The sequence below is a fragment of the Oceanobacillus timonensis genome (assembly GCF_900166635.1).
GTDB lineage: Bacteria > Bacillota > Bacilli > Bacillales > Amphibacillaceae > Oceanobacillus > Oceanobacillus timonensis.
This window is the reverse complement of sequence record NZ_LT800497.1, coordinates 933,674-991,344: the sequence shown is the minus strand read 5'-3', so window position 1 is coordinate 991,344 and position 57,671 is coordinate 933,674. Positions and strand designations below refer to the sequence as shown.

Annotated in this window: 54 protein-coding genes and 1 pseudogene (2 of these 55 running past the window's edge); 19 read left to right on the top strand and 36 right to left on the bottom strand. The window is 37.7% G+C overall.

From position 1 onward, the window contains the following. The 3 genes in view from B7E05_RS04920 to B7E05_RS04915 are tightly spaced (at most 26 nt apart) and all read left to right on the top strand, a layout consistent with a single transcriptional unit that may run on beyond the window. Nucleotides 1–759: the 3' portion of a zinc-binding dehydrogenase gene (locus tag B7E05_RS04920; RefSeq protein ID WP_080872966.1), read on the top strand. Its footprint begins 285 nt before the window's first position; only the last 759 of its 1,044 coding nucleotides appear in the window; the start codon falls outside the window, past its left edge; its stop codon occupies nt 757–759. Between the two features lie 26 nt (nt 760–785). Next, nucleotides 786–935 carry a hypothetical protein gene (locus B7E05_RS22050; protein WP_179134468.1) on the top strand — a complete coding sequence of 50 codons (150 nt, stop codon included), beginning with the start codon at nt 786–788 and terminating at the stop codon, nt 933–935. A 16-nt stretch (nt 936–951) separates the two neighbouring features. Continuing rightward, nucleotides 952–1,998, top strand: coding sequence for a galactitol-1-phosphate 5-dehydrogenase (locus B7E05_RS04915; protein ID WP_080872964.1), 1,047 nt, complete (start codon nt 952–954; stop codon nt 1,996–1,998). A 347-nt stretch (nt 1,999–2,345) separates the two neighbouring features. Here the strand turns inward: B7E05_RS04915 and B7E05_RS04910 are convergent, their stop codons facing one another. Together B7E05_RS04910 and B7E05_RS04905 are read right to left on the bottom strand one after the other, a co-directional pair. Then, nucleotides 2,346–2,921 (bottom strand): GNAT family N-acetyltransferase, encoded by a 576-nt coding sequence (locus tag B7E05_RS04910; protein ID WP_080872963.1) that lies wholly within the window; start codon nt 2,919–2,921, stop codon nt 2,346–2,348. A gap of 381 nt (nt 2,922–3,302) precedes the next feature. Next, nucleotides 3,303–4,817, bottom strand: a complete 1,515-nt coding sequence (locus tag B7E05_RS04905) for a DHA2 family efflux MFS transporter permease subunit (RefSeq protein WP_080872962.1) — start codon at nt 4,815–4,817, stop codon at nt 3,303–3,305. Between the two features lie 356 nt (nt 4,818–5,173). Here B7E05_RS04905 and B7E05_RS04900 point away from each other — a divergent pair, with 356 nt between their 5' ends. Both B7E05_RS04900 and B7E05_RS04895 read left to right on the top strand, forming a co-directional pair. Next, on the top strand, nt 5,174–6,058 hold the full coding sequence (locus tag B7E05_RS04900; protein ID WP_179134467.1) for a TetR/AcrR family transcriptional regulator: 885 nt from the start codon (nt 5,174–5,176) through the stop codon (nt 6,056–6,058). Between the two features lie 145 nt (nt 6,059–6,203). Then, a complete protein-coding gene (locus B7E05_RS04895; protein ID WP_080872959.1) occupies nt 6,204–6,920 on the top strand; it encodes a DUF6612 family protein in 717 nt (238 codons plus the stop codon). An 82-nt stretch (nt 6,921–7,002) separates the two neighbouring features. Here B7E05_RS04895 and B7E05_RS04890 read toward each other — a convergent pair whose 3' ends face one another. Together B7E05_RS04890 and B7E05_RS04885 are read right to left on the bottom strand one after the other, a co-directional pair. Further along, nucleotides 7,003–8,130 carry an NAD(P)/FAD-dependent oxidoreductase gene (locus B7E05_RS04890; RefSeq protein WP_080872958.1) on the bottom strand — a complete coding sequence of 376 codons (1,128 nt, stop codon included), beginning with the start codon at nt 8,128–8,130 and terminating at the stop codon, nt 7,003–7,005. A 183-nt stretch (nt 8,131–8,313) separates the two neighbouring features. After that, a complete protein-coding gene (locus tag B7E05_RS04885) occupies nt 8,314–10,197 on the bottom strand; it encodes a YecA family protein (RefSeq protein WP_080872956.1) in 1,884 nt (627 codons plus the stop codon). A 348-nt stretch (nt 10,198–10,545) separates the two neighbouring features. Between B7E05_RS04885 and B7E05_RS04880 the strand changes: the two genes are divergently transcribed. From B7E05_RS04880 to B7E05_RS04865, 4 genes are all read left to right on the top strand, one after another. After that, complete coding sequence (locus B7E05_RS04880) at nt 10,546–10,944, top strand: MarR family winged helix-turn-helix transcriptional regulator (RefSeq protein ID WP_080872955.1); 399 nt, start codon at nt 10,546–10,548, stop codon at nt 10,942–10,944. Between the two features lie 6 nt (nt 10,945–10,950). Beyond that, complete coding sequence (locus B7E05_RS04875; RefSeq protein ID WP_080872954.1) at nt 10,951–11,706, top strand: SDR family NAD(P)-dependent oxidoreductase; 756 nt, start codon at nt 10,951–10,953, stop codon at nt 11,704–11,706. Between the two features lie 63 nt (nt 11,707–11,769). Continuing rightward, a complete protein-coding gene (locus B7E05_RS04870; protein WP_143833175.1) occupies nt 11,770–12,141 on the top strand; it encodes a nuclear transport factor 2 family protein in 372 nt (123 codons plus the stop codon). 101 nt (nt 12,142–12,242) lie between these two features. Further along, nucleotides 12,243–12,989 carry an SDR family NAD(P)-dependent oxidoreductase gene (locus tag B7E05_RS04865; protein ID WP_080872952.1) on the top strand — a complete coding sequence of 249 codons (747 nt, stop codon included), beginning with the start codon at nt 12,243–12,245 and terminating at the stop codon, nt 12,987–12,989. 148 nt (nt 12,990–13,137) lie between these two features. On the opposite strand, the gene B7E05_RS04860 is transcribed toward B7E05_RS04865, so the two are convergent. From B7E05_RS04860 to B7E05_RS04770, 21 genes and pseudogenes are all read right to left on the bottom strand, one after another. Beyond that, the gene (locus tag B7E05_RS04860; protein WP_080872951.1) at nt 13,138–13,437 is read right to left on the bottom strand and encodes a helix-turn-helix domain-containing protein; all 300 of its coding nucleotides are present in this window, start codon (nt 13,435–13,437) and stop codon (nt 13,138–13,140) included. 114 nt (nt 13,438–13,551) lie between these two features. Continuing rightward, nucleotides 13,552–13,716, bottom strand: a complete 165-nt coding sequence (locus B7E05_RS22045; RefSeq protein WP_179134466.1) for a hypothetical protein — start codon at nt 13,714–13,716, stop codon at nt 13,552–13,554. A gap of 414 nt (nt 13,717–14,130) precedes the next feature. After that, nucleotides 14,131–14,217: pseudogene (locus B7E05_RS22650) on the bottom strand (SEC-C metal-binding domain-containing protein); the annotation flags it as partial. Nucleotides 14,218–15,609: 1,392 nt separating this feature from the next. Further along, nucleotides 15,610–16,398, bottom strand: coding sequence for an SDR family oxidoreductase (locus tag B7E05_RS04850; RefSeq protein WP_080872950.1), 789 nt, complete (start codon nt 16,396–16,398; stop codon nt 15,610–15,612). A gap of 282 nt (nt 16,399–16,680) precedes the next feature. Beyond that, entirely contained in the window at nt 16,681–16,824 is a 144-nt protein-coding gene (locus B7E05_RS21870; RefSeq protein ID WP_143833174.1) for a lmo0937 family membrane protein, read from the bottom strand. A 483-nt stretch (nt 16,825–17,307) separates the two neighbouring features. Then, nucleotides 17,308–18,309, bottom strand: a complete 1,002-nt coding sequence (locus B7E05_RS04845; protein ID WP_080872948.1) for a zinc-dependent alcohol dehydrogenase — start codon at nt 18,307–18,309, stop codon at nt 17,308–17,310. 53 nt (nt 18,310–18,362) lie between these two features. After that, nucleotides 18,363–19,121 (bottom strand): glucose 1-dehydrogenase, encoded by a 759-nt coding sequence (locus B7E05_RS04840; protein ID WP_179134615.1) that lies wholly within the window; start codon nt 19,119–19,121, stop codon nt 18,363–18,365. A 141-nt stretch (nt 19,122–19,262) separates the two neighbouring features. After that, complete coding sequence (locus tag B7E05_RS04835) at nt 19,263–20,543, bottom strand: (Fe-S)-binding protein (RefSeq protein ID WP_080872944.1); 1,281 nt, start codon at nt 20,541–20,543, stop codon at nt 19,263–19,265. After that, nucleotides 20,536–21,942: an FAD-binding oxidoreductase gene (locus B7E05_RS04830; protein ID WP_080872943.1), complete on the bottom strand. Its 1,407-nt coding sequence runs from the start codon at nt 21,940–21,942 to the stop codon at nt 20,536–20,538. Before B7E05_RS04830 ends, B7E05_RS04835 begins: the two co-directional genes overlap by 8 nt. Nucleotides 21,943–22,198: 256 nt before the next feature. After that, a complete protein-coding gene (locus tag B7E05_RS04825; RefSeq protein WP_080872941.1) occupies nt 22,199–22,858 on the bottom strand; it encodes a GntR family transcriptional regulator in 660 nt (219 codons plus the stop codon). Between the two features lie 57 nt (nt 22,859–22,915). Continuing rightward, nucleotides 22,916–23,704 carry an SDR family oxidoreductase gene (locus B7E05_RS04820; protein WP_080872940.1) on the bottom strand — a complete coding sequence of 263 codons (789 nt, stop codon included), beginning with the start codon at nt 23,702–23,704 and terminating at the stop codon, nt 22,916–22,918. A 2-nt stretch (nt 23,705–23,706) separates the two neighbouring features. Next, nucleotides 23,707–25,200, bottom strand: coding sequence for a tripartite tricarboxylate transporter permease (locus B7E05_RS04815; protein ID WP_143833173.1), 1,494 nt, complete (start codon nt 25,198–25,200; stop codon nt 23,707–23,709). A gap of 15 nt (nt 25,201–25,215) precedes the next feature. Next, complete coding sequence (locus B7E05_RS04810; RefSeq protein WP_080872936.1) at nt 25,216–25,662, bottom strand: tripartite tricarboxylate transporter TctB family protein; 447 nt, start codon at nt 25,660–25,662, stop codon at nt 25,216–25,218. Between the two features lie 61 nt (nt 25,663–25,723). After that, on the bottom strand, nt 25,724–26,716 hold the full coding sequence (locus B7E05_RS04805; protein WP_080872934.1) for a tripartite tricarboxylate transporter substrate binding protein: 993 nt from the start codon (nt 26,714–26,716) through the stop codon (nt 25,724–25,726). A 93-nt stretch (nt 26,717–26,809) separates the two neighbouring features. Beyond that, a complete protein-coding gene (locus tag B7E05_RS04800; protein ID WP_080872932.1) occupies nt 26,810–27,766 on the bottom strand; it encodes a C-terminal binding protein in 957 nt (318 codons plus the stop codon). 91 nt (nt 27,767–27,857) lie between these two features. Next, complete coding sequence (locus B7E05_RS04795; protein WP_080872930.1) at nt 27,858–29,279, bottom strand: NAD-dependent succinate-semialdehyde dehydrogenase; 1,422 nt, start codon at nt 29,277–29,279, stop codon at nt 27,858–27,860. 49 nt (nt 29,280–29,328) lie between these two features. Next, complete coding sequence (locus tag B7E05_RS04790; protein WP_080872928.1) at nt 29,329–30,477, bottom strand: iron-containing alcohol dehydrogenase; 1,149 nt, start codon at nt 30,475–30,477, stop codon at nt 29,329–29,331. A 19-nt stretch (nt 30,478–30,496) separates the two neighbouring features. Then, nucleotides 30,497–32,182, bottom strand: coding sequence for a thiamine pyrophosphate-dependent enzyme (locus B7E05_RS04785; RefSeq protein WP_080872926.1), 1,686 nt, complete (start codon nt 32,180–32,182; stop codon nt 30,497–30,499). Between the two features lie 27 nt (nt 32,183–32,209). After that, nucleotides 32,210–33,256 (bottom strand): Ldh family oxidoreductase, encoded by a 1,047-nt coding sequence (locus B7E05_RS04780; protein ID WP_080872924.1) that lies wholly within the window; start codon nt 33,254–33,256, stop codon nt 32,210–32,212. 345 nt (nt 33,257–33,601) lie between these two features. Further along, nucleotides 33,602–34,411 (bottom strand): cytochrome c oxidase assembly protein, encoded by an 810-nt coding sequence (locus B7E05_RS04775; protein ID WP_245832966.1) that lies wholly within the window; start codon nt 34,409–34,411, stop codon nt 33,602–33,604. Next, a complete protein-coding gene (locus B7E05_RS04770) occupies nt 34,408–34,893 on the bottom strand; it encodes a DUF2243 domain-containing protein (RefSeq protein WP_143833171.1) in 486 nt (161 codons plus the stop codon). The genes B7E05_RS04775 and B7E05_RS04770 overlap by 4 nt, the downstream gene beginning before the upstream one ends. 856 nt (nt 34,894–35,749) lie before the next feature. On the opposite strand from B7E05_RS04770, the gene B7E05_RS04765 reads away from it, so the two are divergent. The 10 genes from B7E05_RS04765 (at nt 35,750) to B7E05_RS04725 (ending at nt 45,541) form a co-directional block, all read left to right on the top strand. Further along, a complete protein-coding gene (locus tag B7E05_RS04765; protein WP_080872923.1) occupies nt 35,750–36,604 on the top strand; it encodes an SIS domain-containing protein in 855 nt (284 codons plus the stop codon). 167 nt (nt 36,605–36,771) lie between these two features. Continuing rightward, on the top strand, nt 36,772–37,446 hold the full coding sequence (locus B7E05_RS04760; protein WP_080872921.1) for an RraA family protein: 675 nt from the start codon (nt 36,772–36,774) through the stop codon (nt 37,444–37,446). A gap of 16 nt (nt 37,447–37,462) precedes the next feature. Beyond that, nucleotides 37,463–38,326, top strand: a complete 864-nt coding sequence (locus B7E05_RS04755; protein WP_080872919.1) for an NAD(P)-dependent oxidoreductase — start codon at nt 37,463–37,465, stop codon at nt 38,324–38,326. Nucleotides 38,327–38,348: 22 nt separating this feature from the next. Then, a complete protein-coding gene (locus B7E05_RS04750; protein ID WP_080872917.1) occupies nt 38,349–39,698 on the top strand; it encodes a TRAP transporter large permease subunit in 1,350 nt (449 codons plus the stop codon). A 3-nt stretch (nt 39,699–39,701) separates the two neighbouring features. Continuing rightward, nucleotides 39,702–39,932, top strand: coding sequence for a hypothetical protein (locus tag B7E05_RS04745; RefSeq protein ID WP_080872916.1), 231 nt, complete (start codon nt 39,702–39,704; stop codon nt 39,930–39,932). Nucleotides 39,933–40,138: 206 nt separating this feature from the next. Then, the gene (locus B7E05_RS04740) at nt 40,139–40,861 is read left to right on the top strand and encodes a GntR family transcriptional regulator (RefSeq protein WP_080872914.1); all 723 of its coding nucleotides are present in this window, start codon (nt 40,139–40,141) and stop codon (nt 40,859–40,861) included. Between the two features lie 153 nt (nt 40,862–41,014). Further along, nucleotides 41,015–41,977 (top strand): sodium/glutamate symporter, encoded by a 963-nt coding sequence (locus B7E05_RS04735; RefSeq protein ID WP_245832963.1) that lies wholly within the window; start codon nt 41,015–41,017, stop codon nt 41,975–41,977. Between the two features lie 39 nt (nt 41,978–42,016). Next, nucleotides 42,017–42,406: a hypothetical protein gene (locus tag B7E05_RS22360; RefSeq protein WP_245832962.1), complete on the top strand. Its 390-nt coding sequence runs from the start codon at nt 42,017–42,019 to the stop codon at nt 42,404–42,406. A gap of 30 nt (nt 42,407–42,436) precedes the next feature. Then, complete coding sequence (locus tag B7E05_RS04730) at nt 42,437–44,071, top strand: amidohydrolase (RefSeq protein WP_080872913.1); 1,635 nt, start codon at nt 42,437–42,439, stop codon at nt 44,069–44,071. Nucleotides 44,072–44,074: 3 nt separating this feature from the next. Beyond that, on the top strand, nt 44,075–45,541 hold the full coding sequence (locus B7E05_RS04725) for an APC family permease (protein ID WP_080872911.1): 1,467 nt from the start codon (nt 44,075–44,077) through the stop codon (nt 45,539–45,541). 100 nt (nt 45,542–45,641) lie between these two features. Here the strand turns inward: B7E05_RS04725 and B7E05_RS04720 are convergent, their stop codons facing one another. The 11 genes from B7E05_RS04720 to B7E05_RS04670 form a co-directional block, all read right to left on the bottom strand. After that, a complete protein-coding gene (locus B7E05_RS04720; RefSeq protein ID WP_080872910.1) occupies nt 45,642–46,205 on the bottom strand; it encodes an HAD family hydrolase in 564 nt (187 codons plus the stop codon). Nucleotides 46,206–46,324: 119 nt separating this feature from the next. Further along, nucleotides 46,325–47,269 (bottom strand): ribose ABC transporter substrate-binding protein RbsB, encoded by a 945-nt coding sequence (rbsB, locus tag B7E05_RS04715; RefSeq protein WP_080872908.1) that lies wholly within the window; start codon nt 47,267–47,269, stop codon nt 46,325–46,327. A gap of 70 nt (nt 47,270–47,339) precedes the next feature. Then, nucleotides 47,340–48,275, bottom strand: a complete 936-nt coding sequence (locus B7E05_RS04710) for an ABC transporter permease subunit (protein ID WP_080872907.1) — start codon at nt 48,273–48,275, stop codon at nt 47,340–47,342. Then, nucleotides 48,253–49,776 carry a sugar ABC transporter ATP-binding protein gene (locus tag B7E05_RS04705; protein ID WP_281252444.1) on the bottom strand — a complete coding sequence of 508 codons (1,524 nt, stop codon included), beginning with the start codon at nt 49,774–49,776 and terminating at the stop codon, nt 48,253–48,255. The genes B7E05_RS04710 and B7E05_RS04705 overlap by 23 nt, the downstream gene beginning before the upstream one ends. Nucleotides 49,777–49,797: 21 nt before the next feature. Beyond that, on the bottom strand, nt 49,798–50,193 hold the full coding sequence (gene rbsD / locus B7E05_RS04700) for a D-ribose pyranase (RefSeq protein ID WP_080872906.1): 396 nt from the start codon (nt 50,191–50,193) through the stop codon (nt 49,798–49,800). A 93-nt stretch (nt 50,194–50,286) separates the two neighbouring features. Next, the gene (locus B7E05_RS04695; RefSeq protein ID WP_080872904.1) at nt 50,287–51,273 is read right to left on the bottom strand and encodes a LacI family DNA-binding transcriptional regulator; all 987 of its coding nucleotides are present in this window, start codon (nt 51,271–51,273) and stop codon (nt 50,287–50,289) included. A 576-nt stretch (nt 51,274–51,849) separates the two neighbouring features. Continuing rightward, a complete protein-coding gene (locus B7E05_RS04690; protein ID WP_080872903.1) occupies nt 51,850–53,199 on the bottom strand; it encodes a GntP family permease in 1,350 nt (449 codons plus the stop codon). A gap of 61 nt (nt 53,200–53,260) precedes the next feature. Then, entirely contained in the window at nt 53,261–54,937 is a 1,677-nt protein-coding gene (locus tag B7E05_RS04685) for a dihydroxy-acid dehydratase (protein WP_179134465.1), read from the bottom strand. A 19-nt stretch (nt 54,938–54,956) separates the two neighbouring features. Then, nucleotides 54,957–55,616, bottom strand: a complete 660-nt coding sequence (locus B7E05_RS04680) for a FadR/GntR family transcriptional regulator (protein ID WP_179134464.1) — start codon at nt 55,614–55,616, stop codon at nt 54,957–54,959. Between the two features lie 381 nt (nt 55,617–55,997). Beyond that, on the bottom strand, nt 55,998–56,945 hold the full coding sequence (locus tag B7E05_RS04675) for a ribose-phosphate diphosphokinase (RefSeq protein WP_080872896.1): 948 nt from the start codon (nt 56,943–56,945) through the stop codon (nt 55,998–56,000). Between the two features lie 22 nt (nt 56,946–56,967). Further along, on the bottom strand, nt 56,968–57,671 hold the 3' portion of the coding sequence (locus B7E05_RS04670; protein WP_080872895.1) for a 2-hydroxyacid dehydrogenase. Its footprint extends 262 nt past the window's final position; the window shows 704 of its 966 coding nt (coding positions 263–966); its start codon lies beyond the right edge, outside the window; the stop codon is at nt 56,968–56,970.

Genomic DNA, 57,671 nt, shown 5'->3' with positions numbered 1-57,671 from the left:
TATTGCCAATCCGGAGACTATAATTTATGTAATCGCCGTAAAGGGTTGGGAAGTCAAATAAATGGCGGATTTGCTAAATATCTGATAGCACACGAGGAAAGCCTGCACCATTTACCACGTGAGTTGGATGACCGGTCTGCTGCCATGACAGAGCCCTTGGCATGTACGTATCATGCCATTCAAAAAACAGGAATCCGCGAGGGAGATTTGGTTGTTGTTCTTGGTCCGGGTCCCATCGGTTTACTTGCTGCCCAAGTAGCAAAGAGCCAAGATGCGACGGTTTTAATTGCCGGTCTGACAAATGATCAGGTTCGGCTGGATAAAGCACAGGAAGTTGGCATCGATTATGTCATTAATCTTCAAAAAGAAAATTTAAAAGACAAAGTAAATGCGCTGACAGATGGTTATGGTACAGATGTTCTTTTAGAGTGCTCCGGTTCTATTCACGCTGCCAATCAAGGTCTGGATTTATTAAGGAAAAAGGGACACTATGCGCAAATCGGTATTTTCTCGGAAGCTCAGGTTCCCTTCGATATGGAAAAAGTAATTCAGAAAGAAATTCAAGTCGTTGGAAGCAGAAGTCAAAAATCTGCAGACTGGGGGCCTTCCATCCAATTAATGAAAGAAGGAAAAGTAAACGCAAAAAGTCTGGTAACCCATGAATATTCTATCAATCAATGGGATACAGCTTATCAGGCAATTAAAAACGGAGAAGCCATTAAAGTTCTGCTGACCCCTATGGATGATGAAAGTGTGTGAAATACAAACCGAAATGAGGTATTAACATGGTTGATATGTTTTTAGATTTTATGCTCGGTCCAATGCGTGGAATTAGCCAATTTTATTTTGATTATCAACTTATCTTCAACTCTATCGTGGTCAGTATTGCTGCCTACTTTTTAATAAAAAGAAAGAAGAATACGAATCAATCGTAATAAGGAGGTCTCAAGTATGAAGGCTCTAAATTTATACGATGTAGAAGATTTACGTTATGAAGAAGATACACCTATTCCTCCTATCCTTCACAATGACGATGTGCTGATTCGGGTAAAGGCTGCCGGAATATGCGGTTCGGATGTATCCCGTTATAAAAAGCTGGGTCCGTATATGCCCGGAACAACCTTTGGTCACGAATTTTCAGGTGTGATATCTGCTGTCGGCAGTGCCGTAACGCACTTAAAAGAAGGCGAACGGGTAACGGCCTGCCCTGCTTTTTCCTGCGGTAACTGTATCTATTGCAGACAAGGTGAGCCAACCCGCTGCACAAATCTGACAGTAATTGGTGCCAAGCATCCCGGATCTTACGCTGAATATGTTACGCTTCCTGCGTCCCATGTGCTGCAGCTGCCGGATAACATCGATTTTGACACTGCCGCCATGCTAGAACCCTCCTCTGTTGTACTGCATGGTTTTTATCGTACATCTATTCAACCAGGTGCAACCATAGCTGTTATGGGAGTAGGAAGTATTGGTCTTCTTTCTATCCAATGGGCAAAAATTTTTGGAGCTGATGCTGTTTTTGCTATTGACATAGATGAAAACAAATTGAAAACCGCGAAACAATTAGGTGCTGATATCCTAATAAATCCGCTGAAAGAAGACACCGAATCAGTGATCAAGCAACACACCGATGATACTGGCGTGGACCTGGCAGTAGAATCAGCAGGCTCCCCCATCACAAGTGAACAGATTCTTGCGCTTCCTAAAAAAGGCGGTGAAATTTTATACTTGGGCATTCCTTATGGTGATGTTACACTCCAACGCCATTATTTTGAAAAAATTGTCCGGAATGAATTACGCATGTTTGGGGCTTGGAATGCACTTTCTGCACCTTATCCAGGAAAAGAATGGGAAACAGGAATCCATTTTATGAAAAACGGACAGCTTCATATTCAGCCGATGATTTCTCATCAGCTTCCGCTTGAAGAGGGACCTAAGGTTTTTCAGCAACTTATTCATAAAGAAATAGATGCTGTGAAAGTACTCTTTCATCCTTAATGATACAATTAGGATTTATCAAAAATATATTAAAATGCAACTACCTTTTCAAAACATGCTTCAAATAGTGAATGGAATAAAACCAAAGCAGAAAAACCAAATAAAAAAAGCAGCTTTTTCGTTTTTGATATGGTAAGCGAAGTTAGAATAGAAGATTTTATATGGAGAAGCAGGCATAATCGCATGGAGTTTAGATGCCCCTTCATCGATGCGTAAATTAGAAAAAGTAAATATGCTAAGGGAAGAAAAGATTGAGGCGATGCTTTATTGAGAGTTACATTTAAGAAGTATAAAAAAGAAGTTAGAGGCTGCCTCAACTTCTTTTTTATACCAAAATAGGATTTTTATCACTTATATTCCCTAACCAAAAAATTCCCTAATGGCCATCTCCAAATCCGATTATATAACTGCTGATAGAAAGTAATATCATAATCATCTATTCGATCTACATTGTTCATCATTCTTAATGGAACAAAAAAGGAATTGAGTTTTATATTTGGGTTTATATGCAAGCCATTCCGTTCATAGAACTGAATCCTTCGTAGCCTGTTGGTATAATCTTGCTCTCCCTTTGCTTTTTCCGGATCTTCTACCTCCAATAAAATACCGTTGGCGGACAAGTTTTTTAACTGGTGCATGAGTTCACTCCCCATCCCCTTCGCTCTATATTTCGAATGAACAGCTAAATAGGAAATAAAAATACCATCAAATGCATCTACTTGCTGATAAATGGCATAACCGTATTTTTCTTGGCCGTCTGTAAGATAGACTGCTTTCATCACACCCTTCTTTAAATTGCGTTTCAATACAAAACGAGGAAGTAATTCAATACGCTCAAAGTCCTGCAGCAAATAATTATGGAGAACTTTCATATTTATATTTGTCGGATTCATTGTTTCTAGATAATACTGCTTTTGTTGCATGGGAAACCTCCAGATTTTTGTGTTGCTTTAATATGCTTTCCTAAAAGAAAATATGGTACGTACTTTTACAAGTAATGTTCCAATCCATTTTATTTTTCAAAAGATCGTCTAGGCTAATACCATTATATTCATATACAAACTCTTTTGCAAAACACGGTCAATAACAGAAGCAACTCCATCATGATTCAAATGTACTTTCGTTTTATTTTTTTGCGAAGAAGTACCCCTAAAACTCCTACTGAATGAAGTTTTACAATATACTTTTCTAAACCTGGTCCCTTGATATTGACGTAATTTCATTCTTTAGAAATGCTTTTGTCTCCAGGCTTCTTTCATTATATTAAAAACTACCACCTGACAGTTCAGATGGTAGTCTTTACTTCATTCTTTTTCCGTTGATTTCGTAATGATTTTTCCGTCCGTACCTACTCGCTTAATAAACAGTGCCAGAATAAATGCTAAAACAATAATTAACAGGGAAATAAAGAAAGAGAAGTTAATGCCATGCAGCATTGCCTCATTCATTATTTCCGCTTGCATCTGTTCTGCCGCTGGACCAGTCGGTATTTGTGATGGATCCATATTTTTCACGGCATCTTCAGCCAACGCTTCTGCCTCGTTATTCGTCCGGCTGTTCATGATGGTAATCAATAGAGCAGAACCAATCGCACCCGAGACCTGCTGCAATGTGTTGTTCATCGCCGTACCATGTGGATTTTGATGCATTGGCAACTGGTTTAATCCATTTGTCATGACAGGCATCATAACCATTGACATGCCGAATGAACGAGCTGCAAAGATAACCATAAGCGATGTAATGGTAATTTCCATATCTAATTGTGTAAAGAGATAGGTTGTAACACCAGTTATAATCAACCCGACAAGGGTTAATGTACGCGCACCGAATTTATCAAATAATCGTCCGGTAATCGGCGACATGATTCCCATTACAAGTGCCCCAGGAAGCATTAATAAGCCAGCTTCAAATGGCGTAAAACCACGAACAGTCTGCACATATAATGGAATTAAAATCATTCCTGAAAATAACGCCATTGCTAATACAACAGAAATGGCCGAAGATAAGGCAAACATTGGATAACGGAAAATACGGAACTCCAGCATCGGGTCTTCCATGCGTAATTGACGGAAAATAAGCGCGATGACACTAAGCACCCCGATGAGTATTGTAATATAGACGGCCGGGTGACCCCATCCCATCTCTGCATCACCTGCTGAACTGAAACCATATAGTAAACCGCCAAAACCAAAGCTGGATAAGATAATGGAGAAAACATCCAATTTGATAGCCCGCTGCGGCGTAATGTTTTTCAATTTAAATATCCCGATAAGTAAGGAAATAATAGAAATCGGGAGGACAATATAAAATAAAGTTCGCCAATCAAAATGTTCTACTACCCAGCCTGATAAAGTCGGTCCAATGGCAGGAGCCACAATCATAACGAGACCAAATGTCCCCATTGCCGTACCACGCTTTTCAATTGGAAAAGCAGTCAGCATCACATTCATAAGAAGCGGCATCATCACCGCAGAACCTGCTGCCTGAATAAGTCTTGCAATTAAAAGAACCGAAAATACCGGTGATATAGCAGCCAATAATGTCCCTAACGTAAATAAGGTCATTGCTGTTAAAAATAGTTTTCTATTTGTAAAACGCTGAATTAAAAACGCACTTGCCGGAATAAGAATCCCGTTTACAAGCATATACCCGTTTGTCAGCCATTGAACAGACGTCGGTCCTACTTCAAATTCATTCATAATAGAAGGAAGCGCTACGTTTAGTAATGTTTCATTTAAGATAGCTACAAACGCTCCAATAAATAATATAGCAATCATGCCATAAGGCGGTTGTTTATGCATTTCTTTGATGCCTGTCATAGTACACCCTCACTTTCTTTGCTCAGAAAAAATCACATTTCCCCGGCTCCCAGAGAAATGTTTCTTTTTCTTCTGCTTCATATGCTGCATTTTTGCGGTACTAAAATCGAAATGCGTTCCAGACATGTAAAAAATATCTTCTTAAAGAGAATATTCCAAAGAAGACAACAACCATTTTTAAGTTCGCCCGAAGTGCTTTTCTATTTTTAGACTTCATTATTTTATACTGATAGTCCAATAAATGCAACAAAAACTTTTTATTATTTTTTAAACGTTGATATACCAATGAATATGGACTATTATAAATATTGTACAAACATTCTATTTTTCTTAAAATAATGCAAAGGAACGGTCTTATGAATACAAAAAAGAAACAAATTATCCAAGCTGCTCAAACCCTGTTTATTAAAAAAGGTTTTGCAGCAACACCGATTCAGGATATTTTAGAAACGGCAAATGTATCCAAGGGAACATTCTATAATTATTTTTCATCCAAAACGGATTGCTTTATGGCTATTTTAATGTTGATTCAAGAAGAAGTGATTGACGACCGGGAGCAGTTGGCTCGTGGAAAATCCAATGCTGATAAAGATGTTTTCGTAAAACAAATTGCTGTCCGTTTTCATATGGATAAAAAACATAATATTGTAGCACTATTTGCATCTCTTACCAATGCAGATCAGGGTCACCAGGAATTAAAGACCTTCCTGAATCAGCAATACCTGGAAGAAATCATATGGATGGCAAATCGAATCTGTGATGTGTTTGGTAAAGAAAAACAAAAACATGCATATGATGACGCAGTGATTAGTTTTGGCACCATCCATTTAACTTCCAAGTTATTAATGGATATAGACAAAACAGATATTTCAATAGAAGAGATGATCTATTTCGCACTCCGGCAAATAGAACAAATAGACAATCATCCTCCATTTTTACAGGAAGACTATTTCTTGCCTTACCATCCAGTAAAGGACACAGCAGATAAAAGCATTCAAACGCTATTAAAAGAGACATTGACAGACTTAGATCACCGTATATCCATGCTGAAAAATGATAAGCTGGTTTACTATCATCATTTTTTACTGGAACAATTAAAAGTAGAGACTCCGAATCTATTTCTGATGGAAAGTGTTATTTATTCTTATCAGCACGCTTTACAGCATACGGAATTAGAGGATAAAGGAAATTATATTAAAACGTTGTTCATGCAATTAATAGAAGAACAAAAGAATAGGTAGTGTCTTTTCCGTTTGAAGCGGTTATTTTTACCATTATAAGGAATAAAAATGCATCCTTTTCTATGTTACACGCAATTTACAAAACCTTCATAAATGATATAGACTATTACATAGAGTGCATACCAATCAGTAAGGTGGTGAAAATGTGAAAAAGTTATTCGTTTGGCTCGTTATTTCTTTGTCTCTCTTTTTAGTCGCCTGTTCCCAGGATGCAAGTGAGGAAGAAGTAACAGATAACGTATTGAATTCACATCACGACGTGAACCAATACAGCGCAGAGTTTAATATTAATACATCCGATGTGACAAGCACGGTAAACTACAATACGGAAGTTTCTTTGACCGAAGAGCCGGCTTCAAAACACCAGGTTTCTACGACGGAAACAGATGGAGAAGAAACGTCCATTGATACATATCGTGTTGACGACGAAATATATACGCAAGAAGCAGATAGCCCATGGGTAGAACGAGAGGCAGAAGCTGACGAAGCATTATTCAACCCTTCTTATAGAGATGTTGTTGCTGTGCTGGAAAATGTTATTGATTACGCTGCATTTGATCCGGAAGGTAATACCTACACCTTTCATTATGAAGGATTTGAACGTGACATCTACGAGGCATTTGAAGGCCCATTCAACATACTTATAGGAGGTTCTGATATCGCTGATGAGGACATGTCTTTGGACTTTTCCTTTGAAGTAAACAAGTCTGATTTCAATATTGAACATGTAGAGTATAATCTCTCTGTTGAAAATGAAACAGGAAATGTCGATATCAATATCCTTGTTGATTATGACGATATAAATGATGTTGATGAATTGGAAATACCTGAGGAAGTCATCGAAGAAGCTGCTTCTTCGTAACATCCTGTAATGATCCATTTTCAGTAAAGAAGAACCTCTTGGAAAAGTATATAAACTTTCAAAGAGGTTCTTTCATGTTTCATCAGTTCCCTGCAAATTTCGAAATTGCCCGATCAGGGCGGTAGGGAGTCATGTCGAGTTCCATTTTTTCATTTAATATCTGCTTTGCTGCTAATTTGCCTGCATATGGCCCCATTGTTAACCCCGAAGGCCCGAGACCATTTGCGATATAAAGACCCTCTCTGTCATCAATCGCTCCAATCAACGGCAACTTATCTGGACTCATTGGGCGAAATCCAATCCGGACTTCTTTCAGCGTACCTTCCTCTAACCCGGAAGCCACATCCAGGGCAGCCTCCAAAACCTGATGAACACCGCCAGCTGTTAAACGATAGTCAAACCCAGAACCTTCCTCTCTCGTCGCTCCTGCAACAATCCTGGAGTCATCAAATGCCAGCATATAGTGACTGGTCTGCGGCAAAACTACCGGCCAATCTGCCGTATCCTGTTCTGGAAGAGAAATGTGAGCAATTTGCCCCCGCTGCGGTTCAATCGCCAAATCCAATCCTAATGGCTTCATTTGTTCCGATGCCCATGCTCCAGTTGCTAATAACACATGATCTGCTGTTATATCTTGTCCATCTACATGAACACCGGTTACTTTTTGGTCTGTTGCAGTAAGAGCAGCTTCTCCCTCTATCAATCGTGCACCATTTTTTACAGCAGCACGTTTTAAAGATTCCCGCATCAATCTGCCATCCATTCGGGCAGCCCCAGAAACATAAACGCCTTCTAAATCATCAGATAATGCAGGGAATTTATTCTTCGCTTCTGTATGGTTTAATCGCTTAATTTCTCCAAGTTCAGGAGCTTTTAATTGCTTTTCACGAACTCGACGCTCCATTTCGTCTAATTCAGCCGGATCATTACTCACACTGATCGCACCAACCTGCTTATAACCCGTATCTGTTTCGCCATCCGACTTTAATTGTGCAATCAATTCCGGGTAATACAGGGCACCTCTTTTCGCAATAACGTACCAATGCGGATTTTCCACACGAGAAATCCAAGGACAAATAATACCAGCACCTGCAGAAGTCGCTTTTCCATCTTCTGGACGGTCTACCATGATAACCTCAACACCTTGTTTCACCAGATAGTATGCTGCGCTGGCACCCACAATTCCAGTTCCGACAACAATGACTTTCATTTTCCTCCTCCTCCTCTCCAGTATAGATAAACCATTTCATTCACATTATTTTCTGCGTAATGAAGTATATCAGGTTATATTTCAAAATATATGTATCTGAATGGATTATTTATTCTAAAGACAACCCCATCCCTTACCTGATACCAGTTAAAAGATGCGTTTGTCTTTCCTTATCACCATAAGCTATTTTCCTAAATCCTTTTTCATCCGCTGCATCGCATCTACAACCTGCATGGTAGATTCAATGTTTTTTCGTTTTTCTTCACATCTCCAAACAGCCTGTAAAATATCATTTGCATAACGCATTTTTCCTTCTTTCGACAGCCATTTCACAAATGCTTTAACAGTAGTCACTAATTCTTTATACTGCGTATTGCTGACATACATTTGACCGCCAAAAAGCTCGTAGATATCTTTCGTAAGCAAGTTTTCCCAAAAATCAGGACCACATTCTTCCCAGCTGTGAATGTTTTTTCTTTCCATTATTTCTCGAATATCATACAGGCTATTTCGATACTTTCGCTCGGTAGATTTTGACTTTCCTTCTGTCTTCTCCTGATAAAAACGAGTCATATCGTTCGTATAAAAAGCATCGATTGTCTCTCGTGAGAAACCCAACCTGTCATACATCGGAATATCTTTTTCTAAGACAACGGTTTCCCGATTTTTCGCTTTCAGAACTGTTTGAACAGAAGTAGAACGCTCCTCTCCACCTGTTACAAATGGAGATAATGGAAGACCAAGTTCTTTACGCTCTGTATTAAAATCAGGACTTATTTTGACGTCTGAATACTTCTGCATTACAAAACGGTTTTCATGAAACTCTGCATTTTTTAGATAGGTTTCAACTAATTGGCTTTCTCCTTTGTCCATTAATTGGCGAATAGATTGATGATTATATTCCGGTATAGGCATGTCCATGCTTGTCTGTATACGCATCGAAGCATAGGCAGTAAAATAGTCAGGCACATTCTCGCCTGTTTCAACTACTGTCTGTGTTACTTCAACCGTTTTCGGAAGTCTGTGCGTTTCTTCATAATCATTGACAAGAATAAATGCATCGCTTACTGTTACTATTTTTTGTAAAAATTGACGTAGACATTCTAAGGAAGTTGTTTCGAAAGTAAGTTGATTATCTTCTATCTCTAAAGTTGCTTGTAATGATTTAATCGTGATATCTTCTGCTAATTCACTATCCTTATAATTTTGAATTTTACCCACCCAGCCCAGCAGTTTATGTTGAGCAGTCCACTCTTTGATATCCAGGTCCACGTCATTATAAAGAAACACCTCTGCACGTTTTGGATGAGCTAAATCAAATGTATACGTAAAGAAAGTAACCTCTTTTTCATCCTTTTTCCGTTCTTCCTTCTCTTCATAAGGCGCCACCAAAATTTCAGGGTAATAGTCAATCATCACTTTATCATGATCAAGTTGTTTCTCCCTCGCAATCGTCTCTACGTATGCAATTTGCTTCTCGTATTCTTTTGGATTATGCATGCTCCTCATGCCATTAAAATAATAGACATCATTAATCGGTTCTAATAAACCAATCGTCCCCATCCAAGGCAGTACCTCCGGGAAATGTTCTTTTGTATTTGGCATATGATACGTCTGCTTCGTAAAATAGTCTTCAAAAACAACATATTCATCTGTTTGATCAACAGCTTGTACAAATTGAGGACTTAGCGTTGCCCAGCGCTCCGCCATTGTTTTTTCTTCCGATTTTAATCGATCTTTCATCTCAGATACAAACCATTCAATTCCACGTAACCCATTTTCATAACGGTGAAAGAAGTATAACCAAAAATGGAATAATCCTCGGCCTGATTCATCAAACATATGCTTTGTTCTTTTTTTAAATTGTGATTCTAACGGAAAATATGCGCTTTGTGATATTTTACTATAAATAAAGTCATCCAGCTTACCGACCAATACTTCTTTCAGCTGAAAAAATCGATCTTCTTTTACCACTTTCAACTCAGTTAAATTATCCTTAGCCATACAACATTTTTTATATTTTTTCCCGCTGCCGCATGGACATGGATCATTTCGTTTCACTGCCATGCCGATGCTCCTTTCTTTATCCGGATTCTTTTACATGTATTCTTTATTTTATCATGGTTTTTCATATTTGTTGAAATTTTAAACTGGTGAGGGAAAATGGGTTTTTTGTAGTTGAATAAGGGGACCTCCCTCTGTTTTTTGGTTAAAAGGGTATTTCCTGACTTTATGTATTTTAACCTCTCTTCCTGCCCCCTACATAAAAATGCAAATCTTTGACAATATAATAAACCAAGCATACACTTGAAATATAAATAGTTAATACTTTTAACTATTAGTACTTTTAAGTATCGGAGGGATCAACTTATTAATCAAGAAGACAAACAGGAACTTTCTAAACTGCTTTCTATTATGGTTCACAAATTCATTGTTGCTTATGGAAAAATACTTGATAGTGATATATCCGGATCGCAAGTATATATTTTGGAAATTTTAACAGGTGATGGTGCTAAAAAAAGCTCAGAGTTATCAGAAAGGCTTGGTATCAGTTTACCTGCTGTTACAAACCTTACGAATAAGCTGGTCCAGAAAGGTTATATTGAACGAAAACCTTCTGAAAAAGATCGCCGGATAACCCTGATGCAAATCACGCCCCTGGGATCCGAGGTGCTCGATCAAATTAATGAAAAGTATTTTGCGTTGACTGATTCATTATGGAAAGATTTTTCGAATGATGAATTAAGTGATCTTCATGGATATTATAAAAAGATGGTAGACAACCTAAAAGAATATAAATTGGATAAGGAGTGATTGACGATGTCTGAATCAGAACAAATCGCAGTTATTACAGGTGCCGGCAGCGGTATGGGACGTGCTACAAGCCTAAAGCTGGCTGAAATGGGCATGAAATTGGTCTTAGTAGACTTTAATGAACAAACAGGTGAAGAAACACGACGCCTTGTTGAGGAACAAGGCGGGGAAGGAATCTTTGTTAAAGCGGATGTTTCCAAAAGCGAAGACGTACAAAATTATGTCAATACCGCTGTTGAAAATTATGGCCGCATTGATGTCTTCTTCAACAATGCTGGCGTCATCCAAAAACCTTATTTATTAGCAGATATACCTGATGAAGAATACGATCGTGTCGTTTCTGTTAACTTTAAAGGCGTATTTTTGGGTATGAAGTATGTAATCCAAGTAATGGAAAAACAAGGTTCCGGTGTCATTATCAATACTTCATCAAGCTCCGGACTGCGCGTGGAACATAGCTTAGCTGTTTATTCTGCCAGCAAACATGCCGTTGTAGGTATTACCAAATCAGCTGCAAAAGAATATGCCGATAAAGGAATCCGTGTTAACGTTATCTGCCCAGGCGGCGTAGAAACGAACTTAGTAGCGGGCTTCCAGAAAACATGGGAAGAAACCGGAAACACACCAAAAATTGATTATCCAGTTATCGGGCGCATGTCCGAACCTGATGAAGTCGCTAATGTTGTTGCTTTCCTGGCTTCCCCTGGCGCAAGTTATATGACCGGTTCCGTTCTAGCTGTTGATGGCGGTTTAACGCTATAAGGAATACTTCTCTCAATAACGGGTATAGTCAAAGGACACGTGAAATAAAGGAGCGTATGATGGATGGATAGCTTAACAATGAAAAATGCATTACAGGAGTATGTTGATGCGTTCAATGCGAACGATATCGACCGCCTGATGGCATTATTTTCAGATGAAGTAAGTGTAGAAGATCCTTTTAGTTCGCCAGCTAAAATTGGACGTAAAGAAGTAGAAGCATTCTACAATGAAAGCATGTCCGGCGCCAATTTGGAACTATTAGCGGCGCCTCGTGGTTCTTACAGTAACGCTGCAGCAATTACCTTCGCTGTCCATACTGAGAAAGAAGGTCACCCTGTACGAATCGATGTTACAGATGTGATGACTTTTGATTCGGAAGGTAAAATTGCTACGATGCACGCTTATTGGGGACCGGATGATATTCAGCAGCTTTAGTTGAGTCAGTTTTTCGTACTTGCAGTGTTTAATTATTTTCGTACATCTTGTTCATAAACAAGATGATTAAATAAAATACAAATTTGAAAAGGATGATTATCATGGGACGTTTAACAGGTAAAGTAGCTATCATCACTGGCGCAGCACTTGGAATGGGAGCTGCAGAAGTAAAGATTTTTGCAAAAGAAGGGGCAAAGGTCGTTGCAACAGATATTGTAGAAGATACGCTACAAGAGGTAGTGAATGACATTAAAGAAAACGGCGGAGAGGCTATTGGTTTGAAACACAATGTAACTTCTGAGGAAGAATGGAAACAAGTGATTCAGAAAACAGTTGACCAATATGGTAAAATCGATGTCCTTGTCAACAATGCTGGTGTTTCCAGTCCAAAAACCATTGCACAAATGGAAATGAACGAATGGAATAAAATTCTGGATATTGACCTGAACGGCTGTGTGATTGGAATGAAATATGCAATTCCAGAAATGCAAAAAAACGGAAGCGGTTCTGTCATCAACATTTCTTCCATTGGCGGACTGGTAGGTATGGCCGGAACAAGCCCATACACTGCTGCAAAAGGGGCTTTACGTTCCTTATCCAAATCAGCAGCTGTCGATTATGGTAAAGATAAAATCCGTGTCAATTCCGTCCATCCAGGAATCATTGAAACACCAATGACTGCAGATACCTTTGCAGATGCAACACCATACTACAAAACGTTCACACAGCTTCCTTACTTCGGAAATCCGGATGATGTAGCATACGGCGTGCTGTTCCTGGCATCCGATGAATCCCGATTTATGACCGGAGCTGAACTTGTGATTGATGGCGGCTGGACTGCTCTTTAATCGGACAAGGCAGTCTTGCTATAAATAAATATAAAATCCCCTTTTTTTCTTATTTATCATGAAAAAGGGGATTTTGTATAGTTATTCATTTATCTTACAATGCCACAAAGAACAAAAAGAACGTAACCATACCACTTAAGCCTTCTTTTTAGTTTGTAGAAAATGATATGGATGCGGCCTGTTCATCATCAGTATGTTTTTCTACAAGCGATAATTCTAATCCAAGAACATGGCCTATTTTTAATAAAGTTGTCAGCTTCGGTACGTCTTTCCCATTTTCCATCCGGCTAATTGTTTTTTGAGGAACATGGGATAGCCTTGACAGTTCTCGTTGAGACAGCCCTTTTCTAGCTCTTGCAGCTGTCAATTTACCTACAACTTCTAATACGATAAATAATTCCGGATCATCTTTTGCTACATCTTTTCGAACATTTTCAAAGTTGCTCATTAAAATCACCTCTTTAGATAATACTTATATTTTATAAAAAATACATTTACTCAAAGAGAGTTATACATGTTATTTGAGTTTTAAAAACCTTCTCAAACACTAAACATTCCTGATTCATACTTGCAGTTCCCCAGAATGTATCACTTTCCCGTTTTCTTTCAACATAATTTGAAGTTGGTAGAATTTACGCCATGTTATCCGGACCTTTTTTTGAATGCTTTTAAAGCCTTCGTAAACCGGCTGCCGTCCACTGCCATCTCTGTAATAATGAATCTTCATCATGATAACTCCTCATTTGATACTTTTGTGTTATCAGAACCTCCTTCTAGATAATATTAAGGTATCAATAATGTTAAAATCTTTCCCTTTCGCATTTAATCAGCCTATTCATAGTTTCTATTAATAAAAAATATTCTACGGTATATATTTACTTCTATCAAAATTACAAAATTTATTTTTCAGATATTATTTACTTTACAATTCATTGTTTTATATAGCTTATTTCTTTATTTTATTGGGGAAAATCATTCTAAATGTCAAAAACATATTTATTTCAATTTATTTTTGGCATTGATATTTTTAATTTTTCCACAGTGCAGAACCATAAAATAACCCACCTTATCTGTTTAAACAGATAAGGTGGATTATTTTATCATTTATCGTAAAACTGCCAAACAGCTTTCATTCCTATTCTTACATACAGCAACGCTTATATTTCTTGCCACTTCCACACGGGCACGGATCATTGCGTCCAACCTTTTCATTTTTGACAACAGGCTGATTTGCCATTTGTATGAAAAAATCCGATATCATGTCGGATGGTGCACTTTCGGGTAATACATTCCCCATCTTTTTCAGTTGATTGAACGTGACAAACCCTGTCTCCTTCAATTCAACAGAAATCAATTCATAATCACTAAAATGCTTTTTTTCTATCCATTCATATCCAAGTTGAAATACATCAAAGAATTCCAGAATCGGCATAATATACTTGAAAAAATGATCCAGGGAACCTCCAAGTCCTCCTAAGAATGTTTGCTGAATTAAGGTTAAACCAAGCCTGCTATCTCTAAGATAGACTTCCTTCCCAATAGGAAATTGGGAAAGGGTTCCAGCCAATTTAGAACGTCCCCCTTGCGTTACTTCAATTCGTCCCCCCGCACTTGACGGCTGAATATCACGCCAGGATAGCTGATTCCATAAACCGTCCATCATTAAAACGTATTTTTCCATCGTGGACAATTTCTGAAAAGATGCTAACTGTTTCATTGGGATGAGTTTATCCCCGCTTATCCGGCTTATCCGATACAGCTTTAATTGTTTTCCTAACAGATAAAAGTAATGGTATAACCCTATATCCTCCTGGTTTAAGGTCGGTTTATGAAATAATTGCAGGTCGAGCAGCTGGTCCAATTCCTTCCAGAAATTCCGTGTAATATGCTGTCTCGCTTTTGTCAGTTTTAAACTGCCTTCATTTTGAATTTTTTCAAGAAAAGCTGAAAAAGCCAATACAGCGGTTGGAGTTTCCAAATTTTTCTCCTCTAACATCTGTACAAAGTGTGCATCCACATGAAATGCTTCCTCACCATCATCTGGAAAATAATCTGCTTCTTCTTGTTCTTCCAGATACGCATATAAATTATTATCAAAGAACCACTCTTCCAAGTCATCTGATGAAAAATACGTGTCGAAACGATGTCGGAAGTAGTCCTTTTGTTTACAGACCATTTTAATCTCATCGAAATTTTCTTTATCTATATATTCATGCTCATACGCAAACTTGGCAAACTTTTTAAATGTCGTCAAATAAGGAGAAACATCACTTTTATTACTGCTAAGCACTTTTCGAATATAATATTCTCCCAGAAAATCTACCATATCCTCTGCGAGCAGATGCTGTATTTCTATATCCTTATGATATAAAAAGCTTTCAGCGAAGAATCCGAGACGGGCAACATGACGATTGACCGTATTTGATTTAAGTCCCTGTTTTTCTGACAAGTCTGCTGCAAACGCAGCGAGCGTCTTTTTCAGATTTTCGAAATATACTTCTTCTGAAATCTCATTTTCAGTGAAGCTATCAGAGCTCATTCTATCCCCTCCGAAATATAGATGATATCTATTATTCTACCATCTATTTGCGCACTCGAACGAACTATATCCTTCATTTCATTAATAAGCCTTCACCAATCCGCCATCAATCAGCAGCGTTTGTCCAGTAATATACGTATTCCGGTAAGATCCCAAAAACACTGCAGCCTCCGCGAATTCCTCCGGCGTACCATAACGGCCAATAGGAATGGACTGCTGAACATTCTTTTGCCATTCTTCTAAAGCTACCTCATTCTGTGCTGCATTTTTTTGATCAAGTCCTCTTAATCTGTCCGTATCAATTTTCCCTGGTCCGACAATATTGATTAATATATCATCCGCTGCATAATCCGCTGCCAGCGACTTGCAAAGTGCCTGCACACCACTTCTAAATATATTGGAAAGCAACAACTCACTGATTGGTTGTTTAATGGAAGTAGAAGCAATATAGATCATTCTCCCCTGCCCATTTTTCTTCATTAAAGGAAGCGCTGCTTGAAAGGCACGAACCGAGCTCATTAACGTTAGCTCAAATGCATCATACCAATCTGCTTCTTCACTGTTTTCAAAATCAATCACCGGCGGACCACCTGCATTGCTTACTAATACATCAAGCACCCCGAACTGTTCCTTCACAAATGAAAATAAACGATTTATGTCTTCCTTTTTGGACACATCTGTGACAAACGGAACCACTTCACTCCCTGTCTGATTGGAAATATCCGCTGCAGTACGTTTCAACGTATCCTCCGTTCTTCCAGTAATAATGACAGAAGCACCTTCTTCCGCATACTTATGAGCAATTTCTCTACCAATGCCTTTGCTGGAAGCTAACACGAGTACTTTTTTGTTTGTGAGTTTTAAATCCATTATTGGTCACTCCTTTTTTAGTGTTATGGATAATATAGCATAAGGGGATTAGAGATAGGAGAATTGTTTTTCTAAAACATACTTATTAACAAAAGAAATAACACTAAACCTTTCCGATATAGGCGTTAGCATACTTATCAGGAGAGGGCCTTTTACAATGTTTTATACATCTTTATATGTAGGAGCGGCTTATATTCACCAAACATTTACATGAAATAAACGATGAACCACTCCTGTCACTGAACCATTTCATATGAATCATGATATCTGTATCCAGCCTGTCTATGATTTACGACCAGTTATCAATCGATAAATTAAAATCACTAAAGCTACAACTAATAAGATATGCACAAGGTTTCCTGCGATATCTCCAATAAAACCCAGTAACCAAAGTACTAAAATAATCACGAAAATAGTCCAAAGCATAGTCTGGCCTCCTTCTTTCTTCTTTTCGTAACCATTCCCTTTTCTCATTTTTGGTAAACCAAAGCTCTACTTAGTAGCTGTATTGTTATAAATGATGTATAGCATTTATAACTCTATATTTATTTAATTCTCTATTAAGATTTTTCCAATTGAAAGTCATGGTTTAAAGGTTCATTATTGGATAAACAGTACACTACAAGCTTGATTGATGAAACATCTAATTCCATCACAGAGGAATATCTCCTTGAATGGTAAACCTCATCCTTATCTCATGCAAAAACTCCCATGCATTTTAACTAATATAATGCATGGGAGTTCCCTATTCTATTTAATACCATACATCTTTCTCGAGCACTCTTTCCCCTTTTATTTTTCACTTTGATTGATGTCCATCCCGTCCTCGTGTTTAACATTTATTGAATGAATAAATGTTCTAGTCATCCTTATACTCATTTTACAATCCCTATTTACGATGATTCATTGCTAAACCTGAATCATCACTTTTAAAGAATCCGACTGATGTAACATAGAATCTATCCCTGCTTGAACTTCATCTAATTCAAATTGATGTGTTATAACATGATTAAATATATGATTTTCATCAATTAATTTAACAGCAATTTTAAAATCCATATCAGAATAAACTCTTGTACCAATCAGCGAAACTTCTCTAAAGTTAACTTGTTGCAAATCTACTAATGCTGGATTTTTAAAAACGCTAACTACAATGATTTTTCCAGCATTTTTCACTAGATTTATTGCATCTGATATTGTTTTCTCCACACCTGCCACTTCAAAAACAATATCAGCTTTTCTTTTATTTAAATGCATGAAAGATTCTTCCAAATTTTCACGTGGATTTATCGCGGTAAAACCTATTTTTTCTATAAATTCTCTTCGTTCTTTACTTATTTCTGTGACATAAATGTTTTTTGCACCATTTATTTTTGCACATAATGCAGTAATAACTCCAATAGGTCCACCACCTAAAACTAAAACATCATCGCCAAGTTTCAGGTCTGCCTTTCTCACTGCATGTACGCCAACAGCAACCGGTTCTACTAGTGCTCCTTGCTCAAATGTCATTTTTCCCGGCAGAGGAACGACTTGTTCTTCAGCTACTTTTACATAATCAGCTAAACCGCCATTGGCATCTATACCGGTCAGCTTTAATGTTTCGCAAATATGTTTATTTCCAGTCATACAAGATTCACACGCATTACAATAGATAAGTGGATTTACGGTAACTTTTTCTCCTTTTATAAACGAAGAATGTGCATGACAATCCGCTACAATACCGCTAAATTCATGGCCTAATATTAGTGGAGCTTGAGCACGGGGATGCATGCCTTTATATATCCCTATATCTGAACCACAGATTCCTACATTCTTCACTTTAATAAGAAGCTCACCTGTTTCTATCTTTGGGATTGGAATTTCAGTGATTTTTAACGTTTCCGGATTTGTGTAAATGGCTGCCTTCATTCCATCACCTGCTTATACTTTTTGACTTTAAAAATAAATTATTATAAAGCTGCTTATCTGCCCATCCAACCTCCATCTACTAGCAAAATATGCCCGTGTACGTACTTGGATGAATCAGAAGCCAGAAATATAGCGCTCCCTTTAAAGTCTTCTGGGTGTCCCCACCTCTCAGCAGGAATTCTATCCAAGATCTGCTTACTACGATCCGAGTCATTCAATAGTGCTGTATTCAAATCTGTTTCAATATACCCCGGTGCGATTGCATTCACATTGACATTATATTTTGCCCATTCATTTGATAATGCTTTAGTTAATTGAGCGATTGCTCCTTTTGCTGATGCATATGCAGGTATAAAAACGCCCCCTTGAAAAGAAGTTAAAGAAGCAATATTAATAATTTTTCCTTCTCGATTTTCTACCATATGCTTACCAATTTCCTGACATAAAATCCATACAGATTTTAAATTTATATCAATAACTTCATCCCAATCTTTTTCTGAAAAATCTACTGCAGGAGACCTTCTCTGAATTCCTGCAGAGTTAACGAGTATATGAATTTCCCCATATTCATGAATAATATTTGCGACTACTCTTCTGATTTGCTTTAAATTGCTCATATCACTTTCAACAATAAATGCTTTTTTTCCTGTACTTTCAATTGCTTCCTTTGTGCCAGTGTCATTTACATTTCTTTGAAGCAAGACAATATCTGCACCTGCTTCAGCCAGTCCAATAGCAATAAATTTCCCGATTCCTCTAGTTCCACCCGTAACGATTGCTGTTTTACCGTTTAAATCAAATAAATCCACTATCAATTACACCCTCTTTTTATGAACATAGCTTACAAGTGCCGATTTATAACGGGCAAATAGAAAATCATCGTTTAATTAGGACCCCATCTATATAAAACCAGCAGCTTCCCTTATATCTAATACGTAATATATCTGATTAACTTAAAGAAGTTCAATACCGCACGCTTCTGCAACTACTTCCACAATATGTTTTACAGCAATCTGATCAGCCAGTCCTTCTCTTTCTACACCTAACTGCATTTGAATATGGCAACCAGGATTGGAAGTAATAATTGTATCTGGGCTTACAACTTTTACATTTTTCATTTTCATATTTAAAATTTGCATTGATTCATTAAAATGTACAATATTATAAACTCCTGCTGACCCACAGCAAAGTGCTTTATCTTTTAATTCAATATAGTTTAGGCCGGGGATACTACGAATAATTTTTAGCGGATCATCAAACACTTTTTGTACATTTTCTAAATGACAGGACGGCTGAAATACTGCATTCACAGGAACTTCATGCTGAAATTTCAAATCAACCATCGCCATCAACTCAGCAATATCTCTGACTTTATCCGTAAATTTTATTGCCCGTTCGTGCCATTCTGTTCCTTCCTGAAACAATTTGGGGTATTCTTTTAAAGTTGCACCGCAACCGCCTATGGTATTCACAATATAATCAAAGTTGTATGCTTCATAGGCTTCGATATTTTTCTTCGCCAGTTCTACCGTCTGGTCATGTTCTCCAGCATGATGCTGCAATGCTCCACAGCATGTCTGTGACGGAATATTGGTTACTTCCATATCATGACTAGTTAAAATTTGAACAGCTAAGTCATTGATACGACTGAAAAAAATGTCCATAATACACCCTTGAAAAAATCCAACTTGAATATGTTTTTTTCGAAAAGGGTTCGACACGGGCTGTAATCGTTTACTCAGACGTACTTCTGGCATTGCTTTATTAAGATCTCGATATTTTTTCATCGGCTTTAGAAGATTCCGATTATTTATTGCGCGTTTGACTCCTATCACTTGATAAGCATATAGCCCTTTGTTTACCAATCTCAAAACTTGTTTATTTTTTAAAACTACCTTAAAAGCAACTGTCCTTATCCCTTTTTCAAAGACACTCATCTTCTTGTTCTCTTTTAATACTTCAACTGCTGACATCAATATATCTCCATAACGGACATTGGTCGGACATACCGTTTCACAGGCTCTGCACCCCAAACAGAGTTCAATTCCTTCTTGCATGTCTTCGATAGCAATTTTTCCTTCAGCAGCCATCTTTACTAAATTGATGCGCCCTCTCGGTGAATGTTTTTCTTTTTCAAAAGCCAGATAAGTTGGACATGCTGGTAAACAATACCCGCACTGAACGCAGTCAAAAGTAGCCTGATAATCCAGCTTTTCTATCAATGATTCAGTCATTTTTTAACACTAACCTTTTCTCTCCCGCTTCCGGGAATATTTTTCCTGGGTTCAGGATATTCTGGGGATCAAGTGCTTGTTTGATAGCCTTTTGAAATAACATACCGTCCTCTCCCACTTCCTGGGGAAAGAATGGTTTCTTCATTGTACCGATTCCATGTTCACCCGATAATGTTCCCCCCAGTTCAATGGCGTAATGGAATATTTCTTCTACTGCATCCTCTACTCGGGAGACCTCTTCTGCATCCCTCATGTTGGTATTGATAGTTGGATGAAGGTTTCCGTCACCTGCATGGCCAAATACCACGATATTCAGTTGATATTTTGCTTTGATTTCATCAATTTTTCGAAACATAGCAGGTATCTTACTGAGCGGTACGGTAGCATCCTCTGATATTTTAGTATAGCCACTCTGGACAATTGCCGGGGAAACCAATTTTCTTACTCGCCAAAGTTTAGACTCTTCTTCTTTCGTTTTCGCAATTTGAATATGGTCTACCCCGATTTCCTGGAGGGCTTCTTGAATTACATTTAACTCTTTCTGCAGTACACCTGGATCGCCATCCACTTCAACAAGCAGAATAGCCGCAGCAGTTCTGGGTAATTGAAGATTGGCATAATCTTCGACTTTATTGATTGCATTGTTATCCAAAATTTCCATTTTTGATGGTCTTACCCCAGATGTTAATATGCGGGAAATGGATTTTCCTGCGGTATATAAATCGTCAAACAAAATCATTGCCGTTTTGGTAGCCAATGGTTTTGGAATCAACCGCAGTGTTGCCTCGGTTATTATACCGAGTGCCCCCTCTGAACCAATTAACAACTTGGTTAAGTCGTATCCGGTTACATTTTTAACCGTGTTGCCTCCTGTCCGTATAATTTTCCCTTCTGCTGTAACTACTTCTAGTCCCAACACATAATCTTTGGTCACTCCATACTTCACACCACGGGGGCCGCCCGCATTTTCGGCTAAATTTCCTCCAATTGTACAGATCGAGGAAGACGATGGGTCCGGAGCATACATTAAATTATGTTCTTCTGCCAGTTGATGAATATCTCCTGTTTTCACCCCTGGGCTAGCCTTAATCAATAAATCATCCGGAAAAATTTCCAAGTAATGGTCCCATTGCGAAAAGTCTATGACTATACCGGCATGTACCGGTAACGGCCCGCCAGAAAGGCTTGTACTCGCTCCACGAGGATAAAGTGGAATATCGTACGCAGCAGCCAATTGAACTACTTTTTGTACTTCTTCTGTTGACATAGCCTGTACAACATAATCCGGTATATATTGTCCAAAAGAGCCATCATAGCCATAAGAAACACGATCATCCATATCAGTCAATAGGCGATCGCCCACTATGTCATATAACTTTGTTGCTATGTTATCTTTCATCTTTGAACCACCTATATTCTATTGATAGTTAGCTTTAGCACCTGTTTATTGAATCGAAGTGCATGACTTTTATCATTAACTGTTTTTAAATTCCAATTACGAGAGGAATACCTATCCTTTCATTCAAAAGCTTCTTTTCATTTTGATATTTTAAACGTGTTATTTTTCAGAAATGAGATAGGAAAAACTTCTATCTAATATTCAACTTATTTTCTACTCCATATTCTTCATTTCCACTTCAGCATACTCCTATCGATTACGAGAAGTTTTCATGAAGCATATTTGTTTTAATATCTATAATATGTTCACGCATATATTTTTTGCATTCGTTTTCGTTTCTTTCTGACAAACTGTTGATTATCTTTTTATGTGATTCAATTGCTCGGACCGGACGATGAGAATCAACCGTCATTATCACTCCATACCATTGAATTTGTGCTTCAATAGTCTTCCAGAAATCTGTCAAAATATCGTTATCTGCATATTCTATTAATGTACTGTGGAGATTTCTATCTGATTGAAAAAAAACCTCTACATCCCCTTTTTCCAATGCTTTTTCCGCTTGAATCGTCTCATCTCTCAATGCCTTAATAACTTCATCCGGTATCTTATTCATAGCTAACTCAACAGATAAATCCTCTAAAGCAATTCGAATATCATAAACATTCTCAATACCTTTTTTTTCCGGAACTTTTACAAATGTCCCGGACCGCGGTTTAATTTCTACCAGGCCGTCATCACTCAGACGATTAATTGCCTCTCTTAAAGGCGTTCGGCTGACATTTAGACTCTCTATTAATTCATCATATTCGATTCTTGTACCCGGCTCTAATTCATTATTAACAATTCGATGCAGTAAATAATTATAAATCTTATCACTCAAACTGGTTGTATCTATTTTTATACCTTTTGACATATTTTCTCACCTGACTGTCTTTTTTATTATTCCATACATATCTTAGAACTTGTACAGTCAATAAGCATTCACCATCCCTCCATCAATCAGCATGGTCTGCCCGGTAATATACGTATTTCTATAGGAACCCAGAAACACAGTTGCATCTGCAAATTCATCTGGCGTGCCATACCGGCCAATGGGAATGGACTTTTGAATATTATCCTGCCAAGTTTCTAATTCTACATGGTGTTTCTCCGCATTTTTCTGATCAATGCTTATCAATCTATCGGTCTTTATTTTACCTGGCCCAACAACATTAATTAAAATATGATCTTTTGCATAATCTTTGGCTAAAGATTTGCAAAGTGCTTGCACTCCGCTTCGAAAGATATTGGAAAGTAACAGTTCACTGATAGGTTCTTTAATAGAGCTGGATGCAATGTAGACAATTCTCCCCTGACCATTTTCTTTCATTAAAGGAATAGCTCTTTGGATGGATCGTACAGAGCTCATCAATGTCAATTCAAATGCATCATACCAGTCCGCTTCATCACTCATTTCAAAATCAATTATTGGCGGTCCCCCTGCATTACTTACCAATACATCAAGTATACCAAAATGTTCCCTTACAAAACCAAACAATCTATTGATATCTTTCTTTTTCGTAACATCCGTAACATACGGTGTTACTTCACCAGCCATCTTCTGATTTATTTCATTAGCAGTTTTCTTTAACACATCTTCATTTCTCCCTGTAATGATAACCGATGCGCCTTCCTCGGCGTACTTATTGGCAACTTCCTTCCCAATACCTCTGCTGGAAGCCAAAACGAGTACTTTTTTATTTTTTAATTTTAGATCCATGGTTACCTTCTCCCTTCTTTTTTATTTTTTATATACTTTTGTAAAATTGGCAAAAAGAAAGATAACGCTGCTAAAATAATTAACGTTAATGCTATCGGACTCTGCAGAAAAATAGTATAGCTTCCATCTGACACAACCAAAGCGCGTCGAAACTCTCTTTCGGCCATTGGTCCAAGTATTAATGCAATAATAATCGGTGAGACCGGAATTTCAAGTTTTATTAAAAAGTACCCTAAAATAGCAGTTGCTAACATAACGTAGACATCGAAATAGTTATTGTTAACAGCAAAAGCTCCTACAACACAAATGGTAAGGACAATTGGTGCTAATAGTATCTTGGGCACATCTAATATTTTCACAAAATATTTAATGCAAATCAAACCAACTATAAACAGAATAAGGTAACTTACTAGCATCCCTGAAAATATGGAGTATACCAGCTCCCCATTGGTTTCAAAAATCTGTGGGCCGGGTCGAACTCCTTGTATTATAAGAGCTCCCAACATAACTGCTGCCACAGCATCCCCTGGAATCCCAAGTGTCAATAATGGTACAAATGCACCTGCTGTCAAACCGTTATTAGCAGATTCTGGAGCAGCAACACCTTCTTCTTTTCCTTCTCCAAAATCATACGTTGATTTTCTTCTCGTCCATCTTTTCGCTTCATTGTATGAAACGAAAGAAGCAATATCTGCCCCGGCTCCAGGTATAATGCCAATAAAAACACCAATAAGAGAAGACCGAATAAGATTCACCCATCCCCTGAATGTATCAAAAATGTGCCTGAACAAATGACTATATTTAACTTGAGGTATCGCCATTTTCTTTTCCTCATGAATCATCCGAAATGCTTCAGCTGCTGCAAAAAGCCCAATTAAAGCAGGTATTAATTCAATCCCTCCAGATAGATTAGTAGAACCGAAAGTAAATCTGGACTGTGCCGTCACCGGATCTAAACCGACTGATGCAATGAATAGCCCTATAAGTGCTGCAATAATCCCTTTAAGTATCGATTTGCCAGAAACACTTGCGATGATAGATAGACCGAATACAGCAAGACCAAAAGTTTCGGGAGATCTGAATTCAAGTGCAAATTTTGCTATTTGTGGAGAGATAAATATTAATACCAATACTCCAATTATCCCTCCCACAAAAGATGCTACCAGAGCAATAATCAAGGCCCTGTCTCCCTCTCCTCTCTGGGTCATTGGATAACCATCTATAACTGTGGCTGCAGAAGATGGTGTTCCGGGCGTTCTCAACAATATAGCGGTCAGGGATCCTCCATAAATCCCTCCAAAATAAACACCAATCAGCAATAATAATCCGGATAACGGTTCCATACCAAAAGTCACCGGCAGCATAACGGCTACGCCCATTGTCGCTGTTAATCCAGGAATGGCACCAATAAACATCCCTACCAGGATACCAAGCACGATCACAATAAAAACAGTCGGCTCCAGTACATTCAAAAGTCCTTCTCCTAATAGTTCCATTATTTCCCCTCCTTTCTAAAATAGCCTTCCTCTGGGTAAAGGAACACTTAACAACTCTTGGAAGAAAAAATATATGCCTGCTGTTACCAGCACACCAACCATGACATTCATAACAATTTTTTTAGAACCTAAATAAAAGGCTAGACCGATTATTAGTAAAGGTGAAGTAATAATAAACCCCAAAACAGGAACTAAGAATATGTATAGCGCATAAGCAATAATCATAATCAGTTCCTTCATATATAGAACTAATTTTTGGTCTGTTTTCTTTTTGTTTTTCAGGATTGTTTTAATCATCAGCACAACACCTGTTATAATGAGTAAACCTCCAATTACCTTTGGAAAAAAAGAAGCATCCACATCATCTATAGCTGGATTCGTTAAATTATTATGACTATATATCCAAACAAAACTGCCGATAATAATCACAAAAATTCCAGTAATGCGATCTCCTAATCTCATTCTGATTCCCCTTTTCTTTAAAAGAAGAGCAAGGCTGTTGCAACACTTGCTCTTCCAATTTTTACAGCCCTAAATCTGTAATAATTGCTTCCCATTCATTTGCCTCGTTAGCCATCCATTCTTGAAATTCCTCTGCACCATTCACTTGCATCCCAAGACCGTTGTTTTGCATAAACTCTACAAATTCTTCTTCCTCTGCTCCTTTTACAAATGCTTCCTCTAATTCAGCAACGATATCTTCAGGTAAATCTTTAGGGCCTACAACTCCCCGCCATGTACCGCTCACTATTGGACCTAAACCTGCTTCTTCCATCGTAGGAACATCCGGCATAACCTCTGCTCTTTCTTCACTTGCTACAGCCAATGTAGTTAAATCCCCTGCTTCTACTTGCGTCAGTACTTCTGCAGGGCTAACTGTAACAGCGTCTACTTCTCCAGATAATAATGCTGTCACTGCCGGAGCTGCACCATCATATGGAACATGATTAAATTCAACATCTAATTCTTTTTCAATCGAAGCTGCTACTAAATGCCAGATAGATCCAGCGCCAGCATTCCCAATACTCACTTCACCAGGATGTTCTCTTGCATATTCAATAAACTCTTCAGCATCAGACCATTCTGAGTCACTCTTTACAGTGATTGCTCCTGGATCCATATTGATTTGGGCAATAGCCTGAAAATCTTCATGTGTTACTTCAGAAAGCCCCATAGGCGGTAATGTAGTTAATTCAACCGTTGCAAATAATAAGTTATAACCATCTGCAGCTTCATTGGCAACTTGTGTCATCCCTGTTGCGCCTCCGCCTCCTGACACGTTCATTACCGGTATACTTTCATCAAAATGCTTTTCTGTATTACTCGCCAGGGAACGAGCTACGGAATCCGTTCCACCTCCAGCATCAAATGGAACGACCAGCTCAACAGGATTTTCAGGAAAGGAATCGTTACTTGCTGCATCACCACTTTCTGTCGATGTATCATCTCCACATGCCGCTAACAATAGGACGAAACCAATAAATAATAATGAGTTTAATGTTATTTTCTTTAACATAGTAGCCCCTCCAGCTCATTTTTAATTTCATAACAAATTCTTCTCTCAAAATGTTTAACAGATTATTTATTAAGCGCATGAACATTTGCCGTTTTACTTTTTGATGACATTAACAGGGTATTTGATATCCTTCCCAAGCAAGAAAGCCCTCGCTTCTTTTGCCACTTTTTCTTTCAACTCAACAATTGTCTCTTCTGAATACCACGCAGAATGTGGTGTGATAATAGCATTATTACATTGGTATAGAGGATGGTTTTTTTCACCAGGTTCTTTTTCTAAAACATCAATCCCAGCTCCGCCAATCTGGTTATGTTTTAAAGCATCGACCAAATCCATCTCGTCAACAATAGCTCCTCTTGCTGTATTGATTAAGATAGCATGCTGTTGCATTTCGCTGAACACATTTCTATTAAATAAATGGTAAGTGTCATCATTTAATGGAAGATGGATAGAAACAATATCGGAGTGTTTGATTAAATAATCAAAAGAAACCGTTTCGAACCCAAGATCATGTTTACTAGATCTGGAGTAACCTATTACATTGATTCCTAATGCTTGTGCTTTTTTTGCCAACGTTAACCCAATTCCTCCCAGCCCGACAACACCTAATGTTTGCGCTTTCAATCTTTTTATCGGACGTGCAATTTGAAAGTCCCAGATGTTATTTTTCGTCTGATTATTAAGCATGGTTAATTTACGGACTAAATTAAGCAGCATTGCTAATGCGTGATCTGATACTTCTTCATATCCATAATCCGGGACATTGCAAACTTGAATTCCTAACCCGGTAGCAGTTTCTACGTCAATATTATCTACCCCGACTCCATAATTAGCTATCACCTTACATGCTGGCAATGCAGTTAATACCTTTTCTGTTAATGGCGCATATTGAACAATTATCCCATCTGCATCTCTACAATTTTGAATCACCTCTTCTTCCGTTTTACATTGAAACGTTTGAACATGGAAATCTTCCTCCATAAGAATTCTTTTTTCAATATCAACGGATGGATGATCACAATCCGTAATAGCTATCGTTTTTCCAGCCATTGTTATCTATCCCCCTATCTCTGCCACAACCATTCCATAAAAATTTTCGTTTTTCGTGCTCTATGTTAATCATGAAGCAACATTGCACAAACTAGCTTTGAATCTTTGTTGAAAACAGTTTCTCAATAACATATTCATCTATTCCATGATGACCGCCTTCTTTTCCAAAGCCGCTTTCTTTTATTCCGCCAAAAGGAACTCCTGCTGTAATAGGTAAGGAATCATTTAACCCGACAATTCCATATTCCAAATCTCTGGCAACTCGTTGCCCTCGAGAGAGATCGTTTGTATAAAAATAAGCAGCCAAACCAAATGGTGTATTGTTCGCTTTTTCAACTACTTCCTCTTCTGTTTTAAATGTAAATACAGGAGCAACGGGACCAAAAGTTTCCTCATAAGAAATAATCATAGACTCATTCACTTTAGTAAGAACAGTCGGTTCATAGAAGGACCCATTTTTCAGTGCTTCATTATCCGGTCGTTTTCCACCTGCTACAACTTCTGCTCCTTTTCGCACGGCATCTTCCACTTGTTCTTCCACTTTTTTAACACCACCTTCGTTCACTAACGGACCGACATTTACTTCCGGATCTAACCCGTCTCCAACTTTTAACTCCGCCACTTTCTGCTTTAATTCTTCGACAAATGCTTGATAAATCGTTTCATGTACGTAGACCCGATTCATGCTCACACATGTTTGACCTGCACACCGAAATTTTCCGGTAACTAATTGTTCAACAGCCAACTCTATATCAGCATCCTCAAATACAATAAATGGAGCATGTCCGCCAAGTTCTAAAGATAATTTTTTTACAGTTTTAGCAGAACCCTCAATCAATTGTTTTCCAACTTCTGTAGAACCAGTAAACCCTAATTTTTTTACTTTCGGACTATTTAACAATACATCCGAAACTTCCTGCGAATTTCCTAATACCAGATTTACGACTCCTGCTGGTAATTCCACCTCATCAAAAATTTCAAAAATCATTTTAGCTGATAATGGTGAACTGGAAGAAGGTTTCAATACTACCGTACACCCTACAGCTATAGCTGGTGCAATTTTTCTTGTAATCATAGATACTGGGAAATTCCAAGGAGTAATAGCACCAACAACACCTATGGGTTGTTTTAAGATATTAACGACTTTATCAGCCTTCGATGGAATTACTTCTCCATAAACACGATGTGCTTCTTCTGCGTACCATTGCACGTAATCAATTGCTGCTTGTACTTCACCAACCATATCCTGATAGGACTTGCCCATTTCCAATGTAGCAATTCGTGCTAGATCATCTTTTTTCTCTCTCATCCGTTCTGCAACTTTATACATATAAGAAGCTCTTTCCGAAGCAGCTAAACGAGACCACGATTGAAATGCATTCTCAGCCGCATCGATTGCTTGATCCACCTCTTCCTTCCCAACACGCGGTACCGTTCCTACTATTTCTCCATTAGAAGGATTTCTCACTTCTAAACTATCCTTTCCATCAACCCACTTACCATTAATGTACATGTGTCTCTCTCCTTTTTCTTTTGTATTTAAGCTAATTTTTTTATAGTTACTAGTGAAAGCAATCTTTATAAATCTGAATCAATTCATCCCGAGTTGCTTTGCGAGGATTAATATCTATTAACGGATTATCAATACATTCATCCACCATTTGGGTAACAGCTTTCTGATCCACTCCTACTTCGCCTAGTGTAAAAGGAAGCTGCACATCGATAATCAGCTTTTCAATTGCAGTGACCACTTTTTCTGCCGCTTCGTTCACCGAACAATTATCTGTATTCTCACCTAATAATTGCGCAACTATTGCATACTTCTTTAATTGTGCAGGAAGATTAAATTTTGTTACTCTCGGCAGTAAAATAGAATTGGCAACTCCATGCGCTACACCAAATTGGGCCCCTAGTGGATTGCATAAGGCATGGCATAATCCTAATTTGGCATTATTGAAAGCAATTCCTGCTATTAAACTGGCTTCCAACATCTTTTGACGAGCTTCTATATTATTTCCTTCAAAAACAGCTGTTCGCAGATTTTCTCCAATCAAACGAATCGCCTGGACTGCGAGTGTATCTGTTAAACCGTATGATTTTTTGGAAGTATATGCTTCTATCGCATGTGTCAGTGCATCAACACCTGTAGCAGCTGTAATATGCGGCGGTAGTGTTAAAGTCAATGCAGGGTCTAAAAGAGCCCATCTTGCTGCTACATGCTGTCCGCCTATGGAATATTTTAGAATTTGTTTCGTGTCGTTGATAACGGTTGTCGTCGTTACTTCACTGCCTGTGCCAGCTGTTGTAGGTACAGCAACAATTGGTGTAATGGGTGCTTTCACTTTATCAATGCCTTTAAAATCAATAATCTCCCCACCATTCGTTGCAAGAATTCCTACAGCTTTTGCTGTATCCATAGAACTGCCTCCACCTACAGCAATCAACACATCCGGTTTTACTTTCAAAAACAAACTAAAAGCTTTCTCAACTACTCTATCAGTCGGATTCGGTTCCACTTCATCAAATATCGTATACGTACATTTTTCTTCTAATAAATTGGTTAAAGAGGGTAGAATACCTGCTTGCACAATACCTTTATCTGTTAAAATCAATGCACTCTGAAAATTTTCCCGTTCTATAATTCCTTCTATTTCTTTTATCGAATCCTTTCCAAGAATAATCTCCGTTGGTGTTAAAAAACGGTGCAGCATTTATTTCACTCCTTCATACTTAAACATTTTGCTGTAAAGCCTCGATAGTCTTACTGACAGAGATCACATTCGGATCTGCGGACACCTCTACAAAAACGCTTTCATCTGATTTTATAGCATTTTGTAAAGCACGATGAAATTCTCGATTATTTCGTGCCTGATATGTTTCTATCCCAAAAGACTTAGCTAAATCCGTAAAATTCGGGTTGGTTAAATTTGTACCAATTTCTCTTTTTGGAAATGATTTTTCCTGATGCATCCGAATTGTTCCATACATATTGTTATTAACAACAATGATAATAACGGGAATGTTGTACTGGACACTTGTTGCCAACTCCTGAACGGTCATCATAAATCCGCCGTCACCAGCAATAGAAACTACCTTTCGATCTGGATAAGCCAGTTTTGCGGCAAGTGCGGCCGGCAAACTGTATCCCATTGCTCCGGAAGTTGGACCTAAATAGGTGTTGGGTTTTGTAAACTGATAATATTTATGAATCCATCCTGTATAATTACCGGCACAATTTACGATCATTGCTGATTCTGGCAGAAGCTCCTGAAGATCATAAATCATTCCTTCCTGGTCAACAAAATCTTCACGATATTGCTTTCTTGGCAAAGAAATCTCTTCATAAATCTTTCTGATACGCTGACAGTATGCTGCTCTATCTCTTAATTTCTTTGACGTTTCGTGACGATTGAGAAGAATCAATTCTTTCAGAGCCTGTTTCGCATCACTAACAATTCCAATTTCTGTTTCATATACCTTGCCTACTGCCTGATCATTGATGTCAATATGAATGAGTTTCGTATGTTCTTTGAGCAAAGTGTATTCTTGAGTGAACACTTGTGAAAATTTCATCCCGATAGCTAAAATAACATCTGCTTCCTGAATGGTTTCTATTATTTTCGGATGAGCACTTAAACCAACATGTCCGCCATAATTAGGATGGTCATTTGGAAATGCATCATGCCTTCTGAAACTGGTCATAACTGGAATAGAAGTCAATTCAGATAATTCAAGCAACTCTTTGTGTGCACGAGTACCTGTTACTCCTCCCCCTGCAATAATCAGAGGTTTTTCTGCATTTGCTAGCAGTTGATTCGCTTCCTTTAAAATTTCTTTATTTGGCGATGGTGGTGCCGGGAGCATAGATTTTTGAAATTTCATTTCTGAAGTGGCATACAACATATCAATGGGCAATCCAACCAATACAGGACCAGGGCGCCCTGATTTAGCTACTCGGAAAGCTCTATGTACCAATTCCGGAACACGCTTCACATCATTAATTTCTACTGACCATTTCGTAATATGACTATAAAATTCATTTAGTTTGATTTCTTGAAACCCTTCTCTTTCCCGCACATTTCCACGCAACTGCCCGACAAAAATGACCATTGGGGTCGAATCCTGATGGGCAGTATGGATTCCAACTGCAAGATTAGTTGATCCCACGCCCCTAGTTGCCATACAAACTCCAACTTTCCCCGTTGATTTTGCATACCCTTCCGCCATAAAAGCAGCTCCATTTTCGTGGCGTGTAGAAATCAGCTGTATATCTGAATAATCATAAATCGCATCCATTAGCGGCAAATAACTTTCCCCAGGAACACAAAATACTTTTTCTACTTCCTCTACCTTTAATACTTCTGCAATACCTTGCCCACCGTTTAAAACTTGGCTTCCTTTAACTGTAGTAATCATGAATAACCTCCTCTCAAATTTAAACGCTTACATTTTTATGTCTTTTATATTTAAATCAAATGGAGTACCTAATTCACTCAGTTCTTCATAAATCGCCTGAGTTAAAGGTATTCCCTTCTCATAACGATCTTCTCTCTTCATCTGTTCAATATCACCCGGCATAAAAACTTGCTCAAAACCTTCAGCAGATGCACTGTTTGTCGTTTGTTTAATACGATCATCCATTTTTTGTTTGAAAGTATCCATATCCATAAAACTCGCAATATCTAATACAATGAATAAATGGCCTAACTGCTGCGGTTCCGGGTCATCGTACATCCGGGGAACGTCTTTTCCAAACAACGCTCCTGTTAATACACCCGTCATAATATCAATCATCATCGCCAAACCAGATCCCTTTGGTCCTAATGGTAAAAGAAAACCCTTTAATGCCTCTGCAGCATCTGTTGTTTGTTCTCCATCTTTCGTGATAGCCCAACCTTCAGGAATATTCTGATTATTTTTCACTGCCAGATTGATTTTTCCTCTGGCAACATTACTTGTTGCCATATCCAAGATGGCTGGATGTTCATTCGTTGGCACAGCAATTGACAACGGATTTGTTCCGAGCGTAGGTTCTTTTGATCCCCAAGATACCATGAGCGAAGAAGCATTTGACATAGCTATTCCAATACAATTCTCTTCTGTCGCCATTCTCGTGAAATAAGATGTTGTTCCAAAATGATTAGAATTTCGAACTGCTACAATCGCACTGCCATTTTTTTTAGCTTTTTGAATGGCATTTTGCATTGCTATCTTACCAGCATACTGCCCCCACCCATTATTTGCATCATACAATGTAGTCGTTACGTTTTCCTTTACAATTTCAAGGTTTGTCCTATTTTCAATAATTCCGTTTTCTAACCGCTTTAAATAATCTGCTAACCTGGTAACACCATGCGATTCTACTCCAATTACATTAGCATCGACCAAGCTGTCAGCAATAATTTCTGCTTCTTCTTCCGGTATTTTATTTTTTTTCAATATTTCGCTACAGTACCATCTCAGCTTCTCTACTGAAACATGTATCGTCATTATTTACATCACCTCATGTCTAATATCTAATATATCAGTTGATGGTATTAAGTATAATCAATTATCTTATTAGTGTCAATATTTATTTTTTTATCTTTTTATTATTGTATAAAAGTATTTATTTAGTTCCTTATAAAATCCTTATGAACAGATACTTCTATATTTTTTCTTGCTAAAAAAGCATCAAAACCCGAACGGATATAAATGGTTCCATCCCCTCCATTCTTATATCTGTTCGGGTTTTATTATAAAAGCTCTTTTAATAAATAAACATTTAGTAAAAGTAACAATCAAACGACTCTATCTTCCTTTACGTGTCTATTATTGAATGAAAATCGAACCTTCTCATCCCGGTACAGGATAGCTGATCTTTTTCTCTTTTTTCGATTGATACCACTGATAACATAAAATAATAATGATTAAAATATCGACTGCATCTCCTCCGTAATACATCAGCATGCCTCCAGTTTCTGCCTCTGCTCTTGGAACTCCCTCTGGCGGATAAGCATAAATGACTTTAGAGAGAATTTTATGTCCTGCCAAAGCAGCTATTAATATCAATGAACGATAAAGGTAGCTGTACCGATGCGGAATGGGATCGATGTATATAAGTGTCGCAGCGAAAAAGTACCCCGCTAAAAAAACGTGTAAATGCACTAGCACATGCACCCACATCACACTTACCATCATACTATATAAATTTGTCGTATAAAGGAGCCAAAGGCCGCCTATGTTTAATATTGCCGGAACAATCGGATTGGAAAGGAAATGAAAGAGCCGGCTTCTTAAAACACCAGATACTTTTCGGGCATGAACTGCCGGCAAAGCCCGTAATATCAGGGTTATCGGCGAAGCAAGTACCATCATTAACGGACCAAGCATCCCTAAAAGTAAATGACCAAACATATGCATTGGAAAATAATGATGGGCAGCAGTCATAACAGGATCTACAACACTGATGATGCATAGAACACTACCTGCTATCCATAAGAACGTGCGGTATTTGGGCCAATTTCTGTGTTGCCTTTTGGACAAAAGGAGTGCTGTGCAATATAACAAGATGCCAATCAAAAAAGGTGCGCTTAATAAAAATGGCATAAGCAATCCACTTGAATGAACCCCATGCTGCATCTCCATATGATGAGTGCCTATCATCCGGGTTCACCCCTTCGCAGCTTCATATGTTTCTGCGTCTGATAAAGCACAATTCCTCCAACAATCACAATCACGGCAGCAATGATATTCCATGTTAAGTCATAAGGAAGAATATCCACGCCATAGCGGATTTGGTGAAGCTGTAATAATTTATGCTGAACAAGTCCGTCATACAGATTAAATAAACCGACACCCAGCAGCACACTTCCTAACCAGCGCTTCTTCCACCATGCTCCGCGACGTTTTAAATCTGCCAGCATAAAAAGAGCTGCGACTGTTGCAAACCAGCTGAATGCATGAAAGAGCCCATCTGAAATCAAACCAATCTCGCTAGTAGAACGATCATAAAAATGATGCCAGCCAAGCAACTGATGAAATACTACCTCATCGATAAAAGCAACCATTCCAAGTCCAAACAAAAACCCAGACAAAAAGTTTCGGCCAGAATAGGTAAAGTGCTCTTGCGTCAGTACTTTTCTCATTATAGAAACCTCCATTATCATGGTTGGGAAATTTTAATAATATTGTGCAACTGTACTTATGGGAGACTTTTCAATAATCCCATTTATGATCGGATATTGCCAATTATTCCCTAATGTTAAATAGGAAAATTAATTCTTCATTCGTTTCATTTTAATAGTCATTCCCATTTCGTATTTTTGGTAAACAGTTTTTTGGTATTGGAAGAATTAATAAGAATCTTGGTTATTTTTAAAGATAAGAATGTTATTGTTGAGAACTTTTTAGAATTTAAAGGATGTAATCACAATAGCAATCCCAATTGATTGGATAAATTTGTTATTATATATTTAGTACCTTGACAGGTCATAAGTGCCTTAATTGTTAGTATCTTTCTTACAATACAATCAAAATGTCCCTTTTTTCGTTGGTTTGTACAGCAATACGCCGCTCCAATTTCTCAAGAAAGAGGAATAAATAATACATAAGTCAATAGAAGATAACTTTAACTATGAAAATGGTGTCCATATGATAATTGAAATACAGAAACGACCTATTTTTAATATTTTTATAATGTTGTTGTTTTAACGTAAAATTGATATGCTGATATATATTGGCTTAACACGGAAGGTTGCGATATATCAAAGCTTTAAAAAGCTGACGGATAAGTATAACATTCACTCTAAAAGAGAGTATATTTTAAAATTGAATCAACTATTAGATAAAAGAAAATCCAAGCAGATATACATTTAGATATTACAAACCACTTCATTCCTTAAGTCGCAGCATCAAGATAGAAATATGGAATTAAACATATAAAATTCGAGAAGTTCTGATTTAGTAATACATATAAATGACTACAAATATTGACGGTGATATATGATGGAAAATGTTATAAATAAATTAAAGAACAATATTGTAAACCTCACGAACTCTGAAAGAAAAGTAGCTGACTACATTATTAAAAATTCATCAGAAGTTTCTTTTGATACAATCAACCAATTAGCCAAAAAGATTGGAACGAGTACAACTACAATAATGAGATTCACGAGTAAATTGGGATATGTGGGATATTCAGAATTTCAACATGATTTGCAAGACAATTTAAGAGACAAGGCATCTCCTCACGCCAGATTAGAATCTAATCTAAAAAATGTAGAAGAAGGAGAACTCTGGACACAAACAATTGATTATTATATTAATCAGTTAAGAACGCTTAGCAGCCAAGTAGATAAGGCCTTATTGGATGATATTGTTCAATTGATAACGCAATCCAGACATGTCTATTGTACCTGCGTGCGCAGCGGGCTTCCTGTCGGCCAGTTTTTAACTCAGAACGTAAATCGAATTAAGGGAAATTGCAGGCTTATGGTAGCAGATACGTCAGATTGGGTAGATGAAGTGGTTTCCATGGACGCAGATGATTTACTTATCGCCATAAGTTTTCCAAGATACGCAAAACGGATTAATGATTTTATAAAAACAGCTAAAGCAAGAGGTGTTAAAATAGTTACCATTACAGATAATTATTCTTCTCCAATTGTTGACTATGCTGATGTAGTCATAACATGTGATGCAAATAGTTTAGCATTTCATAATTCACCGATTGCAGCAGCTGTAGCTGTAGACTACATCATAAACGCATTAGCTATTCAAGCATCTAATAGAGATTCAGATCGCTTAGATAAAGTCGACGAAATTCTTAAAAGTATCCATTACCATGCTAAGGATTAGCAATTCATATTCTAAAGCTTTTCACACTATTTTTTATGTGGTGTGAAAAGCTTTTTTTATTTTTAAATTACTGAAAGGGTTTACACAAATAATCAGACATGCTATATTGTAATAAATATTACAATTCAAATTAAAAATGTAATAAATTTTACTAAGGAGTCGTGACTATGTCTAAACAGTATAATGAGAAAGAAACTATACTTACTAAATTGAAAAAATTAAGTTCTACATTACTTGCTGACAGCATGAATTACGAGAATGTAATGGATTATCATATCAAGCCTGTAAATTATAAAGAACCGCTGGCTGGTCAAGTAAGAACAGTTTACGTTTATCCAGGAGATAATTTATATTTACACTATGCAATTTATGAGTCTAATCCCGGCGATATACTGGTCGTGGATTGTAAGGGCTCTACTTATGCAGCATGTCTAGGTAATTTAATGGCTGCAGCCGCTGAAAAAATGGGGATAAAAGGAATAATTGTTGATGGACTAGTTAGAGATAAACAGGATTTATCGAATATGGATATACAAATATATTCTAAAGGATTTGTGCCGACTGGCCCGCGTAAAAATGGACCTGGATCCTTCGATGACACAATCAGCTGCGGGGGCATCCAAGTTCATTCAGGTGATTTTGTAATAGCTGATGAAGATGGTGTTGTCATTATTCCTCGCGAAAAAATAGAAGGATCCATAATATCAGCTGAAAAAAAGCTGGCGTATGAAAACAAACGATTACAAAAGATTATGGAGTTTAATTTAAACGATCAACATAACGATACTTCTGCGCTGGAGCCTTCTTGGTTAAGAGACGCAATAAAAAATAATAGTCAATAGAGATGGAGTGTTGGATTTGAATATAGGATTTATTGGATACGGTGAAGTCGGTCGTGAAATTACGAAAAGTATCAGTGAATATAACGTGGATACTATTTATGCTTTTGACCCTTTATTTCATGGATCAGAATCAAAGAATATTTCAGAAGTTACAACGTTAAGCTTTATTAATACGCCTAAAGAGTTAGTCAAGAAATCTATTGATATTTTATTTGTGGCAGTTCCAGCTAACAATGCAGTAGAAGTCTGGAATTCTATCATAGATTCTTTAGACTCATCTACTTTATATATTGACCTGACAACAGCGAGTGCCGAAGAAAAAAAGACGATAGCTGATAAGCTCGATAAAAAAGGATTAAATTTAATTGATGCAGCTATTATGGGCGCTTTAAAAGTATACGGACATAAAGTACCTATGTTAGTTAGCGGAGTAAATGGGCACGAATTTGTTAATTGGGGGAAAAAATTCGATATGAATTTAACCTGTATTAGCGAAAAAGTAGGAGATGCAACAAACTTTAAATTTATTCGCAGTATTTTTACGAAAGGTCTCTCCACATTATTGTATGAAGTAATGGAGACAGCTGAAAAACTGGAACTGGAAGACGAAATACTTGATTCCATTACTTCAACAATGGACAGAGACCCATTTGAAGAAATCGTAGATAGATATATAAAAAGTAATGTACCACATTCTAAACGAAGAGAAAAAGAAATGGAAAATGTAATAGAATTTATGAAGAGGAATGGCGTGGAACCTTATATGACAAATGGTACAAAATCGAAACTTGAATATATTACACAAGCAAAATTAGATGAAAAATTAAAGTTTGAAGAAGAATTAAATTGGAAGAAAGTTATCCATGCATTAAATAGTTAACCTTAATCGAAGGAGGTTTAAAATGGGGATATTAGCATTAGTGATATTTGTAGTCATACTTATATTATGGAGTGTTAAATTAAAGAGAAATTTAGGGGAAGCTGCTTTAATAGGGTTTTTGGCAATACTATTACTAGGCGGCACCGAAGCAGTTAATTTATTTGTACAGGGAATTACATTTGCGTCGACTTTTTCAGTATTATATGCTGCCATTGCATTTGTATTTATGGCCTACGTAATAGACAAATTAGGAATTGTAGATAAACTACTTGGTATATTGAATTCACTTGTAGGGAGACTACCAGGTGCGCCTGCCTTTATGGATGCTATTGGTTCATCAGTTCTAGGTACTCTGTCAGGAGGAAATTCAGGGAACACTGCTGCAACGGGATCAATTACTGGACCATGGATGATTAAAAACAAATGGAACAGAGAAATAGCGGCTGCAGTTATGGTTGGTAACGGTGGGATGGCTTCTGTCTTACCTCCTACTACATCGATGTTTATTGTTTTAGGTTTTGCTCCGGTTGCATCAGCTATTTCCGTTGGAGAATATTATATAGCACTCCTTATAGCAGGTGCATATCAATTTATTCATAGAAGTGTTATGATAGCATTCTTTGTCAAAAAACAAAATATAAAAGCTTTTCCTTCTGAAACACTGGAGCCTTTAAGTACTTCTTTAAAAAAAGGCTGGACTTCAATATTTATCTATCTAGGTGCGATTATTCCATTAATACTTACGATTGGTCCTTTAGCAAACAGCTTAATTAACAATCCTTCTATAGGAGAAGAGGCGATTGATAGTATTGATATTGTGGTTTGGATACCAACCTTAATGATTGCTATCGCTTTTTTATTAGGAAGGAAAGCGCTTCCGAATTCTAATAAAGAAATGATAGAATTTATACAAAAATCAATACCGCGCTTTACAGTAATTGGTGCGCTTATTTTCTTTGCCGTAGCAGCAAGTGAAGTTTTAACCGAACTCGGACTCTCGGAAAACATCGCCCAACTAATTAATACCTTAAATTCTCCAGCATGGTTAACATTATTACTATTAGGTATAGGTATTACGATTATAGCAGGACCTTTAACGTCGACAGGCACTTTGACAGCTGTAGGTTTAGTTTCATATGAGATATTAGTTGCAAGCGGATTTTCACCTTTAATTGCTGCAGTTGCAGTTATTACATTTGCTTCAACATCAGCGCAAATGCCGCCTGCTTCAGGATCAATCTACATTGCATCAGGTATAGTTGGTGCGAAACCTGAAAAAACATTTGGTATGTTAATTTTTTATTATGCTATTCCTGTCATCATAATAGGTTGGTTAATAGGAATGGGAATTCTACCAATTTGGGGAGGGTAAACATTGCAAAAATTACTAGAAAAAGCTTTTACAGTAAGTCTGATTCTATCCATTTTGACCGCTTTGATTATGGTTTTAATTCAATTGTTTGGAATAGTAATTGGTAACGGAGAGTTGATCATAAAAGCTAGCGATATATTGTTAAGAACAGCAATCATATTAGCTGCAGTATTTTCAGGTATTGCATTTATATTAGGATATTTTCCAAAGTATAAAGAAAAATCAGATGGATAGATGTTAATAAAAATGATTATGAAAATATTTGAGATAAAGAAAAGACAGGGTATCCTTAAAATCGTATAATTCACGAAGGCAGGATACCTTTCCTCCCTCGTCTTCCTTCTTCATTTCCATCGCTCTCCATCCCCCACTCACTCTAAAAACATGATAAAATAAGCAATAAACTTAAAAACCCAACACTCGACGGAGGGGAAACATCAATGAGCTTAGACTATACAAACTCTATCCCGCTTCACGTTCAGTTAAAACAAAAAATAGAGCAGAAGATATATGATGGACATTATATCGATAAGATCCCCAGTGAAAGAGAATTGATGGACGAATATTATGTCAGCAGAAGCACTGTAAGACAAGCAATCGAATATCTTGTCCGTGAAGGTATTTTGGTGCGAAAAGCAGGAAAAGGAACCTTTATTGCGATCAGAACAATTAATGATTGGCTTGGCAGCCTTCACAGCACATCAGAAAATATTGAGAAAATGGGGATGTCGCCAGGTGCAAAATTAATTACCTCTGAAGTGTTGGAGCTGTTTGGCAGATTAAAAGATATTACCGGCCTGGACAAAGCACATCACTTTAAACGAATCCGATATGCCAATGACATTCCCATGGGTGTGGAAAGACACTACTATCCAGTTGAATTAGGCAGAAAGCTGTCCCAATTTAATTTAGATCAAGAAGCTTTCTATGAACTGCTGGAACGTGAATTAGACGTAAAGACCTTTCAAGCAGAGCAGGAAATCAGAGCCGGCACGGCAACCAGACATGATTCCGAGTTGCTGCATATTACGGAAGGGGCAAGTATCATGATTGCAGAAAGAATCATTACAGATAGGAACGGAGACTTTGTCGAATTTGAGAGAGCGCATTACCGGGCGGATATGTATTCCTTTAAAATAACCTTGTCGAGACATAGCAGGTGAAAAGATAAAAAAGATAGATAGATGATTGTATGATGTTTTTTAACTGGTACGAACATTCTGACCTCCTTGAGTACATTGATATTATTCGCATACAATAAAGGTTATATCAATGTTGACATCTTTAGACAATTTTCTCATGGGAGGTCGCGAAACATGAGCTTTATGATTGCTTTTGGAATTGCTAGTATTCTACTTTGTATCGGTATGATTATCAGGTCAAAAGTGTCTTTTATAAAGAATATGTTAGTCCCTGCAAGTGTTATCGCAGGTATTTTAGGAATGATTATCATGAATACAAACCTTATTTCCGCCACGGACGCAGAAATGTTTACCATCATCGTGACACAGTTATTTACCATTACGTTCATTTCTATCGGTTTAACGAGTAACAGTAGTAAAGAAACCTCTGCAGGGAAACAGATTGTTAGAGGCAGTATAGGCCTTGGCCTGCTTTGGAATCTATTATATGCCCTGACACCTGTTGTCGGTGTTCTCGTAATACTGCTCATCGGCAGTTCTTTTGGGATGGATGCTTTATACGGCTTACTTATCCCGTTTGCTTTTACGCAAGGTCCTGGACAGGCTGCTACATTTGGCTCTATTTTTGAACAGCAGTATGGAATAGAGAATGCAGCCATGGTTGGCCTTACCTTTGCAGCTGTAGGGTTTATTGCATGCTTCTTAGTTGGTGTACCTATTGCGAAATATGGCTTAAAACGCGGGTTATCCAAGCAATTGGGCGAATCCAAGATAAAAGATTATGTAAAGCGTGGCTATTATACCAAAGACGAAAAAAGAGAGCCTATTGGCCACGAAACCGTCTTTAGCGGAAATATGGATACGATGACATTCCACTTTGCAATGATTGGCATTTGTTATGTGCTGGCGCTTGGAATGGCGCATGTCGTTTCTTATATTCCCGGGATCGGTGAAAGCCTCAGCGGGATGCTATTTATTCACGGAATGATAGCTGGTTATTTTGTCAAAATGATCTTGAACAGGCTCAAGCTTGCTCATTTACTGGATAATACGTTTCAAACAAAGATTACCGGATGGTCTACGGATTATCTTGTCGTTTGTTCATTTATGGCTGTGCAATTCAGTATCATCGGTTAATGGATTGTCCCTATTCTTATCGAAGCGGTTGTTATCACGTTGCTGACCGTCGCTGTTGTTTTATATTTCGGAAAACGTATAGGCGGCGACAATGACTTTTCACGGACGCTTGGGTTGCTGGGAGCTGCCCTGGGGACAGTACCGAACGGCATTGCCCTTGTCCGAATTATTGATCCTTCCCTGCGTTCCACAACAGCCATTGAACTAGGAATGATGAATATACCTATGATTGTCTCCTATGTCACCGTTGCGACCATTATGATGATAATGGCTGGAACACTATCTATAACAGCTGGTATTTTATGGCTGTTAGCACCTATCCCTATTTACTTAATTCTGTTAAAAGTATTGAAAGTATGGGGCGTAAAAACGTATGATTTTAAAGAAAATGCCGAAACCGTTGAAAACAAAGAAAAATCGTATGCTTGATTAACATATTAAAATAAGGAGCGGGATAGAATGACACAAAAATTATACTATGGCGGCGATATCATTACCATGACGGGTGAAAATGAGGTTGCGGAAGCCATTTTAGTGGAAGACGGACTGATTAAGAAACAAGGCAATTTAACTGAAGTAAAGCAGGACGCCAGTGATGATGCAGAAAATATTGATTTACAAGGACGTACGCTGATGCCTGCCTTTATTGATCCACATGGACATATTTCAATGGTAGGACAATTTTCATTAATGGCTGATTTAAGTGCATGTAATCATTTTGAGGATATTATTCAAACACTGACAGAATATATGCAGAACAAACAATTACGTAAAGGAGATATCATCGTTGGGTGCGGTTATGATCATAATTTCCTTGCAGAAAACAAACATCCAGCCAAGGAAGTTTTAAACCAAGTGTCTACAGACCACCCTATTTTTATTTTACATGCTTCCGGTCATTTAGGCTGCGCAAATGATGCAGCTCTACAAGCAGCCGGAATTGATGCTGAGACAGAAGATCCGGAAGGCGGAACTATCGGCCGTGTAGAAGGCAGCACAGAGCCCGACGGTTATTTGGAAGAAAACGCCATGATGGCGCTGCAAAGAACCCTGTTACAAGACCAGAAACTAGATTATACAAAACTTATTGAGTTGGCACAGGATGTTTATATAAAGAATGGAATGACAACCGTTCAGGATGGTGCGTCATCCAAAGAAATCATTGATTTATTTAAAGCATTAGCCAAGCAGCAAAAGCTGAAAATAGACGTGGTTGCTTACCCGGTCTTTGATGCAGAACCCAAAAAACAAATGGATGAAAATCAGGAATACGCTAAAAAATATAGCGACCGCTTTAAAATCGGCGGTTACAAAATGTTTTTGGACGGTTCACCTCAAGGGAAAACCGCTTGGTTAACCGAACCCTATGAGGGGGAAGAAAGCTATAGAGGGTATCCGTGGCACCAGGATGAGCAGGTAAAACAGTATACAGATGCAGCCATTCGTGATGGTGCACAGTTATTAACGCATTGTAACGGAGACGCTGCTTCCGACCAGTTACTACGCAATTATCAGGCGTCTTTAGAAGAATCAGACCGCCCGGATAAAGACCAATTAAGGCCCGTGATGATTCACTGCCAGACGGTACGTTATGACCAATTGGATAAGATGGCAGCATTGTCCATGATTCCTTCTATCTTCGTCGCACACATCTATTACTGGGGAGATATCCATTTAAAAAATCTTGGTGAGGAACGCGGCCGTCGAATCAGCCCGGCAAGATCAGCTTATGACCGTGGATTATGTGTGAACTTCCATCAAGACGCTCCCATCGTCAAGCCGGATATGTTGCATACCATCTGGTGTGCTGTGAATCGACAAACGAGAAATGGCGTTCATATCGGACCTGAAGAATGTGTCAGTGTCTATGAAGCATTAAAAGCTGTAACCATCAATGCAGCATACCAATATTTTGAAGAAGACACCAAGGGAAGTCTGGAAGAAGGAAAATTAGCAGACCTTGTCATATTAGATCAAAATCCATTGAAAATAGACAAAACAGCGATTCAAAATATCCAAGTTTTAGAAACGATAAAAGAAGGAAAAACAATATATAATTTGGAAAAACACGATTCCGCAACTAAAGGAGTTTAACGAATGAAAGAGAGAGAAACACTTGCGAAAACACTAAAACCCCATTGGATTTGGGCAATTGCTTTAGGTTCAGCGATTGGCTGGGGCGCTTTTGTCCAGCCAACCACCTGGATGTCTACTGCTGGACCGCTCGGGGTTATTATTGGGTTCTTTATCGGTGCCCTGTTAATGATTTTAATTGCAGTCAGTTACGGCTCCTTAATTAAAAGTTTCCCCGTTTCCGGCGGGGAGTTTGCCTATGCCTATATCAGTTTAGGCAGGACACATGCTTTTATCTCTGGATGGTTCTTAACCCTGGGGTACATCTGTATCGTGGCATTAAATGCATCCGCATTTGCGTTAATGATTAAATTTATCTTTCCGAGAGTTATTGAGAATATCCCGCTCTATCAAATCGCAGGTTGGGATGTCTATCTGACCGAGATTTTGGTAGCAGCCATTGTTCTGATTGTATTTGGATTTTTTAATATCCGTGGAACGACATTATCCGGAAAAATGCAATTTATTTTTTGTATGATTATGATTGCAGCCATATTTGTTCTTTTACTTTTCGTCGGCATACAGCCCGACGCAGGATTTTCCAATATCACACCGATGTTCCCGCGGGAAACAACAGCCATTGCTGCGATTATTTCTATTGTCGCCATTGCACCATGGGCCTATGTCGGCTTTGATAATGTGCCGCAAGCTGCAGAGGAGTTCGACTTTCCATCCAGCAAAGCATTTAAGTTAATCGTCTTTGCCATTTTAGCAGCGGCTACATTATACAGTTTAATGATTATTACAACTTCCATGGTCCGGCCATGGGAAGGTGTTGTGGAAGAAAATCATATATGGGGTACAGGTTACATTATTGAAAACTTGCTCGGACCTTTTGGACTGGCTATCCTTGCTGTCGCATTGACTATGGGAATTTTCACCGGATTGAATGGATTTATCATCTCTTCCAGCAGACTATTATTTGCCATGTCCCGAGCTAAAATTATCCCAAAAAGCTTCTCCAAACTGCATCCAAAATATAATACACCTTATTGGGGAATTATATTTGCAGTAGTGATTGCGATACTGGCTCCGTGGTTTGGTAGAGAGGCTCTGATGTGGGTTGTCGATATGTCCTCCATCGGTGTAACCATCGCCTACTTTTACACCTGTTATGCGGCCTTTTCATTATTTAAAATGAAAAAGGATCATACCTTTAATGAGAAAAAACATATTGAAGCACCAAAGAAAAAGATTATTGCCATCCTTGGAATGATTGCCAGCATTATCTTCTTAGGTCTGCTGCTTATTCCGGGCTCACCGGCATTTTTAGGAATAGAATCCAGAATTGCTCTGGTTGCCTGGGTTGTTCTGGGAATTATCTTCTATATCATCAAACGAAAAGATTTGAAGCAAATTCCGGAAAAAGAATTGAACTATTATATTCTTGGAACGGAAGAAGTTGAGATTAAGAAGGATGAAGAAGATTAACATCTATATAAAATGAAACACAAGCTCCCTTTTCGAGGTTTTAAATGAAACCTGATAAGGGAGCTTGTTTATCGTTACTCGCAGCATCGATACGTTCCTGTTATTTCCTGTCACCACTTTGACAGCATTCCATCATTAATTCCACAGCTTTGGGCACAGACTCCATATCCCATACTGGCAATATCCAAGGAGGCATAGACACTTTTCCGTCAAAATCTTTTCTTACAGAGACTACCGGATTTTGAAGCCAAATCGCATGCATACCAATTTTATTAGCCCCAATGATATCCGTATCCCAAGTGTTCCCTATCATCACCGCCTCTTTCGCTTCAATAGCCAATTTCTCAAGCACATAATCATAAACAATACGATCCGGTTTTTCAGGAACATCTGGATCTAATTCAGATTGGGTAGCGTAAACATATTCAAACTTGTCTAATATATCTAACCTGTTTAGCAGCTCTCTGACAACGGTACTGTCACTTGTTGCCGTGTTGCTAAGAATAGATTGCTTTAACCCCATCTGTCGGATGGTTTCCAATACTTCTGGTACGTGTGCTCTTAATTGAATTTCCGGATAAGCTGTTAGCGGCTTTTTATCTATCCGCCCATTTGGCGGTGTGGTTAGTGTTTCCCCCAAGTCCCATATAATGTGAGATATCATGTGGGTTGCCCTCCTCTTTTTTGGTAAACTTTATTTTGTTTCGATTAATTTATAAAGCTATTATAAATTAACCCATTAAAAAAAGACCACCCTAACGGATGATCTTCCTCTAATCAGATTTATTCACTTATAAGCTCTAATTCAACAGGAATGAAATCCTCGACTGTTTCGCCATTTACTACTTGTCCCGCTGCTTCTATTGCTCTTTCACCAATTAAATCCGGCTGCTGTGCAATGGTAGCATCCATGACGCCTTCTTCTACAGAAGCTACGGCATCATCTGTCGCATCAAAACCTACAACCGTAACATCTTCCAACATATTTTGTGCCTGCAGGGCTTCAATCGCTCCAAGTGCCATTTCATCGTTATGGGAAAAGACAGCATCAATATCTTCTGTACCTTGAATGATATTTTCCATAACAGATAAACCTTCTGTTCGGTCAAAATTAGCAGATTGATTTGCTACCACTTCTATGCCATCCATTTCATCTACAACGTTATGAAACCCTTCTCCGCGTTCACGCGTTGCAGAAGCTCCGGATATGCCTTCCAATTCGACAACATTGCCCTCTTCACTTAATTGTTCTGCAATGAATTCACCAGCCATTTCACCACCAGCTACGTTATCTGAAGCAATGTGTGTCACAACCTCTCCGCCTTCTGCACTTCTATCGACGGTTATAACAGGGATGTCACTACTATTCGCTGATTCAACCGCAGATACAATCGCATCAGAATCAACTGGATTGACTAAAAGAATATCAATATCCTGTTGTATTAAATCTTCAATATCACTTAATTGAGTAGAAGGGTCATCCTGTGCATCCGCAGTAACCACTTCATAGCCAGCTTCCTCTGCAGCAGCTTGAGCACCATCACGTACAGTTACAAAAAACGGGTTATTTAATGTAGAGATGGAAAGCCCAATTTTCACGTTTTCATCTCCGGAGCCTTCTTCTCCACCTTCTGCATCATCCGATGATCCTGGCGAATCCGTAGAACATGCTGCCAACAAAACAATTAAAACTGCAATAAATCCAAAATTCTTTAACCATTTCCCCATTTTTATTCCTCCTTACAAAATTTTAATTTTTTTGAGATATTTCAATCAATGGAAGTCCTTGTTACCAATGCTATTTTGAACGACGGTCCATCAGAACAGCTAGTAAAATGACACCACCTTTCACAATTTGCTGGTAAAATGATGATACATTTAACAAGTTCAATCCATTATCAATAACTCCAATAATTAAAACACCAATCAATGTACCGACAATTCTTCCGCGTCCGCCAGCCAGGCTTGTCCCGCCTATAACAACGGCTGCAATCGCATCTAATTCATACATACTGCCTGCTGTTGGTTGTGCTGAATTCAAACGGCTGGTGAGAATGATACCTGCCAGTACAGACAACATACCTGTAAGGGAGTACACCCATATTTTCACGCGATCTACTTTGATTCCGGAAAGGATGGAAGCTTCTTCGTTTCCTCCAACTGCATATACTTGTCGGCCAAAAACCGTGTTTCGCAATACAAAGAATAAGATAATAAAAATAATGAGCATCAATAGCGCCGGAAAAGGAACACCAAATACATAACCTCTTCCTATCATTTCAAATGTAAAACTATCTGATAATCCAGTAATCGGTCTGCCATCTGTATACACTAAAGTCGCTCCACGAAATATAGTCATCGTTGCAAGTGTTGCAATAAAGGGAGCTACTTTTCCTTTTGTAATAATAAGCCCGTTCATAGCACCTAACGCCAAACCAATTAGTAAACCAATAAAGACTGCCAGCATCGGATCCATTCCACTAGTAAGCAATCCTGCTGTAAGTGCACTTCCCAATGCCAACATGGAACCGACCGATAAATCAATACCTGCTGTCAAAATGACAAATGTCATTCCGAAAGCGATAAGTGCATTTATGGAAACTTGTCTCAATAGATTTAATATATTGTTCATTGTAAAGAAATTATCATTTAATAAACCCAGGATAAGCACAATGATTACTAAACCGATGAGAGGACCTAACTTTGCTATATTATTTATCGCCATTCGTTTCATTTTTCTCTCCTCCCGTCGCAGCCATCATTATTTTTTCCTGATCAGCTTCGTCACGATCTAATAAACCTGTCACTTTCCCTTCATGTAAAACCAGAATTCGATCACTTACCCCAAGAACTTCAGGCAGCTCGGAAGAAATCATAATAATGGCAACTCCGTTTTTTGTTAATTCATTCATAATGGTATAAATCTCTTTTTTTGCACCTACGTCCACTCCCCTGGTAGGTTCATCCAAGATAAGCACTTTCGGTTCAATCCCTAACCATTTCGCAATAACAATTTTTTGCTGGTTCCCGCCACTCAAGGATTTGACTTCCTGTTCTTGACCAGTTGTTCGGACTTGCAATTGCTGGATCAAATTTTCTACCAGTGATTTTTCTTTCGCAGAAGATATAACCCCATTTGTAGAAATCGTATTTAAATTCGGCAATGCAATATTTTCACGAATAGAAGCATTGATAACTAATCCTTTAGATTTCCGATCTTCTGTAATAAAACCAATTCCTGCTTTCACCGAATCACGTGGATGCTTAATGTTCAACGGATTACCATGCAGTTTAACCAGCCCGTTATTCTTTTTACGAAAGCCGAATATGGCTTCCATCACTTCTGATCTTCCTGCTCCCATTAATCCGGCCACACCCAGAATTTCCCCTTTTCTCACATCAAAGTGAATATCTTTAAAAAACCCTTCCAGCTCCAGATTCTCCACTTCAAAAATGACATCTCCAATCACATTGTTCCTGGTTGGAAAACGCTCACCAAGTTCGCGGCCGACCATCATTTTAACAATGCTTTCAAATGAGGTTTCTCTGACGTTTTTTGTTCCAACATACTGCCCATCTCGCAAGACTGTAATACGATCACAAATCTCGAATATTTCTTCCATTCTGTGCGAGATGTAAATGATGCTCACACCTTGCTCCCTTAAGGAATGAACCACTTTGAAAAGGCTTTCAATTTCTCTTTCGGTTAATGCGGCAGTAGGTTCATCCATGATGATTAACTCCGCTTTGGTAGCTAAAGCACGCGCAATTTCCACCATTTGCTGTTTTCCGACAGATAAATCTCCTGCTGTTTCATCAGGGTGAATATTAGTCACGCCCAAGTCATGTAATCGCTTTTTTGTTTGCTTTTTCATTTCCTTTGTATTCAAAATACCTGTCTTGCCAAATGTTAATTCTTTTCCAAGAAACATATTTTGTGTGACTGTCAAATGCGGAATAATATTCAACTCTTGGTGGATAACAGCTATTCCTTTTTCTTCCGCATCTTTAGGATGTTTAAAGACGACTTCATCCCCCTTGACTTTGATAGCGCCATTATCGCGGGGATGGATACCTGTTAATACTTTCACTAATGTGGATTTACCAGCGCCATTCTCTCCCATAAGCGCATGCACTTCACCATATCTTACATCAAAATGTACATTTTTTAATACTTGGTTTCCTGCAAAGGATTTATCAATTGCTTCCATTTCTATAAAAGGTGTTTCACTCAACGTCACGCACCTCCTTTATCTCTAAAAAATCACACCTGCCTGCAGAATCGCATTTGCATATGGTGCAGCTTCTCCCGTTCGAATAACTGCTTTAGCCTCTTTTATCTTCTCCTTTAACTCCTTATGCGACAAGTAGTGAAAGGGTATTTCCGAATACTCATTTGTTAAGTGAACATGCAATGTGCTGTTATCTGCCTCTATTTCTTTAGCTAATGTTATTTCTTCGATAACCATATCAGTCGCTATTTCTCTTAATACAGATTCAAAATCAGGTGTCCCAAGCGTAATAGACAAGTCAATACATGGTGTTTCTTCCGGTATTGGAAGTCCGCAATCGGCAATAATTACCGTATCTGTATGTCCAAGCCTGGCAAGGACGGATGCAATTTCTCGATTTAAAATTCCTGTCTTTTTCACTCAGAAACATTCCTTTCTCTTTCAAATTGCCTTACGTCTTATGATATTTTAGATATTCCTTGATCCAACTTCAACTGACGCGATACTTTGCCTTTATCTTTTTATCTGCGTCGATTCCCGTTGGACTAATTCCACTTTGAATTCCTCAGCTTGTATCGTATCCTCCGGGTGCTTTATTTGATGGTCCAGAATTTCTGCTGCCCTTCTCCCAATCTCGTATATCGGCTGCACCATTGTCGTTAAAGTTGGGGAAGTTGTCTCACTCAACTTTATTCCATCAAAGGCCACCACAGCCAGATCCTCTGGAACATGAAAGCCTAACTCCTGCGAAGCTCGCAATACGCCAGCACCCATTAAATCATTCGCTGCGAATATACCGTCTATCTCAGGATGGCTGACAAGCAATTCCTTGGTTGCTTGAACTGCCATACTATAATTATATCCGCCAGCTTGAATATAACTGGATAAAAACCAAGGCTCCTCTTTCACTTCATCAAGAAAACCTCCCAGACGATCCAAGGTATTACTTGCGTTTTCAGGACCGCATATATGTGCTATTCGGTGACAACCTAAAGATTTTAAATGCTGGACCGCTTTCCTCGCCCCTTTTCGATTCTTCACCGTAATCGAAGACAAATTGGCATTTAAAATTCGGTCCAGAGCAATAATCGGTATATTGCTTTCTCTGACATGTTCTTCAGAAATCGTACTGGAGACAACAATCATCCCATCCACGGACTTCTGTTTCAGTGCATGCATATACGCTTCTTCTTTCGCAGGATTATTATCCGTATTACAAAGCACAAAAGTGTAACCATTTTGGTTCATGAAATCTTCCACTCCTCGAGCGAGCTCCGGAAAAAAAGGATTCATAATATCTGGGACAAATAATGCAATCATTTTAGAACGCCCTTTAAACAACCTCTGTTCTACGCCATTCGGACGTTCATTGATTTGATCAATTACTTTATACACTTTTTCTTTTGTATCCGTGTTGACATAAGCCTTGCTGTTGATAATACGAGAAACCATTTCTGCCGACACTACTGCAGCCTTTGCAACATTTTCCATTGTAGGCATTTTTAAAATCACTTCCATTGATTGATAGATTTATAAACCCGTTTTATGTAACCGGTTACATAAAACAAATAAAAATAATATCAGATAAGCAAGAAGTAAGTCATATTTCATTGTGTAACCCGTTACATAATATATTAAAGCGTTTTAAAATAGTTGTCAAGTACTGTATATTAGAAATTTATAGAATATATAACATCTTGAATTCAGAGGTTGATGGGGGTTGGCTATTTGCTGCAGTAGTATAATTATTACTGTTTTATATTTCTGCTTTAAGGGTTCTTATATAGATGATTGTTTGATATTGCATAAACGAATGTGATTTATACAATCTTGAATTTCGAACATTATGTATTTACCATTATATGTTTTAGATATTTCTAATCCAAATTGAAACAACAGGTTATATTTTTATTAGAAGTTTTACAAATTTTTTAGTTCCAAGATAGTTTAATAGATTTCTATCCAGTATAGACTATTTTATAGATTATTTATTAAATATTGAGAAAGTAAAACTCCATTAACCTCATAATATTCAGAAACATCTATTAAAACAAAAGTTAATGGAGTAGTCCATATTTAATTTATAAACAAACTTAGTAATAATACAACTGCTAAACCAGTTAATCCAACTAAAGATTTCATAACTGTCCAAGATTTTAAAGTATCAGCTACGCTCATTCCAAAATATCTATTAGCCATCCAAAATCCTGAATCATTTACGTGAGAGAAAGCTGCTCCCCCACATGCAATAGCTATTACTACTAACCCTAACATTGGCTCACTGACATCAAAATGTTGTATTAAAGGCGAAACTAAACTTGCAGCAGTAATCATAGAAACTGTCCCAGACCCTTGTGTGATTCGGATTAAAGCTGCTGTTATAAATCCAAACAAGATAATTGGCATATTAATTTGTTGCATTGCATCCGCAAGTATATCTCCAATCCCTGTAGCGATTAACGTTTGTCCGAATACTCCCCCTGCGCCTGTTATCAGAATAATTATTCCTGCCGGCTCTAATGCTTTCGTTGTAATTCCTTGTAATTCTTCTTTGGTAAATCCTCTTCTCGTACCGTATAGCCATATTGTTAAAATGCTTACAATTAACAAAGCAACTATAGGATTCCCAATAAACATAAGAATTTCTCTAAATAAATTACCTTCATCTAATAACAAGTCTGCAGTAGTATTTCCTAAAATTAAAATTAATGGTGTAATTAACATTATGACAACACCAGCAAATCCAGGTAGTTTATTTGGATCATAATTTATATCGGATTCTTGAAAATGCTCTGGAACATCAACATGTATTTTTTTTGATATAAACTTTCCAAAAATTGGTCCAGCAACAATCATAGCTGGAATACCTGCAATTATACCAAACAAAATAACATATCCTAAATCCGCTCCAATGATACTAGCCGTAGCAATTGGCCCAGGAGTTGGAGGTATAAATGTGTGTGTTACACTTAATCCAGCTGTCAAAGGAATTCCATAATAAAGTAATGATTTTTTTGACTTTCTTACTAGTGAATAAGTTAAAGGAACTAATATCACAATAGCAACGTCTATATAAACCGCTATAGATACAAGAAATCCACTTGCCCCCAAAGCCCAAACAATATTTTTTTCTCCAAATTTCTCCATCAATGTTAATGCCAATTTTTCAGATGCTCCTGATGCTCTTAATACTTCACCAAATATGGTTCCTATCCCAATTATTAAAGCAACAAAACCCAGGGTTCCTCCCATTGCCTCTTCTATGTGTGTTAATAATTCTTGCGGAGGCATCCCAACAGCTAGACCTACAAATAAACTAGCTATAATCAATGCTAAAAATGCTTGGAGTTTTGTCCTAATAATTAAGAAAAGCAATATTACCATTGCTATTATCCCTACAGTAATAATCCATGCAGTACTTTCCATATGAATATAGCCTCCTTTTACATACTGCTTTGCCAACTAGTTAATAATTATTTAATATGATTTATGGAAGTAAAAAGTCAAAATCACAGCCTTCTGAAGCTTGAAGAACATGGCTCCTGTATAATTGAGGATAACCTCTTCCCTCTTTAAATACTGGAGGCTTCCAAAACTCTTTTCTCTTCTGCAGTTCATCCTCAGAAACGAATACTTCAAGGATGCCATTTTCTATATCCAAATGTACCTTATCTCCATTTTTTAAAAGACCAATTGGCCCCCCAACAGCTGATTCAGGCGCAGCGTGAAGAATTACCGTACCAGAAGCAGTCCCGCTCATGCGGCAATCTGATATCCGGACCATATCTCTAACTCCTCTTTTTAATAATTTCTTTGGAATAGGAATCCCTCCAGCCTCTGGCATGCCAGGAGCTCCAACTGGTCCAGCATTTCTTAATACCAAGACATTATTTTCATCTACTTGAAGGTTCTCATCATTTACTTTTTCCTCCATTTCTTGGATTGAATCAAAAATAATAGCTTCTCCAGTATGCTTCATTAAATCACGATTTGAAATTGCTTTTGGTTTAACAATAGCCCCCGAGGGAACTAGATTACCTTTCAATATTTTTATACCTCCATTTTTATAAAGTGGCTTATGAAATGGTTTAATTATTTTTCTATACTCCTCGATGACTTTAGATCCTTGAATATTTTCTTCAAGTGTTTTGTTCGTAACTGTTAATTCTTTTAAATGAAGTAATTGTTTTAACTCTGTTAATAATGCAGAAACACCTCCAGCATGATAAAATTCCTGCATTTGAAATTCTCCTGCTGGTCTTAAATTAGCTAGAATAGGTGTTCTTTGAGATATTCTTTCAAAGTCTTCTAATGTTAAATCAATGCCTAGTCTCTTAGCAATTGCAATTAAATGTATTACAGTATTTGTTGATCCACCAATAGTCATTAAAGTAGTGATAGCGTTTTCAAATGACTTTTTAGTAATAATATCTGTAGGTTTGACATCTTTCTCCACTAGATTAACAATGGATTTCCCTGTCTCTTTCGCCATCCTTAATCTCTCATTTACTGTAGCTGGCGGCGTAGAGCTACCTGGAAGCATTATTCCTAATGCTTCAGAGCATGCTGCAATTGTGCTTGCTGAACCCATTACCATACAATGTCCATTAGTTGGAGCTAATTGAGCATTTATTTCTGATAATTCTTCCTCTGAGATTGTCCCAGCTTTATATTCTTGCCAATAGTGTCTACAGTCACTGCAAGCTCCCAAAGTTTTCCCTTTATATTCGCCATTAGCCATTGGACCTCCAGTAAATAGAATTGATGGTTTATTTGCACTAAAAGCTCCCATCAATTGCCCAGGCGCCATTTTATCACAGCCACCGATAAGTACCACTCCATCAATCGGTTGTGCGCTTATCATTTCTTCCGTATCCATAGCTACCAAGTTTCTATACAACATTGTTGTAGGACTAGTAAACATTTCTCCAACTGAAATTGTAGGAAACTCAAGGGGGATACCACCAGCCATTAGCACCCCGTTCTTAATGGCATTAATAATCGGTTTAATATGTGCATGACATCTATTAATTTCACTAAAAGTATTACATATACCAATTATTGGTTTATTATAATCACTTTCATCAAACCCCAGATTTCTCTGAAAAGCCATTTTTATGTACTCACTAAACCCCTTATCTCCATATGATGTAACCCTTTTCATTATATTCACCTCTTAAAATTCAAAATAACAAATTTATAGCTAGTTCTTCGTTCGACTCCATATGTGCCTGCATATACATTTTAGCCTGACTACTATTTCTGGTTCTGATAGCTTCAGCGATCATCATATGATAATGTGCTGCCTTTTCAATCATACCCGGAACATTAGTATGCTTTCTTCCTTTTGATAACTGTTCTTGAAAGTCTACATAAAAATTTATAGCATAAGAGTTATGAGTAGCTTTAGCTATTAATAAATGAAAGTTTAAATCTTCTTTTTTTGTATCTTCTTCATTTTCGGCCAGTTCTTTCATTTTGTTTGCAGACTCGACGATTAAATCAATTTCATATTGAAACGCTTGTACCGCAGCAATTCCAGCAAACGAGGGCTCCATCATTGTTCTAAAACTGGTCAAGTTCATTAAATCTCTAATTTCTGATTTTGATATAGAATCATTATTTTTTTTAGAATCATACGTTACAAATGTGCCTCTACCTTGCTCAATTTTAACAAAAGACTGACTTTGCAATGCTCTTAAAACTTCCCTTACAGTTGATACACCAACATCATACTTATCAGATAACCTTGATAAAGAAAGTAACTTTGCACCTTCTTTTAATTCTTCATTTACTATTTCATCTTTTAATTTTTCATATACAGTATTAAAGTTCCCTCTCAAAAGATACCACCTCCCACTCATATGATGAATATAATATACATCATATGAGTGTAGTTTGCAATAGATTATTTCAAAAAATCTAAAATCATTATTACCTACTATACTGAGGTTATTTTAAGGATCATAATGAAAATAAAGTGATTCCTTGTTTGTATTATGATCTACCCATGTAGTTATATTAAGATAAGGATTTAAACTAATATGTTTTTTCATGTCTTAATACTTATAAAAAGAGTATTTTAAAATGAAACAATAACCGGAACATAGGATATCACTGACATTGGGTTCGTTAAAACAGCCATTAAAAAAGCTGTTACAAAATGCATGATTTGCATTTTACAACAGCTCTTTTACCGACAATACACCTTCACCCATCAAAAATTAATCAAACAACACACTAACAGAAGCATTATTATGCACTCTTAAAACAGTGTCCGCTAATAACGGTGCGATGGTCAGAGAAGTAATTTTATTTATCTTTTTTTCCTCAGGTAAATAAATGGAATTGGTGATTACTAATTCCTTAATGACGGAGGATTCAATTCTTTCTATCGCCTGTCCTGATAAAACAGGATGGGTACAACAGGCATAAATTTCTTCCGCTCCTCTATCAACCAAAGCTTCAGCAGCTGAGGTCAATGTTCCCGCTGTATCAATTAAATCGTCGATAATGATGACCTTTTTCCCTGAAACATCACCAATGATATTCATAACTTGTGCGACATTAGGTTCAGGCCGCCGCTTATCTATGAGAGCGATAGGCGTGTCCAATAAGGTTGCCATCTTTCTGGCACGCCCCACTCCACCGTTATCTGGTGCAACAACAACAATCTCTTCTGTTGGCAATTTCTTTTTAAAATACTCCGCTAATACTGGTACTCCCATAAGCTGATCCACTGGTATATCAAAGAAACCTTGTATCTGTCGTGCATGTAGATCTAATGTAATTAATCTGGTAGCTCCAGCTCTTTCAATCAAATCGGCAACTAATTTCGCAGTAATCGGCTCTCGGGCACGCGCCTTCCGATCCTGGCGCGCATAACCGTAGTATGGCACGATGACATTAATTGATTTAGCCGATGCCCTTTTCAAGGTATCAATCATAATTAATAATTCCATTAAATGCTCGTTTGCCGGTTCAGAGGTAGATTGGATAACATATACTTCACAGCCTCTAACGCTTTCTTCAATATTAATTTGAATTTCACCATCACTAAAGCGCTTTACAGATCTTTCTCCTAAAGGGACATTTAAAATATCGGATATCTCTTTTGCTAAAGAATAATGTGAATTCAATGAAAATAACTTTAACTTCGGACCACATTTCATTTTTCTACCTCCTGAATAACATTTAACCGTTCACTGGTGTAATTGCTTTTTTTCCTACTAAAACTTGGATAAGATTTTCTGCTGTTAAATCTGCCATTTCTAATCTGGTAGCTTCACTGGAACTGCCAATATGCGGTAAAGCAGTAACATTAGGAAGAGAAAGCAACGGATTCTCTAATGAAACAGGCTCCTCCTTAAATACATCAAGTCCAGCTCCCCAGATTTCTTCATTTTTCAATGCATGAAATAACGCATTTTCATCTACTATACCACCTCTGGCCGTATTAATTAAAATAGCAGAATTTTTCATTAACCTCAATTCCCTTTCTCCGATAAAGTGATGTACCTCTGGACTATAAGGGACAAGAATGCATATAAAATCCGATTCTTTTAAAAGTGAGTCTTTGTCTAAAAAAGTAACATTAAATGCTTCTTCTACATCTAGTTTACGTGAACGATTATAATAAGATACATCCATATTAAATCCTTTTGCTCGCTCTATCAAGGCTTTTCCAATACGACCCATTCCAATAATTCCTAACTTTGCCCCATTTATATCCTGCCCGGATAACTGCATTGGTGACCAAGTTTTCCAATTTCCTTCTTTTAAGTAGGTACTCGATTCAACAATTCTTCTTGCAGTTGACATTAATAACGCAAAAGTTAAATCAGCAGTTGTTTCTGTTAATACATCTGGTGTATTTGTAACAATAATGTCTTTTTTAG

What these genes read in the sequence shown, in the direction of transcription:
- B7E05_RS04730 (WP_080872913.1), top strand. Translation starts at nt 42,437, where the DNA reads ATGACACAAAAATTATACTATGGCGGCGATATCATTACCATGACGGGT.
- B7E05_RS04785 (WP_080872926.1), bottom strand. Translation starts at nt 32,182, where the DNA reads ATGATTACTACAGTTAAAGGAAGCCAAGTTTTAAACGGTGGGCAAGGT.
- B7E05_RS04790 (WP_080872928.1), bottom strand. Translation starts at nt 30,477, where the DNA reads ATGCTGCACCGTTTTTTAACACCAACGGAGATTATTCTTGGAAAGGAT.
- B7E05_RS04880 (WP_080872955.1), top strand. Translation starts at nt 10,546, where the DNA reads ATGGTTCACAAATTCATTGTTGCTTATGGAAAAATACTTGATAGTGAT.
- B7E05_RS22045 (WP_179134466.1), bottom strand. Translation starts at nt 13,716, where the DNA reads ATGAAGATTCATTATTACAGAGATGGCAGTGGACGGCAGCCGGTTTAC.
- B7E05_RS04860 (WP_080872951.1), bottom strand. Translation starts at nt 13,437, where the DNA reads ATGAGCAACTTTGAAAATGTTCGAAAAGATGTAGCAAAAGATGATCCG.
- B7E05_RS04830 (WP_080872943.1), bottom strand. Translation starts at nt 21,942, where the DNA reads ATGAAAGATAACATAGCAACAAAGTTATATGACATAGTGGGCGATCGC.
- B7E05_RS04910 (WP_080872963.1), bottom strand. Translation starts at nt 2,921, where the DNA reads ATGCAACAAAAGCAGTATTATCTAGAAACAATGAATCCGACAAATATA.
- B7E05_RS04810 (WP_080872936.1), bottom strand. Translation starts at nt 25,662, where the DNA reads ATGAGATTAGGAGATCGCATTACTGGAATTTTTGTGATTATTATCGGC.
- B7E05_RS04795 (WP_080872930.1), bottom strand. Translation starts at nt 29,279, where the DNA reads ATGTACATTAATGGTAAGTGGGTTGATGGAAAGGATAGTTTAGAAGTG.
- B7E05_RS04850 (WP_080872950.1), bottom strand. Translation starts at nt 16,398, where the DNA reads ATGGATTTAAAACTCACAAACAAAAAAGTACTCGTGTTAGCTTCCAGC.
- B7E05_RS04805 (WP_080872934.1), bottom strand. Translation starts at nt 26,716, where the DNA reads ATGTTAAAGAAAATAACATTAAACTCATTATTATTTATTGGTTTCGTC.
- B7E05_RS04825 (WP_080872941.1), bottom strand. Translation starts at nt 22,858, where the DNA reads ATGTCAAAAGGTATAAAAATAGATACAACCAGTTTGAGTGATAAGATT.
- B7E05_RS04760 (WP_080872921.1), top strand. Translation starts at nt 36,772, where the DNA reads ATGTCTAAACAGTATAATGAGAAAGAAACTATACTTACTAAATTGAAA.
- B7E05_RS04875 (WP_080872954.1), top strand. Translation starts at nt 10,951, where the DNA reads ATGTCTGAATCAGAACAAATCGCAGTTATTACAGGTGCCGGCAGCGGT.
- B7E05_RS04885 (WP_080872956.1), bottom strand. Translation starts at nt 10,197, where the DNA reads ATGGCAGTGAAACGAAATGATCCATGTCCATGCGGCAGCGGGAAAAAA.
- rbsB (WP_080872908.1), bottom strand. Translation starts at nt 47,269, where the DNA reads ATGGGGAAATGGTTAAAGAATTTTGGATTTATTGCAGTTTTAATTGTT.
- B7E05_RS04820 (WP_080872940.1), bottom strand. Translation starts at nt 23,704, where the DNA reads ATGGATCTAAAATTAAAAAATAAAAAAGTACTCGTTTTGGCTTCCAGC.
- B7E05_RS04675 (WP_080872896.1), bottom strand. Translation starts at nt 56,945, where the DNA reads ATGAAATGTGGTCCGAAGTTAAAGTTATTTTCATTGAATTCACATTAT.
- B7E05_RS04775 (WP_245832966.1), bottom strand. Translation starts at nt 34,411, where the DNA reads ATGATAGGCACTCATCATATGGAGATGCAGCATGGGGTTCATTCAAGT.
- B7E05_RS04740 (WP_080872914.1), top strand. Translation starts at nt 40,139, where the DNA reads ATGAGCTTAGACTATACAAACTCTATCCCGCTTCACGTTCAGTTAAAA.
- B7E05_RS04835 (WP_080872944.1), bottom strand. Translation starts at nt 20,543, where the DNA reads ATGACTGAATCATTGATAGAAAAGCTGGATTATCAGGCTACTTTTGAC.
- B7E05_RS04865 (WP_080872952.1), top strand. Translation starts at nt 12,243, where the DNA reads ATGGGACGTTTAACAGGTAAAGTAGCTATCATCACTGGCGCAGCACTT.
- B7E05_RS21870 (WP_143833174.1), bottom strand. Translation starts at nt 16,824, where the DNA reads ATGCTTTGGACTATTTTCGTGATTATTTTAGTACTTTGGTTACTGGGT.
- B7E05_RS04695 (WP_080872904.1), bottom strand. Translation starts at nt 51,273, where the DNA reads ATGCCTACAATGGAAAATGTTGCAAAGGCTGCAGTAGTGTCGGCAGAA.
- B7E05_RS04765 (WP_080872923.1), top strand. Translation starts at nt 35,750, where the DNA reads ATGATGGAAAATGTTATAAATAAATTAAAGAACAATATTGTAAACCTC.
- B7E05_RS04815 (WP_143833173.1), bottom strand. Translation starts at nt 25,200, where the DNA reads ATGGAACTATTAGGAGAAGGACTTTTGAATGTACTGGAGCCGACTGTT.
- B7E05_RS04770 (WP_143833171.1), bottom strand. Translation starts at nt 34,893, where the DNA reads ATGAGAAAAGTACTGACGCAAGAGCACTTTACCTATTCTGGCCGAAAC.
- B7E05_RS04845 (WP_080872948.1), bottom strand. Translation starts at nt 18,309, where the DNA reads ATGAAGGCAGCCATTTACACAAATCCGGAAACGTTAAAAATCACTGAA.
- B7E05_RS04720 (WP_080872910.1), bottom strand. Translation starts at nt 46,205, where the DNA reads ATGATATCTCACATTATATGGGACTTGGGGGAAACACTAACCACACCG.
- B7E05_RS04915 (WP_080872964.1), top strand. Translation starts at nt 952, where the DNA reads ATGAAGGCTCTAAATTTATACGATGTAGAAGATTTACGTTATGAAGAA.
- B7E05_RS04690 (WP_080872903.1), bottom strand. Translation starts at nt 53,199, where the DNA reads ATGGAAAGTACTGCATGGATTATTACTGTAGGGATAATAGCAATGGTA.
- B7E05_RS04800 (WP_080872932.1), bottom strand. Translation starts at nt 27,766, where the DNA reads ATGGCTGGAAAAACGATAGCTATTACGGATTGTGATCATCCATCCGTT.
- B7E05_RS04725 (WP_080872911.1), top strand. Translation starts at nt 44,075, where the DNA reads ATGAAAGAGAGAGAAACACTTGCGAAAACACTAAAACCCCATTGGATT.
- B7E05_RS04750 (WP_080872917.1), top strand. Translation starts at nt 38,349, where the DNA reads ATGGGGATATTAGCATTAGTGATATTTGTAGTCATACTTATATTATGG.
- B7E05_RS04890 (WP_080872958.1), bottom strand. Translation starts at nt 8,130, where the DNA reads ATGAAAGTCATTGTTGTCGGAACTGGAATTGTGGGTGCCAGCGCAGCA.
- B7E05_RS22050 (WP_179134468.1), top strand. Translation starts at nt 786, where the DNA reads ATGGTTGATATGTTTTTAGATTTTATGCTCGGTCCAATGCGTGGAATT.
- B7E05_RS04780 (WP_080872924.1), bottom strand. Translation starts at nt 33,256, where the DNA reads ATGACGATACATGTTTCAGTAGAGAAGCTGAGATGGTACTGTAGCGAA.
- B7E05_RS04685 (WP_179134465.1), bottom strand. Translation starts at nt 54,937, where the DNA reads ATGAAAAGGGTTACATCATATGGAGATAAGGGGTTTAGTGAGTACATA.
- B7E05_RS04905 (WP_080872962.1), bottom strand. Translation starts at nt 4,817, where the DNA reads ATGACAGGCATCAAAGAAATGCATAAACAACCGCCTTATGGCATGATT.
- B7E05_RS04900 (WP_179134467.1), top strand. Translation starts at nt 5,174, where the DNA reads ATGAATACAAAAAAGAAACAAATTATCCAAGCTGCTCAAACCCTGTTT.
- B7E05_RS04710 (WP_080872907.1), bottom strand. Translation starts at nt 48,275, where the DNA reads ATGAAACGAATGGCGATAAATAATATAGCAAAGTTAGGTCCTCTCATC.
- B7E05_RS04735 (WP_245832963.1), top strand. Translation starts at nt 41,015, where the DNA reads ATGAGCTTTATGATTGCTTTTGGAATTGCTAGTATTCTACTTTGTATC.
- B7E05_RS04870 (WP_143833175.1), top strand. Translation starts at nt 11,770, where the DNA reads ATGGATAGCTTAACAATGAAAAATGCATTACAGGAGTATGTTGATGCG.